The organism is Croceibacter atlanticus HTCC2559 (assembly GCF_000196315.1).
In the GTDB taxonomy this organism is placed as follows: domain Bacteria; phylum Bacteroidota; class Bacteroidia; order Flavobacteriales; family Flavobacteriaceae; genus Croceibacter; species Croceibacter atlanticus.
In genome coordinates this window covers 865,072-922,742 of sequence record NC_014230.1, presented here as the reverse complement: position 1 = coordinate 922,742, position 57,671 = coordinate 865,072, and the positions used below count along the sequence as shown (strand labels likewise).

At 33.8% G+C, this 57,671-nt stretch carries 52 protein-coding genes and 2 tRNA genes (1 of these 54 running past the window's edge); 34 read left to right on the top strand and 20 right to left on the bottom strand.

The annotated features are described in order from the left end of the window. The first annotated feature begins 138 nt into the window (after window positions 1-138). The 4 genes from pyrH (at window position 139) to CA2559_RS04060 (ending at window position 6,479) form a co-directional block, all read left to right on the top strand. Window positions 139-846 carry a UMP kinase gene (gene pyrH, locus CA2559_RS04075; protein WP_013186576.1) on the top strand — a complete coding sequence of 236 codons (708 nt, stop codon included), beginning with the start codon at window positions 139-141 and terminating at the stop codon, window positions 844-846. A gap of 48 nt (window positions 847-894) precedes the next feature. Continuing rightward, window positions 895-1,452 carry a ribosome recycling factor gene (gene frr, locus CA2559_RS04070; RefSeq protein WP_013186575.1) on the top strand — a complete coding sequence of 186 codons (558 nt, stop codon included), beginning with the start codon at window positions 895-897 and terminating at the stop codon, window positions 1,450-1,452. Between the two features lie 111 nt (window positions 1,453-1,563). Further along, window positions 1,564-4,008, top strand: coding sequence for a DUF5686 family protein (locus CA2559_RS04065; RefSeq protein WP_013186574.1), 2,445 nt, complete (start codon window positions 1,564-1,566; stop codon window positions 4,006-4,008). A gap of 59 nt (window positions 4,009-4,067) precedes the next feature. Continuing rightward, on the top strand, window positions 4,068-6,479 hold the full coding sequence (locus CA2559_RS04060; protein ID WP_013186573.1) for an efflux RND transporter permease subunit: 2,412 nt from the start codon (window positions 4,068-4,070) through the stop codon (window positions 6,477-6,479). Here CA2559_RS04060 and CA2559_RS04055 read toward each other — a convergent pair. The 5 genes from CA2559_RS04055 to CA2559_RS04035 form a co-directional block, all read right to left on the bottom strand. Continuing rightward, window positions 6,469-7,812, bottom strand: a complete 1,344-nt coding sequence (locus CA2559_RS04055) for an HTTM domain-containing protein (RefSeq protein WP_013186572.1) — start codon at window positions 7,810-7,812, stop codon at window positions 6,469-6,471. The two genes, CA2559_RS04060 and CA2559_RS04055, sit on opposite strands and share 11 nt — an antisense overlap. Then, window positions 7,809-8,732: a bifunctional riboflavin kinase/FAD synthetase gene (locus CA2559_RS04050; RefSeq protein WP_013186571.1), complete on the bottom strand. Its 924-nt coding sequence runs from the start codon at window positions 8,730-8,732 to the stop codon at window positions 7,809-7,811. Before CA2559_RS04050 ends, CA2559_RS04055 begins: the two co-directional genes overlap by 4 nt. Window positions 8,733-8,734: 2 nt before the next feature. Next, entirely contained in the window at window positions 8,735-9,364 is a 630-nt protein-coding gene (gene pth / locus CA2559_RS04045) for an aminoacyl-tRNA hydrolase (protein WP_041240902.1), read from the bottom strand. Window positions 9,365-9,433: 69 nt separating this feature from the next. Continuing rightward, window positions 9,434-10,087: a 50S ribosomal protein L25/general stress protein Ctc gene (locus CA2559_RS04040; protein WP_013186569.1), complete on the bottom strand. Its 654-nt coding sequence runs from the start codon at window positions 10,085-10,087 to the stop codon at window positions 9,434-9,436. A 27-nt stretch (window positions 10,088-10,114) separates the two neighbouring features. Then, window positions 10,115-11,056, bottom strand: a complete 942-nt coding sequence (locus CA2559_RS04035; protein WP_013186568.1) for a ribose-phosphate pyrophosphokinase — start codon at window positions 11,054-11,056, stop codon at window positions 10,115-10,117. A 137-nt stretch (window positions 11,057-11,193) separates the two neighbouring features. On the opposite strand from CA2559_RS04035, the gene CA2559_RS04030 reads away from it, so the two are divergent. From CA2559_RS04030 to CA2559_RS04015, 4 genes are all read left to right on the top strand, one after another. Then, window positions 11,194-11,275: transfer RNA gene (locus CA2559_RS04030), tRNA-Leu, on the top strand. A 143-nt stretch (window positions 11,276-11,418) separates the two neighbouring features. Beyond that, window positions 11,419-12,000 (top strand): HupE/UreJ family protein, encoded by a 582-nt coding sequence (locus tag CA2559_RS04025; protein WP_013186567.1) that lies wholly within the window; start codon window positions 11,419-11,421, stop codon window positions 11,998-12,000. Between the two features lie 60 nt (window positions 12,001-12,060). After that, window positions 12,061-12,492: a deoxycytidylate deaminase gene (locus CA2559_RS04020; RefSeq protein WP_013186566.1), complete on the top strand. Its 432-nt coding sequence runs from the start codon at window positions 12,061-12,063 to the stop codon at window positions 12,490-12,492. Window positions 12,493-12,502: 10 nt separating this feature from the next. Beyond that, window positions 12,503-14,110 carry a S41 family peptidase gene (locus CA2559_RS04015; protein ID WP_013186565.1) on the top strand — a complete coding sequence of 536 codons (1,608 nt, stop codon included), beginning with the start codon at window positions 12,503-12,505 and terminating at the stop codon, window positions 14,108-14,110. On the opposite strand, the gene CA2559_RS13860 is transcribed toward CA2559_RS04015, so the two are convergent. The 4 genes from CA2559_RS13860 to CA2559_RS04000 all read right to left on the bottom strand — a co-directional run bounded on the left by CA2559_RS13860 (window position 14,107) and on the right by CA2559_RS04000 (window position 17,351). Further along, window positions 14,107-14,253 carry a hypothetical protein gene (locus tag CA2559_RS13860; protein WP_013186564.1) on the bottom strand — a complete coding sequence of 49 codons (147 nt, stop codon included), beginning with the start codon at window positions 14,251-14,253 and terminating at the stop codon, window positions 14,107-14,109. The two genes, CA2559_RS04015 and CA2559_RS13860, sit on opposite strands and share 4 nt — an antisense overlap. A gap of 12 nt (window positions 14,254-14,265) precedes the next feature. After that, complete coding sequence (gene feoB / locus CA2559_RS04010) at window positions 14,266-16,365, bottom strand: ferrous iron transport protein B (protein ID WP_013186563.1); 2,100 nt, start codon at window positions 16,363-16,365, stop codon at window positions 14,266-14,268. Next, entirely contained in the window at window positions 16,365-16,595 is a 231-nt protein-coding gene (locus CA2559_RS04005) for a FeoA family protein (protein WP_013186562.1), read from the bottom strand. Before CA2559_RS04005 ends, feoB begins: the two co-directional genes overlap by 1 nt. A gap of 84 nt (window positions 16,596-16,679) precedes the next feature. Continuing rightward, on the bottom strand, window positions 16,680-17,351 hold the full coding sequence (locus CA2559_RS04000) for an SCO family protein (RefSeq protein WP_013186561.1): 672 nt from the start codon (window positions 17,349-17,351) through the stop codon (window positions 16,680-16,682). Between the two features lie 146 nt (window positions 17,352-17,497). Between CA2559_RS04000 and rseP the strand changes: the two genes are divergently transcribed. Continuing rightward, a complete protein-coding gene (gene rseP / locus CA2559_RS03995) occupies window positions 17,498-18,814 on the top strand; it encodes an RIP metalloprotease RseP (protein ID WP_041241108.1) in 1,317 nt (438 codons plus the stop codon). A gap of 115 nt (window positions 18,815-18,929) precedes the next feature. Then, window positions 18,930-19,003 (top strand) — tRNA-Asn (locus CA2559_RS03990). Between the two features lie 175 nt (window positions 19,004-19,178). Here the strand turns inward: CA2559_RS03990 and CA2559_RS03985 are convergent. The 8 genes from CA2559_RS03985 to CA2559_RS03950 all read right to left on the bottom strand — a co-directional run bounded on the left by CA2559_RS03985 (window position 19,179) and on the right by CA2559_RS03950 (window position 25,787). Further along, a complete protein-coding gene (locus tag CA2559_RS03985; RefSeq protein WP_013186559.1) occupies window positions 19,179-19,562 on the bottom strand; it encodes a hypothetical protein in 384 nt (127 codons plus the stop codon). Between the two features lie 24 nt (window positions 19,563-19,586). After that, on the bottom strand, window positions 19,587-20,648 hold the full coding sequence (locus CA2559_RS03980; RefSeq protein WP_148232775.1) for a DUF6371 domain-containing protein: 1,062 nt from the start codon (window positions 20,646-20,648) through the stop codon (window positions 19,587-19,589). A gap of 181 nt (window positions 20,649-20,829) precedes the next feature. Next, window positions 20,830-22,098 carry a DUF3987 domain-containing protein gene (locus tag CA2559_RS03975; protein ID WP_013186557.1) on the bottom strand — a complete coding sequence of 423 codons (1,269 nt, stop codon included), beginning with the start codon at window positions 22,096-22,098 and terminating at the stop codon, window positions 20,830-20,832. Beyond that, window positions 22,092-22,397, bottom strand: a complete 306-nt coding sequence (locus tag CA2559_RS03970) for a hypothetical protein (protein ID WP_013186556.1) — start codon at window positions 22,395-22,397, stop codon at window positions 22,092-22,094. Before CA2559_RS03970 ends, CA2559_RS03975 begins: the two co-directional genes overlap by 7 nt. Further along, window positions 22,397-22,753: a helix-turn-helix transcriptional regulator gene (locus CA2559_RS03965; protein ID WP_013186555.1), complete on the bottom strand. Its 357-nt coding sequence runs from the start codon at window positions 22,751-22,753 to the stop codon at window positions 22,397-22,399. Before CA2559_RS03965 ends, CA2559_RS03970 begins: the two co-directional genes overlap by 1 nt. A 114-nt stretch (window positions 22,754-22,867) precedes the next feature. Further along, window positions 22,868-24,268 carry a hypothetical protein gene (locus tag CA2559_RS03960; protein WP_013186554.1) on the bottom strand — a complete coding sequence of 467 codons (1,401 nt, stop codon included), beginning with the start codon at window positions 24,266-24,268 and terminating at the stop codon, window positions 22,868-22,870. 24 nt (window positions 24,269-24,292) lie between these two features. Beyond that, entirely contained in the window at window positions 24,293-24,526 is a 234-nt protein-coding gene (locus CA2559_RS03955; protein WP_013186553.1) for a hypothetical protein, read from the bottom strand. A 40-nt stretch (window positions 24,527-24,566) separates the two neighbouring features. Continuing rightward, window positions 24,567-25,787, bottom strand: coding sequence for a site-specific integrase (locus tag CA2559_RS03950; RefSeq protein WP_013186552.1), 1,221 nt, complete (start codon window positions 25,785-25,787; stop codon window positions 24,567-24,569). Window positions 25,788-26,146: 359 nt separating this feature from the next. Here CA2559_RS03950 and CA2559_RS03945 point away from each other — a divergent pair, with 359 nt between their 5' ends. Then, window positions 26,147-28,213: a M13 family metallopeptidase gene (locus CA2559_RS03945; RefSeq protein ID WP_013186551.1), complete on the top strand. Its 2,067-nt coding sequence runs from the start codon at window positions 26,147-26,149 to the stop codon at window positions 28,211-28,213. A gap of 88 nt (window positions 28,214-28,301) precedes the next feature. After that, the gene (gene galE / locus CA2559_RS03940; protein ID WP_013186550.1) at window positions 28,302-29,324 is read left to right on the top strand and encodes a UDP-glucose 4-epimerase GalE; all 1,023 of its coding nucleotides are present in this window, start codon (window positions 28,302-28,304) and stop codon (window positions 29,322-29,324) included. Between the two features lie 11 nt (window positions 29,325-29,335). On the opposite strand, the gene CA2559_RS03935 is transcribed toward galE, so the two are convergent. Further along, complete coding sequence (locus tag CA2559_RS03935) at window positions 29,336-30,583, bottom strand: NAD(P)/FAD-dependent oxidoreductase (RefSeq protein ID WP_013186549.1); 1,248 nt, start codon at window positions 30,581-30,583, stop codon at window positions 29,336-29,338. 98 nt (window positions 30,584-30,681) lie between these two features. On the opposite strand from CA2559_RS03935, the gene CA2559_RS03930 reads away from it, so the two are divergent. From CA2559_RS03930 to CA2559_RS03825, 22 genes are all read left to right on the top strand, one after another. Continuing rightward, window positions 30,682-32,217, top strand: a complete 1,536-nt coding sequence (locus tag CA2559_RS03930) for an HAL/PAL/TAL family ammonia-lyase (protein ID WP_013186548.1) — start codon at window positions 30,682-30,684, stop codon at window positions 32,215-32,217. 35 nt (window positions 32,218-32,252) lie between these two features. Further along, window positions 32,253-32,996, top strand: a complete 744-nt coding sequence (gene fabG, locus CA2559_RS03925; RefSeq protein ID WP_013186547.1) for a 3-oxoacyl-ACP reductase FabG — start codon at window positions 32,253-32,255, stop codon at window positions 32,994-32,996. A gap of 18 nt (window positions 32,997-33,014) precedes the next feature. Further along, complete coding sequence (locus tag CA2559_RS03920) at window positions 33,015-34,244, top strand: beta-ketoacyl-[acyl-carrier-protein] synthase family protein (RefSeq protein WP_148232774.1); 1,230 nt, start codon at window positions 33,015-33,017, stop codon at window positions 34,242-34,244. Beyond that, on the top strand, window positions 34,237-34,479 hold the full coding sequence (locus CA2559_RS03915) for a phosphopantetheine-binding protein (protein WP_013186545.1): 243 nt from the start codon (window positions 34,237-34,239) through the stop codon (window positions 34,477-34,479). Before CA2559_RS03920 ends, CA2559_RS03915 begins: the two co-directional genes overlap by 8 nt. Window positions 34,480-34,497: 18 nt before the next feature. Continuing rightward, window positions 34,498-35,370, top strand: coding sequence for an LpxL/LpxP family acyltransferase (locus tag CA2559_RS03910; RefSeq protein WP_013186544.1), 873 nt, complete (start codon window positions 34,498-34,500; stop codon window positions 35,368-35,370). 96 nt (window positions 35,371-35,466) lie between these two features. Then, window positions 35,467-35,907, top strand: coding sequence for a hypothetical protein (locus CA2559_RS03905; protein WP_013186543.1), 441 nt, complete (start codon window positions 35,467-35,469; stop codon window positions 35,905-35,907). Between the two features lie 13 nt (window positions 35,908-35,920). Further along, window positions 35,921-36,367, top strand: a complete 447-nt coding sequence (locus tag CA2559_RS03900; protein WP_041241105.1) for an acyl-CoA thioesterase — start codon at window positions 35,921-35,923, stop codon at window positions 36,365-36,367. Further along, complete coding sequence (locus CA2559_RS03895) at window positions 36,360-37,505, top strand: beta-ketoacyl-[acyl-carrier-protein] synthase family protein (RefSeq protein WP_013186541.1); 1,146 nt, start codon at window positions 36,360-36,362, stop codon at window positions 37,503-37,505. The genes CA2559_RS03900 and CA2559_RS03895 overlap by 8 nt, the downstream gene beginning before the upstream one ends. Before the next feature lie 5 nt (window positions 37,506-37,510). Then, window positions 37,511-38,122 (top strand): hypothetical protein, encoded by a 612-nt coding sequence (locus tag CA2559_RS03890; RefSeq protein WP_013186540.1) that lies wholly within the window; start codon window positions 37,511-37,513, stop codon window positions 38,120-38,122. Then, on the top strand, window positions 38,122-38,379 hold the full coding sequence (locus CA2559_RS03885; RefSeq protein ID WP_013186539.1) for a phosphopantetheine-binding protein: 258 nt from the start codon (window positions 38,122-38,124) through the stop codon (window positions 38,377-38,379). Before CA2559_RS03890 ends, CA2559_RS03885 begins: the two co-directional genes overlap by 1 nt. A gap of 6 nt (window positions 38,380-38,385) precedes the next feature. Further along, a complete protein-coding gene (locus CA2559_RS03880; RefSeq protein WP_013186538.1) occupies window positions 38,386-39,588 on the top strand; it encodes a beta-ketoacyl-[acyl-carrier-protein] synthase family protein in 1,203 nt (400 codons plus the stop codon). Beyond that, window positions 39,585-40,655, top strand: coding sequence for a beta-ketoacyl synthase N-terminal-like domain-containing protein (locus CA2559_RS03875; protein WP_013186537.1), 1,071 nt, complete (start codon window positions 39,585-39,587; stop codon window positions 40,653-40,655). Before CA2559_RS03880 ends, CA2559_RS03875 begins: the two co-directional genes overlap by 4 nt. After that, the gene (locus CA2559_RS03870; RefSeq protein WP_013186536.1) at window positions 40,646-41,422 is read left to right on the top strand and encodes a polysaccharide deacetylase family protein; all 777 of its coding nucleotides are present in this window, start codon (window positions 40,646-40,648) and stop codon (window positions 41,420-41,422) included. The genes CA2559_RS03875 and CA2559_RS03870 overlap by 10 nt, the downstream gene beginning before the upstream one ends. Next, the gene (locus tag CA2559_RS03865; RefSeq protein WP_013186535.1) at window positions 41,415-42,044 is read left to right on the top strand and encodes an outer membrane lipoprotein carrier protein LolA; all 630 of its coding nucleotides are present in this window, start codon (window positions 41,415-41,417) and stop codon (window positions 42,042-42,044) included. The genes CA2559_RS03870 and CA2559_RS03865 overlap by 8 nt, the downstream gene beginning before the upstream one ends. After that, complete coding sequence (locus tag CA2559_RS03860) at window positions 42,025-42,639, top strand: hypothetical protein (protein ID WP_013186534.1); 615 nt, start codon at window positions 42,025-42,027, stop codon at window positions 42,637-42,639. Before CA2559_RS03865 ends, CA2559_RS03860 begins: the two co-directional genes overlap by 20 nt. Before the next feature lie 13 nt (window positions 42,640-42,652). Beyond that, complete coding sequence (locus CA2559_RS03855; protein ID WP_013186533.1) at window positions 42,653-43,036, top strand: hotdog family protein; 384 nt, start codon at window positions 42,653-42,655, stop codon at window positions 43,034-43,036. Between the two features lie 176 nt (window positions 43,037-43,212). Continuing rightward, a complete protein-coding gene (locus CA2559_RS03850) occupies window positions 43,213-44,406 on the top strand; it encodes a DUF2062 domain-containing protein (RefSeq protein ID WP_013186532.1) in 1,194 nt (397 codons plus the stop codon). Next, complete coding sequence (locus CA2559_RS03845; protein ID WP_013186531.1) at window positions 44,399-48,076, top strand: 1-acyl-sn-glycerol-3-phosphate acyltransferase; 3,678 nt, start codon at window positions 44,399-44,401, stop codon at window positions 48,074-48,076. Before CA2559_RS03850 ends, CA2559_RS03845 begins: the two co-directional genes overlap by 8 nt. After that, entirely contained in the window at window positions 48,073-49,599 is a 1,527-nt protein-coding gene (locus CA2559_RS03840; protein WP_013186530.1) for a phytoene desaturase family protein, read from the top strand. The genes CA2559_RS03845 and CA2559_RS03840 overlap by 4 nt, the downstream gene beginning before the upstream one ends. A 35-nt stretch (window positions 49,600-49,634) precedes the next feature. Beyond that, window positions 49,635-50,513, top strand: a complete 879-nt coding sequence (locus CA2559_RS03835) for a cupin-like domain-containing protein (protein WP_013186529.1) — start codon at window positions 49,635-49,637, stop codon at window positions 50,511-50,513. Further along, window positions 50,514-52,187 (top strand): acyl-CoA--6-aminopenicillanic acid acyl-transferase, encoded by a 1,674-nt coding sequence (locus CA2559_RS03830; RefSeq protein ID WP_013186528.1) that lies wholly within the window; start codon window positions 50,514-50,516, stop codon window positions 52,185-52,187. Between the two features lies 1 nt (window position 52,188). Next, entirely contained in the window at window positions 52,189-53,478 is a 1,290-nt protein-coding gene (locus CA2559_RS03825; protein WP_013186527.1) for a phenylacetate--CoA ligase family protein, read from the top strand. Window positions 53,479-53,517: 39 nt separating this feature from the next. On the opposite strand, the gene tamL is transcribed toward CA2559_RS03825, so the two are convergent. Then, window positions 53,518-55,806, bottom strand: a complete 2,289-nt coding sequence (gene tamL / locus CA2559_RS03820; protein WP_013186526.1) for a translocation and assembly module lipoprotein TamL — start codon at window positions 55,804-55,806, stop codon at window positions 53,518-53,520. Window positions 55,807-55,944: 138 nt separating this feature from the next. After that, a protein-coding gene (locus CA2559_RS03815) for a translocation/assembly module TamB domain-containing protein (RefSeq protein WP_013186525.1) crosses the window boundary here: on the bottom strand, window positions 55,945-57,671 show its 3' portion. The gene runs 3,334 nt beyond the window's last position; 1,727 of the gene's 5,061 nt are visible here — the last part of the coding sequence; the start codon falls outside the window, past its right edge — the gene reads right to left on this strand; it ends in the stop codon at window positions 55,945-55,947.

Below are 57,671 nucleotides of genomic sequence, written 5' to 3'. Positions count from 1 at the left end.
ATTAAACTATTAGGTCGAAAATAAATAAAGTATCTTACATACTAACGTAAAAACTAATACACTAGTTTTAATATCCTAAGCACACTGAGTTTTTTTGATTATTTTTGTGCAAAATTTCACATTACTTAATATCTACCTATGCAATACAAACGCATCTTACTCAAACTTTCTGGTGAAGCTTTAATGGGAAACCGCCAATACGGGATAGACCCAGATCGCCTAGCAGAGTATGCACAGGATATAAAAACTATTATAGATAAAGGTGTAGAGGTTGCAATAGTTATTGGTGGTGGCAATATCTTTAGAGGTGTTGCTGGAGCTAGTAGAGGTATGGATCGCGTACAGGGCGATCATATGGGTATGTTAGCCACTGTAATTAATGGCTTGGCGCTACAAAGTGCTTGTGAAGATGCCGGTATACAGACACGCTTACAAACCGCTATAAAAATAAATGAAGTTGCAGAGCCTTTTATTAGACGTAAAGCTATGCGCCATTTAGAAAAAGGACGCGTGGTTATTTTTGGTGGAGGCACAGGTAATCCTTACTTTACTACAGACTCTGCTGCAGTTCTTAGAGCTATAGAGATTGAAGCAGATGTAATCTTAAAAGGAACTCGTGTAGATGGTATTTACACAGCAGATCCAGAAAAAGATAAAGAAGCTACTAAGTTTGATTACATAACGTTTGATGATGTTCTTAAAAAAGGTTTGAAAGTTATGGATACAACGGCATTTACATTAAGCCAAGAAAACAAATTGCCGATAATTGTATTTGATATGAATACACCAGGTAATTTACTAAAAGTGGTTTCTGGAGAAACTATTGGAACCAAAGTTAATATGTAACTTTGGCGCAACATTTGATTTGAGTTTTTTTAAAATACTATAAATATCATGAACGACGATTTAAAATTTATAATAGACAGCACTAAGGAAGATATGGAAAAAGCCATAAAGCACTTAGAAAAGAAACTTATAAATATACGCGCAGGAAAAGCTAGTCCTGCAATGTTATCTGGAGTAATGGTAGACTATTATGGGTCTCCAACACCTCTTAATCAAGTTGGTAATGTAAATACACCAGACGCAAGAACAATATCTATTCAGCCTTTTGAAAAATCTATGATCCAGGAGATTGAAAAAGCTATCATGAATGCCAATTTAGGTTTTAATCCTATGAACAATGGAGAGAGCGTAATTATAAACGTGCCACCATTAACAGAAGAGCGTCGTAAAGAATTAGCTAAACAAGCTAAAAACGAAGCTGAAGAATCTAAAATTGGGGTTAGAAATGACCGTAAAAATGCAAACCAAGAAATTAAGAAGTTAGAAGACGCTTCTGAGGATCTTAAGAAAAACGCAGAGATAGACGTACAAAACCTTACAGATAAATACATTGCAAAAATAGATGAAGTGTATGCTGCAAAAGAGGTTGAAATTATGAAAGTCTAACTATTTTTCATTTAGACATTATATACTGCCTAAAACATTAATGCGTTGTCTTAATGGTTATCATTAAGAGTGTCTTTATGTTTTAGGCAGTCTTTTTTTAAATAAATTGTTATGCTAAGACTGCTTGTTTTTGTTTGTTGCTTGTTCTCTATAACGGGAACTGCTCAACAATATATTACAGGAACAGTTACAACACAAAAAGAGCCTTTAGCATTTGCGCAAATAAGCATAAACAATAATCCTGTTACCCTAACAGATATTAATGGGGTTTTTGAATTCACAAACTCTACTTCTGCTAAAGAGTTTACAGTTAGCTATATTGGTTTTGCTCCAAAAACTATTAAGCTAAAAGACTCAAAATTTAAGTATAGCATTGTCCTTAAAGCATCTCAAGAACAGCTTAATGAGGTTGTTCTTACAGAGCAAAATAATCCTGCAAATGAGATTATAGCATTAGCTATTAAAAATAAAACTCAGAACGATCCAGATCAAAAACTGTCTTCTTATAAATACACCTCTTATAATAAGTTTATTATAGATAATGAAGATTTTAAAGTTGACGTAGATTCTGCTAATTTTGAAATTGAAACACTTATAAATTCAAGTAGAGCCTATCTTTCAGAAAAGGTAAGTACTTACGAGTACTCTAAGGAAAAAGGATTAAAAGAAACTGTTAAGGGTACTAATACTGCCGGCTTTGAGAAACCAGTTTATGAACTTTTAGCATTACAACTACAGTCACTTTCGTGGTATAAAGAAGACTATACTGTTTTTGAAACCGACTATGCAAGCCCACTTTCAAAAAAGCCCTTTAATAATTACAGGTATAAAATACTAGACACAACAACTGGTAGTAGGCCAGCTTATGTAATTTACTTTAAGCCAAAAAGACAGCGAGCAGTTGCAGGTTTAGAAGGAGTTCTTTATTTAGACACAGAGTCTTTAGCGCTTCAAAAAGCAATAGGACAATTAAATGGTGTTGTAAATATTGAAACCACACAAGAGTTTAGTTATCTAAACTCACAAGATGTGTGGTTTCCAGAGTCGTCATCTGTGACAATAAAACCTGGAAAAGGAGGTAAATCTATCTCTGTTTTTGGTGGAAATATTTCTGTAGGACAATTACAAAGAAAAAACATTAAAAAAAATGACACCATAAGCGGTATAGATGCAGACAAGCTATACTTAAGCTCAACATCTACAGTTTCAGATGTTGTTTTAAATCCAGATTTAGCGCTTAGCCGTGGTAATTACGCTATTGAAATCTTACCAGAAGCAATTGATAAACCTGAATCGTTTTGGGAAACTTACAGGTCAGAACCATTTACAGATAGAGACAAAGCAACCTCTAAACGCGTAGACAGTATAGTTAAAGCAGAAAATATTGAACGCCGTATAGATGTTATTCAAAACTTTAATGAAGGTTATTACCCTATCGGTTTTTGGGATGTAGATTTAAGAACCCTTGTAAAATATAATAATTACGAAGGTATGCGTTTGGGAACTGGCGGTATTACCAATCAAAAATTTTCAAAAGACTTTAGGCTAGAAGGTTACGGTGTGTATGGATTTAAGGATCACACCTTTAAATATAGCTTTGGTGCTGGTGTGCTGCTTCGAGAAGAGTCTTCTTCTTGGTTTAATGTAAATTATACAAGCGATGTTGCAGAGGTTGGTAGTTTTGTTTACCTCACAGATAAGTTGGTGTATTCTCTTTTTGAACCAAGATTGGTTAATATAGATTTTTACTACCAGCATAAAACGTGGCGTACAAGCTTACAACATAAATTTACTCCCAAACTTCTTACTGAAACTATGTTCAGGAGAAGTCATATTTTCCAAACAGCAGGATACCGCTTTTTAGATGACGGCGTGCTATACAATGATTATCGCATAACCGAAGCTGTTTTTGCAGTAAGATGGAGCCCTTTTAGTAAGTTTTTGAGAGGGCCGAGAAAGACGATAGAGTTTGAGGAAAATTTCCCTAAGTTTTCTGCTCAAATAGTTCAAAGTTTTGATGGTGTTTTAGAAGGTGACTTCAATTACACAAAAATTGGTGCTAAAATAGACTATCAGATTAAACGCTTAAATAAAAGCCACACAGCTATTTTGCTAGAAGGAGATTATTCTTTTGGTAACATACCCCTAACGCATTTATTTCACGCCTACCCTAACGCACCAACTAAAGAAACTGTGTTTCAACGCTTTTCAGTAGCCGGAAGACGAAGTTTTGAAACTATGTATTTTAGTGAGTTTTTTAGTGATAAACTTGCAACCTTACAAATAAGACACACATTAAGGCCGCTTAATTTTACAACTAAGTTTCAGCCAGAAGTTGTGCTTATTTCACGTCACGCTATAGGTGATAGTGGCAATCAAGAAAACCACAGTAGGCCATACAACACACTAAATCACGGTTATAATGAAGCCGGTTTAGAGATAAACAAACTGTTTTTAGGGTTCGGAACCAGCTTTGCTTATAGGTATGGCGCCTACCATTTATCAGACTGGACAGACAACCTTTCTATTAAATTTACATTTTACCTTAAATTGTAAGTTTACAATCCTTTAGTATTCCTAACAATGCCTAACTTTGCAGCTCTTAATTTGAGTTGATGGCTAAACTATTCAGTTTTGGGTTCTGGAATACAATTGCACGATTTATACTTCGAAATCGTCTATTAATATTAATTGCAGTAATTGGTGCTACCGTTTTTCTTGGTTCACAATGGAAACACATGCAGTTTTCTTTTACTGAAGCCAATTTACTACCAGATGATCACCCTATAAATATTGAGTACAATAAATTCTTAGACAAGTTTGGAGAAGAAGGTAATCTTATTGTTATTGCCACAAATGACTCAACATTATTTATACCCAAGAAATTTGAAGCTTGGAATGCCCTTACCAAAAAACTAAGAACTTACAGCGAAGTAGAATCTACAATTGGAGTTGACAACCTTAAGAGGTTAGAAAAATTTTCAGACCCAAACAGGTTCGAGCTTGTTGATGCTGCACCAAAAGTTTTAAATGCAGATTCATTAAAAAACTACGAAACTACCATATTTAACAAGCTTCCATTTTATGAAGGCTTGGTATATAGCAAGAAGACCAATACCGTACAAACCGCACTGTATTTAGACAAGGCTATTATAAATAAAAAAGCCCGTAAAGACTTTATACTAAAAGAACTCATTCCAATTATTGAGGAGTTTGAAGAAAGCCAAGACATTAATGTTTATGTCTCTGGTATGCCTTATATAAGGACCTTAAACTCACAAAACATTATTGATGAAATTGGATTGTTTGTAGGTGGTGCATTATTTGTAACCTCCTTGATTTTCTTCCTCTTTTTTAGAAGCTTTAGAGCCACTTTAATTTCTATGATTACTGTACTTATAGGTGTTATGTGGGCTTTTGGGTTCTTAGGCCTACTGCGATATGAAATTACTGTTCTTACGGCCATAATACCACCTTTAATCATTGTAATAGGAATACCTAACTGTATCTTCCTTATAAATAAATACCAACAAGAAATTAAAAATCACGGTAATAAAGCAAAGTCTTTACAACGTGTAATTACTAAAATTGGTAATGCAACTTTAATGACAAACGTAACTACAGCTTCTGGTTTTGCTACGTTTATACTTACAGACAGCACACTTCTTAAAGAGTTTGGTGTTGTGGCTTCAATAAACATATTAGCCATCTTCCTGTTAAGTCTTTTAATTATACCTATACTGTATAGTTACTTACCAATGCCTAAAGAAAAGCACCTTGAGCATTTGAATAAACGTTGGGTTGAAGGTTGGGTAAATTGGATAGAAAACATTGTGCGCCATAAACGTATAATGATTTATATAGTCTCTATAATTCTCTTAGTAACAAGTATTATAGGAATTTATACCATAAAATTATCAGGAAGCCTACTTGAGGATATGCCTAAGGAAGCTAGCTTTTTTAAAGACATTGAGTTTTTTCAAGATGAATTTGGTGGCGTTATGCCATTAGAAATTCTTATTGATACTAAGCGCAAAAATGGAGTATTAAAAGCTGCCACACTTAAACGTATGGATCAACTTCAAGAGCTTTTAGTTGATGTTCCTGAACTTTCTAAACCACTCTCTGTAGTGAGTTTGGTAAAGTATACAAAACAGGCTTATTACAATGGTAATCCTAAGTATTACCAATTGCCAACTTCTCAAGAGCGCAACTTCATCTTACCCTATACCAAAAACTCATCTGCTAACGGTAATATATTAAGCACTTATGTAGACTCCACAGGACAGTATGCCCGCATGACTACGTTTATGAAAGACATTGGTACAGAAAAAATGGAGCGCATAGAGGAAGCGTTATGGCCTCAAATTAATAAGATATTTCCAGAAGACAGGTATGATGTAACATTTACAGGTCGTGCATTAATCTTTCAAAAAGGAACTACGTATTTAGTAAACAACCTTGTGCTTTCACTATCATTAGCCATCTTACTAATAGCTGTTTTTATGGCTTGGATGTTTAGGTCTGCTAGAATGATTTTTGTATCACTAGTACCAAACCTATTACCATTATTAGTAACAGCTGGTATGATGGGCTTTTTAGGCATTCCTATAAAACCTTCAACAATTTTAGTATTTAGTATCGCATTTGGTATTTCTGTAGATGATACTATTCATTTCTTGGCAAAATATAGGCAAGAGCTCAAAGCAAACAACTGGCGTATTAAGAAGTCTGTTTATGCAGCTTTAAAAGAAACCGGTGTAAGTATGTTTTATACATCAATTGTATTATTCTTTGGATTTTCAATATTCATGATTAGTAATTTTGGAGGCACAAAAGCGCTTGGAGGCTTGGTTTCTGCTACGCTACTTTTTGCTATGCTTTCTAACCTTATTTTATTGCCTGCGCTATTACTATCTTTAGAAAAAGTGATTGCAAATAAAGAGGTTATGAGAGAACCATCTTTAAGGATAATTGCAGAAGAAGAAGATATGGAAGATGTAGAGAATGAAAAATCTACTTCTTAAGCATAGGTTTAACCTCTTCTAATTTACTTGGCATAATCCAAGTGGCGTGTCCAAAATAATCCCATTTGGTATTTGCAAGATCTACATTAGGGTCTGTAAATTGCTGATAAGGCCTACCATTTACTTTTACTCGAGAATTTACATACACCGCTATATCCTTGCCTTTGGCAGCATATTCACTCTTAAGACGTTGTGCAAATTGCCACATACAATCTGGTTTGGAAGACACTGTCCTAAGTTGTTTTCTAGTCAAGTAGTCTTCTAAATTTACTCGGGTTCTTTTTCCTGTATCCTTTTCTTCAACCACAAAAGAAGTGCTTCCTGATTTACTTCTCAACATCATTCTCCAGCTAAGTCTATGGCCTTCTTCGGTCCACAAAACATTGTCTGGTATTACCCAATGCCTTAATGGCAACCCTATCTGAATAATAAACCAAACTCCAGTAATACAAATAAGGATTGGTTTATAGTTAGGTATAATAATTTCACCTTCAGAATAATGAGGTTTTCCTTTTAAAAATCTTTTGTTTATCGTTTCTGTCGTGAAGAAAAATAAAATAAATGCTAATGAGAGATAAGGAAAAATACCTATTTGAAAAACAAAGCTATTAAACAAATGAAAAAATACACTCGCAATAACTATAAACCAACGTGTACGTTTAATTAGCAATAGTGGTATAACAAGTAAGTCGAATAATATACCGGTATATGCAATACAATAATGTACCCAATCCTGTTGAAGAAAGTCTCCAACCAACCAATAGTCTTTCTTACCTCTCATAAGGTTTTCTGCTACGGTTGCATTTAGCCAATCTGGGTAAAGTTTAGCCACTGATGCGTAGGTGTATACAATCCAAAGCTGAACTATTATAAATAGCACAACCCATCTTGGCATTTTAATCTTCTTAATGCTAGGTTTTTTCCAAGCATCTACACTAGCCCATCTGTGCGCAGGTAAAAAGATCATTATAAAGCACAACAACATTAATAAATAATAATGATTATTATATGAAGACTTTTGCATTAAATATACACACGCCCACATAACTGTATAGCAAGACATGCTAAACCTATACTTATAACCTATCATTACCAATACCCCAAAAAGTCCCATTAATGCGTAGTAATAATACATACCATCTCCAGGTAAAGGCTGTAAGAAATCTAAGCCGATAAAATTAAAGGTTTGTTGTGGTTCAATTAAGGTGCGCTTTATCCAACCTGTAAAAATAGCTCCCCAAGCTTCTAACGTAATGAGTAGCCCAAATATCCATCTAAAAACGATAAGTGCACTGTTGTCTATTTGCTTAAAGAGGAGTTTATTGAGGTTCATGATAACGTTTCAATATAATTGATTGATATTTTCTCATCGTTCTGCATCGCTTCAATAAGTTGGTCTACGCTCGCAAATTTCTTTTCATCTCTAATACGCTTAAGCATTTGTATGGTCATTTTACTTCCATACAAATCAGTATCCATATTAAAGAAATAGGTCTCTATTGTTTGAGATTTACCGCCAACTGTAGGGTTAGTCCCAATATTCATCATTCCAAAGTATGTGATTCCTTTAAAGTTTGTTTTAACAATGTAAACTCCATTTTTAGGAATTAGCTTATAGGCTTCTTCAATTTGAATGTTTGCTGTGGGATAGCCTAAGGTCTTACCAATTCCTTTACCCTTTACAATAGTACCGGTTAACATATATGGTTGTCCTAAAAAAGCATTTGCTTTCTCTATTTGTCCTTTTTGCAACGCAGTTCTTATCTTGGTAGAACTCACAGCAACATCATCAACATCTTGCTTTGTAATCTCCTCAACCACAAATCCATACTGTTCTCCAAAGTCTTTAAAAGTGCTTATATCTGCGGTACGATTTCTACCAAACCTATGATCATAACCTATTATAATTTTTTTTGCTTTTAATTGATTCACTAAAATGTTTTCTACAAATTGTTGAGCCGTTAACCTACTAAACTCTTTTGTAAAAGGATGTATAACTAAATGATCTAAGCCTAATTGCTCTAATACGGTTGTTTTTTCCTCTATAGTATGCAACAACTTTATTGTGTTGTCTTGCTGTAACACCATTCTTGGGTGCGGAAAAAATGTAAGGATAACAGAATCTAGTTCAGCCTGATTAACCAAGCGATTTACTATTTTTTGATGCCCTATGTGTACACCATCAAAAGTACCAATTGTTACAACGGTATTTTTAGAACCTGAAAATGTATTAGCGTTTGTGTGTTGCTCCAAAATTATTTGCCGTTAAATGTATTCATTGTGATAGATACGCCTGCAGTGCCAAAAGATTTTATAAGTTCTACAGAGGTATCTAAGCGTTCTTTCATCTGTGATTCTTCTTCCTCACTCCATTCACCTAAAACGTAGTCTACCTGCCTTCCTTTAGAAAACTCATTAGATATCCCAAACCTAAACCTAGGATAACCAACTGTTTTTAGCTGTGCCTGTATATCTTTTAATCCATTATGACCACCATCACTTCCTTTAGTTTTTAAACGTATAGTACCAAATGGTAAGTTTAAGTCGTCTGTTATAATTAGTAAATTACTGGTTCTAATTTTTTCTTTCTGCATCCAATAATTTACAGCTTTTCCACTTAAGTTCATAAATGTAGATGGCTTAAGCAGTATAAAGGTGCGTCCTTTAAATTTATAGGTTGCAGTGTCTCCTAATTTATTAGGTTCAAAAACAAGATCTTCTTGTTCTGCTAAATGGTCTAATATCTTAAAACCAATATTGTGTCTTGTATTGTGATATTTTGGCCCAATATTACCTAGGCCTACAATCAAAAATTTTCGCATAGGGTCAATTTCTGGTGAAGCGTCTTTTGGTTTACTAAAAAGTCTTCCGAAGAATGCTAACATACTTCTGTAAAAATAAAAAACATCCGCCATATGGACGGATGTTTTATGATTTGCTTATGAGATTTAAGACTATTCGTCTGTTCCTTCTTTAACTGCAGCAACATCGTCTGTTTCTGTAGCTGGAACATCTCCTGGTGCCACTTCATCCTCATCATCCTCATCATCAAGAGCTGTAATGTTACGAGATGTTTTAACTTGGCAAATTACCGTGTTATCTGGGTGAAGAATTTTGTAATCGTCATTTGCAACTTCAGTTACATATAACTTGTTACCAATTTTAAGTTTAGTAACATCTGCAACGATATAATCTGGTAAGTTTTTAGCTAAACCTTTAACTTTTAAACGTCTTAGGTTAAAACGTAAAACACCACCATTCTTAACACCTTTTGCTACACCTTCACTGTGGATAGGAATTTCCATAGTAATAGGACGACCATCTACAATTTCGTAGAAATCTACGTGTAAGATAGCTTCTGATACTGGGTGAAACTGAAGATCTTGTACAATTGCATTGTACTTTTCTCCATTATCTAATTCAATTACGACAGTGTGTACATCTGGCGTATAGATAAGGTTTCTGAACTCTTTTTCTTCTGCTGAAAAATGTACAGGTTTTTCTCCTCCGTATAATACGCAAGGAACCGCTTCAGCATTACGTAGGGCTTTAGTTGCCTTCTTCCCTAGGCTTTCTCTTTTCGATCCGTAAATCGTAATTGACTTCATATTAGTCTATTTTGATTAATTAATAAATTACATTACAAATGTCGAACTAATCGACTTGTTGTGGTGTACTCTTGTCATAACCTCTGCAAAGAGTTTAGCACAAGACACCACTTTTATCTTATTGCTTTTTTGTGTTAGAGGGATTGAATCTGTAACAATTAATTGTTCCAGTTTAGAATTCTCTATACGTTCATAAGCATTCCCAGATAAAATTGGGTGTGTACATATTGCTCGTACACTTTTTGCGCCACGCTCCATCATTAAATCTGCAGCTTTTGTTAATGTTCCAGCAGTGTCTACCATATCATCTACAAGGATGACATTCTTGCCTGTAACATCACCAATTAGCTCCATATGCGAAATAACATTGGCCTTGGCACGTTGTTTATAACAAATAACAACCTCACTTTCAAGAGCTTTGCTGTATGCATATGCTCTTTTAGAACCTCCCATATCTGGAGAAGCTATCATAAGATTGTCTAAGTTTAAATCTCTAATTTGCTCCAAGAAAATTGTTGAAGCAAATAAATGATCTACTGGCCTTTCAAAAAAGCCTTGTATTTGGTCTGCGTGAAGGTCCATTGTAATTATACGTGTTGCTCCAGCAGTCTCTAGCATTTTTGCTACCAATTTTGCCGCAATTGGCACTCTTGGTTTGTCTTTTCTGTCTTGTCTTGCCCATCCAAAATATGGCAATACTGCAGTTATATGTCTTGCAGATGCACGTTTAGCAGCATCAAGCATAAGTAACATTTCCATTAAGTTATTAGGTCCAGGATTTGTAGACCCAATAATAAAAACTCTTGTACCTCTTACAGACTCCTCAAATGAAGGCTGAAACTCACCATCACTATAAGTTGATGTTATAACGTTACCAATTGGCACACCGTAATGGCTTGCTATGTTTTCAGCTAGTGTTTTACTTTGTGTACAAGCAAAGATTTTTGCTTCTGTAGTAACCTCTGGCATATTGATTTTGAGTTGGTTAAGCTTAAGTTTTCAAAATGAGGTGCAAAAATAGGTAATTCTTTGAGTTTAAGGTAAAAGAATGTGGTGAAATTTAAGGTTACCTATAAAATAATTTGTTAATTTTGCCGTCCATTAATGCTCAAGTGGCGGAACTGGTAGACGCGCTGGATTCAAAATCCAGTAACTTCGGTTGTGCGGGTTCGATTCCCGCCTTGAGTACGAAAACCCATAACAGCAAATTCTATTTGTTATTATGGGTTTTTTATTGAAAAGTACTTTTTAATCATTCTTCAGAAATAGCTGTTAACGTATCTACTATAGATTAAGTACCTTTATAAGCTCCAATTAAACTATTAAAAACAATGAATCAATTACAGCTTTTTTTTGAGCTTGGTTTAACTCACGTCTTAGATATTAACGCCTACGATCATGTATTGTTCTTTATTGTATTAGTAGCTGTGTATTCATTTAAGGAATGGCAAAAAGTTCTTGCTCTGGTTACGCTGTTTACAATTGGACACACACTCTCATTAATAGTATCATCATTCGGTATTTTTACGGTTGACAGCTCAATTATAGAGTTTTTAATACCCGTAACCATTATACTAGCAGCTGTTTACAATTTAAAGATTGCGGATAAAAACACAACTGCCAGAAAACATTATGGTCAATACATTGCGACGCTTTTCTTTGGGTTAATACACGGTTTTGGGTTTTCAACGTATTTTAAAATGATAGCTACTGGAGATCAAAAAGTTTTGCCATTAGTAGGGTTTGCAGCTGGAATAGAAGTATCTCAAATTCTTGTAGTATTAGCCGTTCTAGGAATTAGTTTTGTTTGCCAGTCTTTATTAAGCATAAGTCGCAGAGATTGGATTATTGTTTCCTCTTCTATAGTAATAGGTATAGTTTTACCTATACTTTTTGAAAACTGGCTTTGGTAAGCTCTTAAATTCTTTTTTATAATAAATCTATTACTTTTAAAAAGTTTTAAACCCACTTAAATGTCTCAAAAAAAACAACTTAAATACGACAAAGCCTATTTACGCATAGCTAGAGAATGGGGACAGCTGTCGCATTGTAAACGAAAACAAGTTGGCGCGCTTATTGTAAAGGATAGGATGATTATAAGTGATGGGTACAATGGTACCCCAACTGGTTTTGAAAATTATTGTGAAGATGATGAAGGCTATACAAAATGGTATGTATTGCATGCAGAAGCTAATGCCATTTTAAAAGTTGCCGGAAGCACACAATCCTGTAGGGACGCAACATTATACATAACAATGTCTCCTTGTAAAGATTGTAGCAAACTCATACACCAATCTGGCATAAAACGCGTTGTATATCAACACGACTATAAAGATAACTCTGGATTGAAATTTTTAGAAAAAGCTGGCGTCCTTATAGAACATATTTCTAATCCAGACGACTAACACAAACAACTTGAAATTTTACAAAAAATCTTATCTCCCACTTTTTTTAGGCATAGCCTGTGCTTTTGGAATATTTCTAGGCGCAAAGCTTAACTTCTCTAACGGAAGCGAAAGCCTTTTTGCCTCTAACCCTAAAAAAGAAAAACTAAACAGACTTATAGATTATATAGACTATGAGTATGTAGACCAAGTTAATACAGATAGCATTGTAGATGTTACTGTAGATGGCATCTTAGAAAATTTAGACCCACACTCAACATATATACCTCAAAGCGAATACAAAGCAGTTGCCGAAAATATGAAAGGAGACTTTGTAGGGATTGGTGTTAGTTTTTACACCATAAGAGATACAATTTCTGTTATAAATACTATTGAAGGTGGCCCAAGTGAAAAAAGTGGTATTGTTGGCGGAGACAGAATACTTTATGCAGACAATATAAAGCTATTTGGAAATAATGTAACTAACGATTCTCTTTCAAATTTTCTAAAAGGGAAAAGAAATACAAATGTAACGCTTACGGTTTACAGGCCTAGTGAAGACAAAACCTTCAAAACCACAATTAAGCGAGGTGATGTTCCCCTAAAAAGTGTTGATGCCTTTTATATGCTAACAGATGAGTTGGGATATATAAAAATGAACCGCTTTGCAGAAAGCACCTATACAGAATTTAAGCAGGCACTTACAACCCTACAACAACAAGGCGCCACAGAACTGGCTATAGATTTACGCGGAAATCCTGGAGGCTATATTGGTCAAACCACTAAAATTATAGATGAATTTTTAGAAGACGACAAGCTTATCCTTTTCACAAAAAACAAAAAGGGCAAGGTAGAAAACACCTACGCTACAAGAAGCGGAAACTTTGAAGATGGTGGTATTTATGTGCTTATTGATGAAACATCTGCGTCTGCATCAGAAATTATAGCTGGAGCCATACAAGACAACGATAGAGGATTAATTATAGGACGCAGGTCTTATGGTAAAGGATTAGTGCAACGCGAAATGGCACTAGGAGATGGTAGCGCTGTACGCCTTACCATTGCACGTTATTACACGCCTACTGGAAGAAGCATCCAAAAACCTTATGAAAATGGGAACGACGCTTACTTTAGTGATTACTTAAACAGATATAAAAATGGCGAGCTTATTAGCCAAGACAGTATAACAGTTGCAGATTCTTTAAAGTTTAGAACACCAAAAGGTAAAATTGTTTATGGTGGCGGCGGTATTATACCAGATATATTTATACCTAAAGACACCTCATATGAAAGTGAAAGTATTCGTTTTTTATTACGAAGCGGCTTTATGAACAGGTTTGTGTTTAATCTTTTAGAAAAAAACAGAGACTTTTATACGAGTTTAAGTTTTAATGAATTTGTAGAGAAAGAACTTATTACAAATGCTACAGCTCAAGAATTTATAAACTATACGGCAAACCAAGGATATAGGCTACAAGTTAAAAATCATTTACCTGATCTAAAACGTTACCTAAAAGCAACAATGGCACAACAATTATATGGCAGTAATGCTTTTGAGAAATTAGTAAATGAAGATGATGCGTTTATAAAGAAGGTAATTAAGATATCTACCGAAGATGCTAGTCGATTTTTAGACTAGTGGCAACCACAGTCATTTTCACCACAACCAACTTTAGATGCTTTTGGCTTTAAAAAAGCTGGTTTCCAAATAAACTTGCCCACTAAATACATTACAGCTAAACTAGCTGTGATTATTACGAGTATATTCTGCAATTGTTCCATCTCTTTAATTTACTATTTTAATAATTGAAAAGCAACCAATGCTGCAACGTAAGCAATAGCTGTCATTATACCAAGTTGTAATACCGGCCATTTCCAGGTATTGGTTTCTCTTTTAACTATTGCCAAGGTACTCATACACTGCATGGCAAAAGCATAGAATAACAACAAGCTTATTCCGCTTGCAAGATTAAATAAAGGTCCTCCTAAAATTGGGTTCACTTCTGCAGCCATACGGCGTTTAATCGTTTCTTCTTCATCACTACCAACACTATAAATTGTGGCCAATGTTCCTACAAATACTTCTCTTGCTGCAAAAGAACTTACAATAGCTATTCCTATTTTCCAGTCATAACCCAAAGGACTTACTGCAGGTTCAATAAACTTACCCATAATTCCTATATAAGAATTTTCAAGTTTATAAGAGGCAACGTGTTTATCTATCTCATCTTGTGTAGCATTTGCTGCAGCTATATTTTCAGTAACGTAAGTTTCTGCATTTTCAAATTTTTCACCAGGACCATAACTAGCTAATACCCAAAGTACAATACTAATTGCTAGTATAATTTTACCAGCACCTACAACAAAAGATTTGGTTTTTTCTATTACATTAATAGCCACATTTTTAAGCATTGGCAGCTTATAGTTGGGCATTTCTATAACAAAGTAAGTTTTACTTTTAATTTTAAGAATTTTATTAAGGATAAATGCAGAAAATATAGCCATTCCAAATCCCAAGAGATAAAGCAACATTAAGGTTAACCCTTGTAAATTGAAGAATAAGAACTTCTCTTCAGGAATCACCAAAGCAATTATTATAAGATAAACAGGCAACCGTGCAGAACACGTGGTAAATGGCACTACAAGAATTGTAATTAACCGTTCCTTCCAACTTTCTATATTTCGCGATGCCATAACAGCAGGAATGGCACAAGCAGTACCTGAAACTAATGGAACAACACTTTTACCACTAAGGCCAAATCGTCTCATTATTCGATCCATTAAAAAGACCACTCGACTCATATACCCACTTTCTTCCAAAACAGAAATAAAGAGAAATAAAAAGGCAATTTGAGGTATAAATATGATAATACCTCCTAAGCCAGGTATAATTCCTTCACTTATAAGGTTTGTAAATGCACCAGCTGGCAATACTTGTTTAACCCATTCGCCCAAAGAGGCAAATGTGCCATCAATAAAATCCATTGGGTAGCTAGACCAGTCGTAAATAGCTTGGAAGATTAACAACAAGATTCCAAAGAAAATAAGGTACCCCCAAACCTTATGGGTTAATATCCTATCTAGTCTTGCTCGAAGGTCTTTAGCATTCTCTTTATCCACAGTTAAACCTTCTCTTAAAACGCCATTTATAAATTGATATCTTAAAATGGTTTCTTTTTGCTGAAGCCGTTTAAGAGTGCTCGTGTTTTCAGTTTTAAAAGAGGCAATACCATCTGGCCTTTTTCTATCTATTTTTCCGAAGTTTACATCCTGTGTAATCACCAACCATAACTTATAAAGGGATTGGTTAGGAAATGCTTTTTTTAACCTGTCAAAATAATCTGGAGCTATTACAGATGCATTTACACAGGGCTCGTCGGAAATATGTTTAAAATTTGTGATTAACTCTTTAAGTTCTTCTATTCCTTCTTTTTTACGGGCACTAACTAAAGCAATCTTAGTTTTAAGCTGTTTCTCTAAAAGAGGAATATCAAGACTAATGGCTTTTCGTTTCATACGATCTGCCATATTAATCACTAAAATTGTTGGTAAACCTAAATCTTTTATCTGTGTAAAAAGTAATAGATTTCGCTTTAGGTTTTCAACATCACTAACTACTACCGCAACATCTGGGTAATCTTTATCGTTCTTATTTAATAACAACTCAATTACCACATTTTCATCTAAGGATGAAGCGTTTAAGCTATAAGTACCTGGAAGATCTAAAATATGGGCTTTAAGGCCTCGTGGCAATTTGCAAATACCTTCTTTCTTTTCTACAGTAATACCTGGATAGTTTCCTACTTGTTGATTTAAACCCGTTAAATGGTTAAAGACAGATGTCTTTCCTGTGTTTGGGTTTCCAATAAGAGCGACGTTGATGTTTTTGGGCATTACGAGATAATATCTATTTCAATATTTAAAGCTGTTTCTTTTCTTATAGCCAAATGGCTCCCATTTATATTAAGATACATAGGATCCTTAAATGGCGCAGTTTGTACCAATGTTACTTCATTGCCAGGCAAACATCCCATTTCTAGAAGCTTTAAAGGAATAACCTCTGCAGAAATATCTTTTATGATACCGCGTTGGCCGCGTTTTAAATGAGCAACAGTTACTTTCAACTTTTTTATTTAGATTGAATTTAGATAAGCAAAAGTAGTCGATTTATAGTGGTTTGGAAAATATAATGAGATAAACTTCTATAACTACTCTACTTCTCGTTCTAAAATCTTAATATCTTCTAAAATCTCAGTTATACTTTCTGGCTTAGTCCCATCATAAAAGCCACGTATACGCCTTTGCTGGTCTACCAAAACAAAGTTTTCGGTATGTATCATATCATAAGGACCACCGTTGCCATCTGTTTTACTTGCCAAATAACTTTTTCTGGCTAAATCGTAAATGTCTTTCTTCTTACCAGTTACTAAATGCCATTTAGAATTTATAACACCTTTCTTTTTTGCGTATTTTTTTAATTGAGGCACACTATCAACTTCAGGTTGTACGGTATGTGACAAGAGCAAAACATTATCGTTGTTAAGTAGCTCTTCTTGAAGGTTAGCCATGTGATCTGTCATTATAGGGCAAATAGTTTGACAGGTAGTGAAGAAAAAATCTGCTACGTAAATTTTATTTGCAAAGACCTGCTGGGTAACTATTTCTCCGTTTTGATTTATGAGCTCAAAATCTTTTATTTTATGATACTTCCTTACATATTGTACAGTAGTATCTACCAACTCAACATTAACATCTGCAGGCTGATAAATTGGCAGCTTTTTTGTTGGTTTTAAAACGGTATAAAATGTGTAGATAATAATTGCTGAAAGCACAAACATCACCACAAAAAACCACTTGTATTTTGAAAAAAACTGAAGCATCTGAAAATTATTTGTGCAAAATTACAATCCAGCAACATATTTTGTAACACAGATTGCTAAATCTTTACTAATTAAATGTCTTTAAAAGAGACATAAATTCTGAAAAGTTTACTTTTGCACACTAAAATTTAGACAACACTATGGAAATGAGTCCATTCTTTATAAAAGCTATACAGTTATTACTTAGTTTATCACTATTAATTGTCCTACATGAATTTGGACATTACATTCCTGCTAAAATCTTTAAAACTCGAGTAGAAAAGTTTTTCCTATTCTTTGATGTGAAGTTTGCTCTTTTCAAAAAGAAAATTGGCGAGACAGTTTATGGTATCGGCTGGTTACCACTTGGAGGCTATGTTAAAATCTCTGGTATGATAGATGAAAGCATGGACAAAGAACAAATGGCCCAAGAACCAAAAGAATGGGAGTTTCGTTCAAAACCAGCTTGGCAACGCCTAATTATTATGGTTGGTGGTGTTGTTGTAAATATTGTATTAGGGTTTTTTATATATATGATGGTTTTATTTGTTTGGGGAAGCGGTTACACTGGCCCAGAACAAATGCCAGACGGCTTATATGTTGCTGAAGAGTTTGAGCAATACGGATTTCAAAATGGAGATCAAATTTTACAAGTAAATGGCAAAGACTACGAAAACTCTTTAGCTATTAACAGAGACTTAATGCTAAGAGATGTAAATACTATAACAGTGTTACACAGTGACGGTACAAGGGAAACATTAAATATCCCTGAAGATATTGGTGACACACTTTGGCAGTCTGGTCTTACAACACCTATACAACCTCTAGTAACTGTAACTTTAGATAGTATAGGAAAAAACACAAAAGCAGATAAAGCAGGTTTTCTGGTTGGAGATAATTTAACTTCTATAAATGGAGAAAAAGTTACTTCTTTTAATGAGTTTAAAAGAAAAAGAGCAAACCTAGAAACTAATGAGTTTACTGTAGGTGTAATAAGAAACGGAGCAACACAAACTTTAAATTTAATTGCCGAAAAAGATGAGAACCTAGGCTTGTCTGCAAAGCAAAACGTAAGTATTGAAACTAAGCAATATACATTGGGACAAAGTATAACAGAAGGGTTTAGCTATGGTTATGACACACTTAGGGACTACGTAGCACAATTTAAATATGTGTTTACAGCCAAAGGTGCAACACAAGTTGGTGGTTTTGGAGCAATAGGGAACTTATTCCCAGATGCTTGGAACTGGCAGGCATTTTGGATGACAACAGCCTTAATTTCTATCATATTAGCATTTATGAACATTTTGCCAATTCCTGCATTAGATGGTGGTCATGTTATGTTTCTCCTTTATGAAATAATAAGCGGAAGAAAGCCAGGAGATAAGTTTATGGAATACGCACAACTTGTTGGTTTCTTTATTATTATTGCGTTAGTTTTATTTGCAAACGGTAATGATATTTACAGAGCTATTTTCGAATAGCAAAAAAATAAAAGAAAACATTTTGCGAGTTTAAAAATTGTTTTATATTTGCATCCGTTTTGAAAGAAACATTAGTTCTTTTTTGCAACAAGATTGTAAAAATTTTAAAATACATTCCTCTTTAGCTCAGTTGGTTAGAGCATCTGACTGTTAATCAGAGGGTCCTTGGTTCGAGTCCAAGAAGGGGAGCGTTGAAAATGAAAGAGTTACAGAAATGTAGCTCTTTTTTTATTTTCCATTGTTACACAATTGTTACGCAATTTGGTTTTTAGCAACAATTTTTGAGTATCTAAATTAAACACGCGCGCGCGTATTGTTTTGATTTTGTATGATTAATTAAATACTACAAATACAAGTTAAGTAATTACTCAACCCAGCGTGTTATAGGAATATCTATAAGAGGTATCTCTAACCTCTCATTAACATCAATTGTTTTATTTGGTTTTCCGTCTATCTGCTCCAGCATTATCTGTATAGCTTTAATGCTTTCGTTTCCGTTTCCATTAATAGCCCAGTCCATAAGCTTATACGTTATTGCATCAGTCTTAGGGAGCTTTATAGATACACTGCCGTCTTTATTAACGCTTATAACGTTCTCAGGGTCTACTCTAAGCTCTCCCTCATTCTCCAGCATATCTTTTAAGTTTTGCCTTATAGAGACTGGTCTCCCTTTCCTATTAATATTTTCAGGATTTTTACTAAACCCGTTAGAGTTAATCTTAGTACCAAAGTTTTTTTCTTTTCCCATTGTTTTAGAGTTGTTAGTGAGTTGCTATTGTACTTTTAATGCAATTCCATTAATGTCGGTCAATTCAAATTGCTTTACGAGTTCCAATACATTAGGGTTAATGCAAGCAAGTTTTTTCAATATCTTTTCACTTGTTGAATAAATGCGGTTTTCACTTTTTTTAACCGTCTCATCTTGTTCCAGTTTTGAAAATTGTTGAGGTGTTTCAGGACTTGACTTTTTACGCTCCATTAAATACACGTCTGCCAAATCAGTTCCATCAGGATAAGCTGTTGTTTCCATCCATTGACTAACAGAAACATCTAAGCCATAACGTTTAACCTTATTAGCCTTTGCCAGCCAGTCGCTGTATTCGCTCTTATCAGGAAACGCTACAATTTCAAATCCTTTTAACGGCTTTAGGTATTCGTATTTGAAACCGTGCTTGCTTCCAGTAGCCAACCAAAGGTATTCAGGCTTAAAAATGCTCATCATTATTGCGGTCTTTTCACCTTCTACCAAAGCAATTTTTTTGCAGTTAGTTTCATTGATTAAGTGCAACCCAAACAGGCATTGTTTCAAATTGAAATCCTTTAGCTTCATTATACTGCGTACACTATTAATATGTGCTTTGCCGTTTGCATCCTTTGAACGCTTTCCAGTTGTAGCATCGTAAGCCATTACTTTTCCGTGCCTTACATTTTGCTTGTCGTCTATCTGCCAAAAGACTGTACCGCCCTCGAAATACTTAGTAGAGCCAATTAAATAACGTCTAATGGTGTCTTTAACCTCATCAGCATTAAAGATGCTTTTCAAAAATTTAATGAAATTGTTAGCCTTAAAATTACGTCCGCTTTCAATTACTAAATTATAATCGTGATAAGATGGCTTGGCTGGTGGTATGTACTCATAGTTGAAATCAGTTTTTATTTCACTTTTAGGAACATTAAAGTATCTGCATTTGCTTTCCCTGTCGCATCTGCCAAACTCATCAGGCATCACTTCGCCAGTATCAGTATCTATGAAACAAACAAAGGTTTTCTTTTGGCATTTAGGGCATCTATACTTTTTGCTCGAGGTGTCTAATATGTATCTGTATGGAGTCATTTTATTATTATGTTGGCAAAGTTGACAATTCCGACAAATTGCAGTAATAGCAATGGCTTACACTTGGCAATATTATTTTTGTATTTGGCAAAGTTGGCAATTTGCCATTTTAAAATAATTACACAATAGAATGAAATACAACGAGTTAAGTGCAAAATTGTCGAAATTGTCGAAATTGTCATTAGTGTTTCTTTTTATAGTGTCCGTGTCTGTAATTCTGAAAGAGTTTTTTCTTACTAAGGAAGCGGTCAATACTTCTACCTTTTATGGCTTTGGCTTCAAATAAAGCCAGCACTTGACTTCTTTTGAAATCATAGGGTAATTCCGTGTAAAGCTCCAACTGGTCGCCTGTAATGTCCTCCAAAGGATTGTTTACGGTTATTTTGTCATTGATGGTCAAGGCGTTTTCCCTGAAATATTCTGCAAGCCTTATGGCATTACTTAGACTTGCATTACTCAAAGATGGAGTAAAGTCTCCAAGGGTTGCCTGTTGCATCATTTCAAGCACCAAAGCTAAACGCCAAACATAGGTTTCCATCTTTGCTTGAATAGCACGCTCAATCGTATCATCAAAACATTCTGTTATCTTTTGATGTTGCCATTGCTTATAGGTTTCAACGTTGTCCGCTTTTGCCTTAATAGTCATTTCAGGAACATCTAAGAGGTTATTTATAAAACGCCAATAGTTTTCCCTGTTTCTGCCTGAAATATCTTTGCCTGTATACAGTGAGGGTTTCAAGTTTTTAGGATACACAAATAAAAAGCGGTCTAAGAAACCGTCCTCGCTTCTGTTATTTTGCGCCAGCTGTTTGATAATCTCGGGTTGCATTCCACCAATAATATTTACGTTAGTTTGCTCAATTCTAATTGGTTCTTTAGACACTCTCTCGACTGTTAATGTAGAGCCGTTGAAAAGACTCAAATACATCTGCTGGTCGCCACCCTTTTTGTATTGGTCAAAACTGTTAATCCACCTCATCAGCTCATCTTGAAATATCAGGATACCCTTTTCGCTATGCTGTAATACGTCTGCCAGCTTTTCAGGTGTGAAATCATTTAGGATAAGTTTTGAGTATCTCGGCTTTTTTCCTTTGACTTCCTGTTTTTCATATTCAGTCAATTCAGTTTTATAAAAAGTATAAGCATCACTATCTTTTTGCTCCAAAGGAGCCTTTGCAAACTCCAATGGATGAGACTTACCAACGCCACGGCTTCCAATTATTGAAATCCAAAGGATAGGCTTTGCGCTATAACTCCCATTGTATAATGAAACGCTGTTACCAATTGCTGTTGAGCAAGCCGAAAGGATGCCAGCACTAAAATAATCAGGATTGAATAGCTTTGTGTTTTCAGCATCTTTAATTAGTTCCTGTATCGCATCAGGAAATACATCTAAGGGAAACCCTTTAGTATTTTCTTTCATCTCTAAGTCTATAACATCTGCTAACATAATGGTAGTTTTAATTGGTTAGAAACAGGGAATAAATCAGGATTTGCTGTGTATTCTCCAACATTATTATATCCTGTAATTGTGCATTTACGTTTTCGTACCAATGCAATTCTACCTTCTTCACGTAAAGTACCTATGTATCTACAAATGTTTTCACGCATTACGCCTGTGTAAACATCTGTTTCTTTCATTGTCATAGGCTTTGCCATCAAAGCTGTGTAAACTTGCTTTAATTGTGCCTTAAATCGCTTATCTTTGTCTTGTCTTTTATGCAAAGGGTTGTTATTAGTGTTTCTCATTATTTCAACCCTTTTCTATTGTTAGATAAATACGCTTCGGCTTCCTGTTCAATTTCAGCGTTTGACTTGCATTTGCCTTGCTTTAGCCACGCATCAATTTCGGATTTTAGAAAATAGACCTTTTTACCTCGTTTGTGGTAAGGCACTTCGCCCCTCGAAATCTTGCTGTACCAAGTCGCTTTGGCACGTTTTTCAGGGTCGTATTTACATAGGTCATTGAGGTCAAGCCATTGTTCGGCTTGTTCGGTGAGTTTCGTTTCCTGTTTTTCAATTATCAGGCGTTTGAGTTCGCTAAATTCTTTAATTAGCTGTGTTACTCCTTGTGGTAAGGTGTCGTGAGTTAAATAGTTTTCCATTACAACAGTTTTAAATTAATACTGCTGTAAAACTATGATGGTTTTTATACTTAACTTGTTGATATTCAGTTGTAAAAACTTGCATACAAGTAAATACAACTTTGTGCAAGTGATTTACTTTGTTTCAATTATTGTTTTTAAATGTTCAATTATCTCATCACGTTGTCTTTCGTCTTCTGAAAGTAAATATTTATCTGTTGTTTTTAGAATTTGCCCTTTTTTAAAATGCTTATCTTCGAGCATTTGAACGTTATTGATATTATAACCCTCGTTTTGCAAACATCTAAAAAACACGCTTCTTTTTCCTTTTTTAGGAAATAAATCTAACTGTAATAAAGCTTCATAAAGTATTTTAAAATCTTTTCCTTTATAGCTTCTGTATTTACTTTTAATTGCATTAGCTATTTCAGTTCTTTTAGGGTGTGTTATTTGAAAACTTAAAACTTCGTCTTGCTCAGGCTTTGGCATTTCGGTTTGTAGAGGTGGTAAGACTTTATTTTCTAAATCAGGAAAGTATTTTATAATTTCTGCTTTGGTGCTTTCGATTACATTGAGCATTAAAGAATACGGGCAATACGGTTGAAATTTATTTAATTCTTTTCTATTCTCATTGTACCAATTAATGTACTTTTTTAGTCCTATAAGAAAACGATTGTTTAAGTCTATTTCTATTGCTTTCCAATTCTCATTTTCGGTAAGTTTCGTATTTAATTGTTGAGCAAACAAATCAAAGTTTATACGGGCGTTTTTCACGAAATGGTCGTATACAGAATAAGGGTTGTTTTCTGTTCTACTGTTATAAACTGCATCAATGCCCCAACGTAAAGCCATATCAATAAACCGTCTTAGCTCATACTCGGAATACCAAATTTCAATTTTCTTTTCAGTTTCATTTTCTTTGACTGGTTGTAGCTTTTCTTTTTCCTTTTGTTCAAGGAATTTTTTACGTTTATCAATGCTGTTTGTAAGGTTTTTCTTGAAATCGCAAGGCTTGTCTATTATCTTATTTAAAGGGCTAATTAAGCTATAAACAGGCTTATCAAGTTCAGTTATAAGTTTATTACAAAAGCTCAGTTCAACTTTAATAAAATCTTGTTCATCTGTATCAATATTTGAATTCAAAAAACTTTGGAGCAATAAATTATATTGCGTTTTATACTGGGAAAAAGTAAGTATGTTTTTGTGTTTATTTTCGTAGTATTCTTTAAGCAAGGATAATTGTAAATAGTTTAAAACTTGACTAATCTTAATCGTTATTTGTTCTAAGGGGTTAATGCTTTCAAGTCCTAAAAAATCTGCAAAGACTTTTTCAATAGTGAGGTTTTCAGTTCCCCATATTTCTTGAGATATATCAACTTCAAACCTTAAATATTTCTCAATGGAATTAATGTCTTTTAATTCTATTTGGTTTAGTATTTCATATTGAATAACAGATATTGACAGTTCGATATCCTGTTGTAATTCAAAAATATTATGATTGTTAATTAGCCAATCATCTTTAACAAGTCCTATCATTTGTCTTTTATACTTACGGTCGCCTTAGTCGAACCAAATAAATGTTTTGTTATTGCTGTCTATCATTGGTATTAAACGGTCCTTAGAAAAGCCCTGTTCAATTATCATTTTATTTAAATTCCTTTGAAGCTGTCTAACCTGTTCCTTTTCAGCTCCAGTAAACTTATCACTGTTCAGAATTTTAAGCATTTCAGTATCTGTAAGAACACGCTGTTGTATAAACGGCACGCCTTTTCCGTTGGTGTTAATGTTTATCATTTTATAATTGAATTAGTGATTAATGTGAAGCGTAAAAAAATTACATAGCTTTTTCAAATGCTGTTGTTAAAACGTCTGTTTGCTCTTGTATTTTATCGTCCTCAAATTGCCCTAAATAACTTTCGGTTACAGATACGTCACTATGCCCCAATAAATCGCTTATCATTGAGATATTAGCACCTGAACGCTTTAAAATAGTCGCAAAACTATGCCTTGCAAAATAGGTTGTTACTTTTTTATTTATACCTACATCTTTTGCCACTTGATTAACGTATTTATTTATGATTTTAGTTAGTTGTTGATGCGTAGCTCTTTTTTGTACTTCATTCATTTTATCGTTGAGGTGCGGAAAGATAAAAGCATCTTTGTTTATTGAGGGTTGCCCCCATTTTCTTATAATTTCAAGGCTTTGCGGTTTGAGTGCCACGGTTATTTCTTTTTGTTTCTTTTGACTTCGTTTTGTTTTAGCTCTTGAATATCTAATAATATTATCAGAAATATTACTCCATTTAAGCAAACAAAAATCCTTTACGTTCATACCATTACATAGGTATAGGAATATCCAGTAATCTCTTGCCATTTCTTTAGTACTGTTCGGCTCAATCTCAAAATGAAAAATTTTTCCAACCTCATCAATGGTTAAAGCCTTTTTAGTGTTCTCACTGGTTGGTATCGTGTATTTTTCTTTACCGAAAGGATAAGCTGTTTTGTCAATCTTTTGCTTATTGTAAACAGCCCTTAGACTTCTTAAATAAATACCTACTGTTGAAATACTGTTGCGGTTTTCAAGCATCCAATTTTCATACTTCTTTAGGAAATTTGGTGTTATGTCTGCAAAGGTTAAGTTCTTATTGAAGCTCGAAATACTATTCTTAGCACATTCATAACTTACAGCCGTACCAATTCGCTTTTCAACTTTAAGACTCTCAATGTACTTATCAAATGCGAATGAAACGCTGTCGGTCGTGTTTCTTTCATCTAAGTAGTGTTCTTTGAATGCATCAAAAGAAAAAACTTTGAGAGCTTTAATAACATCGTCTGCTTTAGACTCAAAGTATTCTATGCGATTTTTAATTTCCTTTTGCTTTGGATTTTTACGCTTACCATAGAAAATTTGCTCAAACTCATCAGGCGTTAAATCAACTCCAGTAGCAAAATATTTTCGTTTTCTGTTGAATGTAACTTTAATTTTTACAGAACATTTTCCGTTTTCTTTAGGTCTATTTCTATCTAAGTAAATTTTTGTGCTTGCTATATTCAAACCTTATTATTTATGTTGTTACACAATTGTAACACAAATGTAACACAATAAAGCAAAGAATAAACATAACAAATCAAATATTATTCACATTAAATCATTGTATTGCAAGTAATTTAAAGCATTTTTCATCGTTTGTTATTTTGGTGTTTTGTGATAAAAATATGACTGTTAATCAGAGGGTCCTTGGTTCGAGTCCAAGAAGGGGAGCTCAAAAGCCTTAACTTTTATTAGTTAAGGCTTTTTTGTTTTTACTTCAATAAACAATGTTATAATAATTATACTTAAATCGCTTCAATTCTGTAACTTTAGCGTCGCAATTAATTATTTTTCTTAAATAACTTAAACCAAACTACAGAATAATGAAAACCTACTTCAAAACTTTCTTACTCTCTACTTGTGCTGTTGCATTAGTGACTGTGTCTTGCAAAGACAACAAAGATGTTGCCAAGGCAGATGAAGGAGAACACGGTATCATCCTCTCAAACATGGATACCACAGTAAACCCTAAAGACGACTTTTACAATTACGTTAATGGTAATTGGATGAAGAATACTGAAATTCCAGACGACCAATCACGTTGGGGTGGTTTTGGTGTTTTACGTAAATCAACAGATAAAAATGTACTTAACATCTTAGCAGAAGCTAAAGAAAGTGGCAAATATGATGCAAGCACAGACCAAGCAAAAGCTTTAGCTATTTTTGAATCTGAACTGGATACTGTAGCAAGAGATGAAGCAGGTATTAAACCGTTACAGCCAGCTTTAAAATTAATTGAAAACATAAACTCTACCGAAGACTTTCAAAAAGTAATTACAGAAGAAGCGGTATTAGTTGCACAACCTTTCTTTGGACTTGCAGCATTCTCTAATCCAAATAACTCATCAATTAACTCGGCATATCTTACGCCAGGTTCATTAGGCTTACCAGACAGAGATTATTACACAAATACAGATTCTAAGTCAAAGGAAATTAGATTAGAATATGTTAACCATATTACAAGAATGCTTCAATTTTTAGGAGACTCAGAAGAAGAAGCTCGCAAACAAGCAGAAACTATTCTTAAATTAGAAACAGAGCTAGCTACACCAAGATTAGATAAGGTTGCAAGTCGTGATTTCAGAAACTTTAATAATCCTCGTTCTATTTCTGAAGTTCAAAAAATGGTGCCTGCAATTTCTTGGGAAGAAGCGTTAAAGGATATGGGAGTAGAAAAAGATGTAGATACTTTAATTGTTATGCAACCAAAGTATATGGAAGTTGTACAGCAAAAACTTAATACTGGAAATATTGATGAGTGGAAAACGTTACTTAGATGGGCTACACTTAATACATCTGCTGGTTATTTAACTACAGAAATTGAAAAAGCAAATTGGGATTTTTACAGCAAATATCTTAATGAAACTAAAAAACAACGTCCTGCAGATGAGCGCGCTCTAGCAACAGTAAACAACACAGTTGGTGAAGCTGTAGGAAAATTATATGTAGAAAAGCAGTTTCCGCCAGAAGCTAAAGCTAAAGCAGAAAAAATGATTGCTAATATTATTGAAGCATATCAAGAAAGAATTGAAAAATTAGAATGGATGAGTGATAGCACAAAAACAAAAGCTATCGAAAAATTAGACAAATTTACTGTTAAGATTGGATATCCAGACGAGTGGGAAGACTATTCAACAATGGAGGTTTCTTCAGACAAATCATATTATGACAACATGGTTGCTGTTGCTGCTTGGCAAATTAAAGACAACTTAGATAGAATAAATGAGCCGGTTGATAGAAAAGAATGGGGAATGTCTCCACAAACTGTAAATGCATACTTTAATCCATTTAACAATGAGATTGTATTTCCAGCAGCAATACTACAACCACCATTTTACGATTACAAAGCAGATGAAGCTGTAAATTATGGTGGAATTGGCGCTGTAATCGGTCACGAAATTTCTCACGCTTTTGATGATAGCGGTTCTCGTTTTGATGCAGAAGGAAATTTAGTTAACTGGTGGTCTAAAGAAGATTTAGATAAATTTACTGAACGCGGTAATGCTTTAGCAGAACAATACAGCCAAGTTGAGGTGTTAGACAGTGTTTACATAAATGGAAAATTTACACTTGGTGAAAATATTGGTGACCTTGGTGGTTTATTAGGTGCTTATGACGGACTTCAGAAATATTATGAAGAAAATGGTCGCCCTGAAAATATTGATGGTTTTACTCCAGAACAACGATTCTTTATGAGTTGGGCAACTGTTTGGAGAACAAAACAACGTGATGAAGCGTTACGTTCTCAAATTAAGACAGACCCGCATTCTCCAGGTCGTTACAGAGCTACACAACCTCTTTTAAATGTAGATGCATTTTATAAAGCATTTGATATTAAAGAAGGAGATGCAATGTATTTAGAGCCAGAAAAACGAGTGAGAATCTGGTAATAATTTTTCGGAACTTATATAAAAAACCCTAGCTATAAACGCTAGGGTTTTTTGTTTTCTTCAATAAAGAAAATCGTATAATTGTTTTATGAAAATATTAGTTACAGGTGGTTTAGGATATATTGGCTCACATACTGTAGTAGCCTTACAAAATAAAGGGTTTGACGTTGTAATTATTGACAACCTCAGCAACTCTTCATTAGATGTATTAGCAGGAATTACCGAAATAACCGGTAAGTCTCCAGATTTTGAAAAAATAGATATGCGACAAAAAGAAGACGTCATATCTTTTTTTGAAAAGCATAAAGATATAAATGGTGTTATTCATTTTGCGGCTTCTAAAGCTGTTGGAGAAAGTGTAAATAAACCACTAGCCTATTATGAAAACAACTTAGGCACATTAACCACATTATTACAAGAATTACAAAAGATAGCGTCTGCACCACTAATTTTTAGCTCTTCCTGTACTGTATATGGACAAGCAGACAAACTTCCTATTACTGAAAGTGCACCTATAAAACCAGCAGAATCTCCTTACGGAAACACAAAAAAAGTTGGAGAACAAATAATTGAGGATACTTGCAATGCATATCCAAATTTCTCTGCTATTGCATTACGCTATTTTAATCCAATTGGTGCTCATTCCAGTGCTTTAATTGGTGAGCTTCCTATAGGTGTACCTCAAAACCTAGTTCCATTTATCACTCAAACAGCTATTGGTAAGCGTGCTGAACTTTCTGTGTTTGGAGATGATTACCCTACTCAAGACGGTACATGTATAAGAGATTATATTCATGTTATGGATTTAGCAGAAGCTCACGTTGTAGCTTTGGAACGTCTTCTTAATAAAAAAAGCGAAGACAATTATGAAGTTTTTAATATTGGTACTGGAACCGGAAATTCTGTATTAGAGGTTATAAATGCTTTTGAATCTGCAAATCAAAAATCTTTGAATTACAAAATAGCAGAAAGAAGAAAAGGAGATGTGATTGCAGCATACGCAGATACTACTAAAAGTAAAACTGTATTAGGCTGGACACCAAAATACAGCTTACAAAATGCTTTAAAGAGTGCTTGGAAATGGGAACTAGCCCTTAGCAAGAAAGAGTAAGACTAGATTGTTTAATCTGTATTGCCTTCAGTTTCTAAGTCTATGACCTTAGACAATGTTTTTACAAGTCTATGATGGTTTTTCACAAAAGGGTTTGTAGTATCCCAAACATAACCAGCCAAGACAGAGCAAATTTGCGCTTTTACACTAGGGCTTATTTTATCATAAAAGAATATTTTTTGCAAATTACCTGTATACCATTCACTTACATAAGTTGAAAATACAGTGACGCCAGAAAGAATGTAATCCTTATAGTCTGTTTCCCAATTAACTTTCTCTCCAGTAATCTCTTTAGCTGCAAGTTTAGCCGCTAAAAGCCCAGACTCTGTAGCAAAAGTAACTCCAGATGAAAATACTGGGTCTAAAAACTCTGCACTATTACCAGTTAATGCAAACCCATTACCATATAATTTTGTTACAGATTTTGAGATATTTTTAATCATTTTTGGCTCAAACTCGTATTCTATATCTTTAAATCTAGGGTTATAAAAATCTGAAAGTGCCATTAATTGTTGTAGTTTTTCAGTGGTAGTTCCCTTAAAATCTTCAAAGTAGTCTGTAGGACCTACTAAACCTAAACTAGTTATTCCATTAGAAAAAGGAATAACCCAAAGCCAAACATCCTTATTAATAACATCAAACGTTATTCTTGTTCCTTCTAAAGAAGAAGGTCTTCTTAAATCTTTTACATGGGTAAATAAAGACGAGTGCTTAGGTATTTTTGATGGTTTGTCTAGACCCAATAATCTTGGTAAAACTCTTCCATGACCGCTTGAATCTATTACAAACTTAGCTTCAACCACAGTAATAACACCATTTCTGTCTTTAAGTGAAGTCTTAGAGCTTCCATCCTTATAAAATTCAACGTCTACAACTTCATGTTCAAAATATATTGAAACTCCTTTTCGTTGCAATTCGTTTGTTAGGGCGTGGTCAAAATCTGCTCTAGGCACTTGCCATGTCCAATCCCAACCAGGACTAAATTTCTTATCAAACTCAAAATCACACACTTTATTTCCTTTAATAAATCGTGCGCCAGATTTAACCTCAAAACCTTCAGCCTTAAGACAGTCTAAAAGTCCTACCTCTTCAAAGTGATCCATACATCTAGGCAGTAGACTTTCTCCAATAACAAATCTTGGAAATTTACTTTTTTCAACAACTAACACATCTATGTTGTTAGCCTGTAGATATGCAGATGCAACACATCCAGAAGGTCCTGCTCCAATAACAAGAACATCTGTTTTTATATTTTTCATGCCCTAAAATTACAGATACTTAGTTTTAGTATACATTTGTAGCTCAAATTATTTTTAAAATTTATTCTTCCCGAATAGAACACTAAGAATTATAATACATGTTTACACTAAAGGGTAAATTAGAAATCTCAGATTTTTACCAAGTTGTTTTTAATAAAGAACAGATTACCATAGATAAATCTGTTACAGAGCTTGTTGAAGAAAGCTTCAATTTTTTAAAATCGTTTTCTGAAAATAAAGTTATTTATGGTGTAAATACTGGGTTTGGCCCAATGGCACAATATAAGATTGAAGACTCCCAACGCATACAATTACAATACAACTTAATAAGAAGTCATGCTTCTGGAACTGGCAACCCATTAACAGGACGTTATGTAAAAGCAGCAATGTTAGCAAGACTAAACACATTGTGCTTAGGAAATTCTGGCGTTCACAAATCTGTTGTAGCTTTAATGGCAGAACTAATAAATAAAGATATTACACCTTTAATTTATGAGCATGGTGGTGTTGGCGCGAGTGGAGACTTAGTACAACTTGCACATATGGCTCTTGTTTTAATAGGTGAAGGCGAAGTTTTTGTTAAAGGCCAACGCTTATTAACCAAAGATGTGTTTACCAAAGACAATTTAAATCCTATTAAAGTAGAGTTGAGAGAAGGTTTAGCTATTATGAATGGCACCTCTGTTATGACAGGTATTGGCATTGTAAACACACTCTACACAAGACGTCTTTTACATTGGATGGTTGCCTGTTCTTCTGCTATAAATGAAATTGTACAAGCTTATGATGATCATTTATCTTTTGAGCTTAATAATACAAAAAAGCATGTTGGGCAACGTGATATTGCAGAAATGATGCGCAACCATTTATCTGATAGCAAATTAACTCGAAAAAGAGAGCATCACCTTTATAAAGACAACAAGAACGTTACTGTCTTCGAAGAAAAAGTACAAGAATATTATTCTTTACGTTGTGTTCCACAAATATTAGGACCTGTGTTAGACACTTTAAATATGGTCGAAAAAATACTGATTGAAGAAGTAAACTCTGCAAATGACAACCCTATTGTAAACGTTAAAGATAAACAAGTATATCATGGTGGTAATTTTCACGGTGACTATGTGTCTTTAGAGATGGACAAGTTAAAAATTGTAGTTGCTAAGTTGAGTATGCTTGCAGAAAGACAGCTTAATTACCTGCTAAATTCTAAACTAAATAATATTCTCACTCCTTTTGTGAATTTAGGACAACTTGGTTTAAATTTTGGGATGCAAGGTGTTCAATTTACTGCAACTTCTACTACTGCAGAAAATCAAATGCTTTCTAACCCAATGTATGTACATAGCATACCTAACAACAATGACAACCAAGACGTTGTGAGTATGGGCACAAATGCTGCTTTAATCACTAAGAAAGTAATTGAAAATGCTTTTGAAGTTGTAGCTATTGAATTAATAACTATTGTTCAAGCCATTGAGTTCTTAGATGTAAAAGACAAAGTATCTTCTAAAACAAAGGTTTTCTTTGATCAAATAAGAGAAATAGTTCCCGCTTTTAAAGAAGATGTGGTTATGTATCCTTATGTTAATAAGGTAAAATCATTTATTATTGAAACTGAAATAGAGCAAGACTAACACTCTATTTTTGTTGTATAACAGAAACTACATATATGTCAGAAAAAACAAAATATGCATTGGTTACAGGTGGCTCAAGAGGTATTGGCAGAGCAGTTTGCATTCAACTAGCAAAAGACAGTGATTATAAAATCCTTATAAACTACAATAGCAATGAAACTGCAGCAAATGAGACAAAAGTTGCTGTAGAAGCTGAAGGCAATAAAGCTGAACTTTTAAAATTTGATGTTGCCAATGCAGAAAGTGTATCAAAATCTTTAGACGCTTGGCAGGAAAGCAACCCAGAAGCTGTTATAGAAGTTTTAGTTAATAATGCAGGTATAAATAAAGATGGCTTATTTATGTGGATGACAACTCAAGATTGGAACAGTGTTATAAATACCAGTTTAAATGGGTTTTTTAATGTCACCAATCATCTTATTAAGCAATTATTGGTAAATAAATACGGTCGTATTATAAATATGGTATCTGTATCTGGCGTAAAAGGTACACCTGGCCAAACCAATTATTCTGCCGCTAAAGGTGCTGTAGTTGCTGCAACTAAAGCTTTAGCACAAGAAGTGGCAAAAAGAAATGTTACCGTAAATGCTGTAGCTCCTGGTTTTATAAATACAGATATGACAAGTGAGCTTAATGAAAAGGAACTTAAAAAGTTAATTCCTGCCAATAGGTTTGGAGAAGCAGAAGAAGTTGCGCATTTAGTCTCCTTTTTAGCTTCAAGAAATGCTTCGTATATTACCGGAGAAGTCATTAATATTAATGGCGGTATCTATTCATAATGCAAGAAATTTAAAATTATGAAACGTGTGGTCATCACTGGTATGGGAATTTATTCTTGTATCGGTAAAAATCTTTCTGAAGTAAAAGAATCTCTTTATAATGGTGTGTCTGGTATTAAATATGACCCAGATAGAAAAGAGTTTGGGTATAGGTCTTGTCTTTCTGGCATGGTCGAGCTTCCAGACCTTAAAAAACAACTGTCAAGAAGAGAGCGTATAAGTATGGGACAAGAAGGTTTTTACGCTTATGCTTCTACAATTGAAGCTTTAGAAAATGCTAAAATATCTCAAGACTATTTAAATGAAAATGAAGTAGGCATCTTATTTGGTAATGATAGCACTGCAAAATCTGTGATAGATTCAATAGACAAAGTTAGAGATAAGAAAGACACCACATTAGTTGGGTCTGGAGCTATTTTTCAAGCTATGAACTCCACAGTTACCATGAATCTTTCTACCATCTTTAAATTAAGAGGTGTAAACATGACTATTAGTGCTGCCTGCGCAAGTGGTTCTCATGCCATTGGTTTAGGCTACCACCTAATTAAAAGCGGCCTTCAGGATATTATAATTTGCGGTGGTGCTCAAGAAATTAATAAGGAAGCCTTTGGTAGTTTTGATGGTCTAGGCGTTTTTTCTACCAATGAAAATCCGGAGAAAGCTTCACGCCCTTTCGATAAAGACAGAGACGGTTTAATACCAAGTGGTGGCGCGGCTACTGTGGTCATAGAAAGTTATGAATCTGCAATTAAAAGAGGTGCGCCAATTCTTGGAGAAATTATAGGTTATGGCTTTTCATCTAATGGAGAGCACATTTCCACACCAAATGTCGAAGGGCCATCTATAGCAATGAACAAAGCTATACAGATGGCAAACATAGACCCTAAGACAATTACCTATGTTAACGCACACGCCACTTCGACACCAGTAGGAGATGCTAATGAAGCGTTAGCTATTGCAAAGGTATTTGGAGACTACAAGCCTTATGTTAGCAGTACAAAATCTATGACCGGTCACGAATGCTGGATGGCAGGAGCTAGTGAAATTGTTTACTCTATGCTAATGATGCAACACTCGTTTATTGCTCCTAATATTAACTTGGAACATCCTGATGAAGCTGCCCAAAATTTAAACTTGGTATCTAAAACTATGGATAAAAATTTTAATGTATTTTTGTCCAATTCTTTTGGATTTGGCGGGACCAATTCAGCATTAATTATCAAAAAAATTGTAACGGAAGATGACTAAAGATCAAATCATTGAGAAGGTAAATTATTTTCTCATAGATGAATTTGAGGCGGATGAAGATGATATTACGCCTCAAGCAAATTTAAAAACTACCTTGGAGTTAGACAGCTTAGACTTTGTAGACCTAGTTGTAGCGGTTGAGTCTAACTTTGGAGTGAAGCTTGTAGGAGATGATTTTACCAACGTGGTTGTCCTTCAAGATTTTTACGACCTTATTGAGCGTAAGGTAAACTAAGCAAACCCCTACATTTTAATGGCTACCAAATGGGAAGGAAAATCTAAAGGCACAGTTTTAGGCTATAAAATCTTTGTATTCTTTATTAAGAATCTTGGTCTTACTGCAGCTTATATTCTCCTCGTACCTGTAGCATTGTATTACCTCTTATTTAGCGTTAAAAGCACCAAAGCTTTATTTTATTATTTTAATAAAAGGCTAGTATACTCTAACATTAAAAGCCTTTGGTCTGTTTATAAGAACTATATAGTTTTTGGACAGACTATTATAGACAAAACAGCTATTGGTAGTGGTTTAAAACATAAATTCACTTATGAGTTTGATGGTATAGAGAAGCTAAACGCACTATTAAAACAAGGAAAAGGCGGTATTTTAATAAGTGCCCACATAGGTAATTTTGAAATTGGAGAATTCTTTTTTGATGATATCGATTTACAATCTCAAATAAACCTAGTTATTACAGATGCAGAACACCAACACATTAAAGCGTACCTAAATAAGGTTACACACAAATCAAACCTTAAGATAATAGTTATTCAAAATGACTTTTCTCATATCTATAAGATTAGTGCAGCATTAAATAATGGAGAATTGGTGTGCATAACAGGAGATCGCTATATAGATAATACCAAAACATTTACAGATACTTTTTTAGGTGCAGAAGCAGAGTTTCCTTCAGGACCATTTCAAATAGCATCTAAACTAAAAACACCTGTTGCTTTTGTATATGTTATGAAAGCGTCTAAAACACATTACCATTTATACACGCGTACCACACAAACCGAACAAAAATCGGCACAAGAAATTTTAAAAGTTTACATACAAGATTTAGAACTTGTACTTCAAAAATATCCTTTACAGTGGTTTAATTATTTTAAGTTTTGGAACTAAATATAAACTTAAGAGTAATCTGTGTACAAGTCCCGTTAATATCTCACTACACAAGTACCATTTATTGTATTTTTGAACCGTTTTAAAAAGACTACTATGGCTATTAATACACTTCCAGTTTCAGACAAAGAACAGATTAAGGCATTAATACCTCAACGAGAGCCTATTATCATGGTAGATAAACTTTTAGCGTATTCTGATACAGAAGTTAAAGCTTCACTAACAATAACAGAAGAAAATATCTTTACAGCCCACAACACATTTACAGAAGCTGGTATAATTGAACATATGGCACAAACCATTGCATTACATAGCGGTTATAAAAATAAAGATGAACAAGGAGATGTGCCAATTGGGTTTATTGGCGCCATAAAAAAAGTAGAGGTTTTTACATTGCCAAAGGTGACAGATGTACTAACAACAACCGCAACTATTGTAACCGAATTTATGGGTATTACATTGGTGAAATTACGTTGTATGAAAGATGACACATTAATATCTGAATGTGAAATGAAAACAGCTATTGCTAACGCTTAAAACACTATCTAAAATGCCAAAAAAAGATGAGTCACAAGCAAAAGAGATTTCATTTACAAGTGAAATTAGAGTTCGGTTTGTTGAAACAGATCCTTTGGGAATAGTATGGCATGGTAACTACATACAGTATTTTGAAGACGGCAGAGAAGCTTTTGGAAGACATCATGGCATTTCATACTTAGACCAAAAAAAACATAACTTTAGCACACCGATAGTTAAATCTACTTCAGAGCATAAATTACCGCTTCGCTACGGAGATGTTGCTACTATTAAAACAATATACAAGGATTCTCCTGCAGCTAAGATGATTTTTAATTACGAAATATATAATCCGCAAGGACAAATAGTTTGTACAGGAGAAACCATACAGGTTTTTGTAGAGTTAGACGGAGACTTATCCTTAACCATTCCACCATTTTTTAAAGCTTGGAAACAAAAAGTAGGATTGTTAGATGAGTAACGTCTATGTATCTCATAATACTATTATATCATCACTTGGTTTTTCAAGCAAGGCTGTGGTCTCAAACATTAAAAATGAAGTTTCTGGGCTAAAGAAACTGCACGACAAGGAGCTGTTTCAGGAACCATTTTACACTTCGGTTATAAATAAGGAGATTTTAGAAACCTCTTTCTCTAAACTAAATGCTAAACATGATTACACCGTTTTAGAAAAGATGATGATTGTCTCGTTACAGGACACCATAAATACAGCCAATTTAAATTTAGATGAAAAAGTTGGTATCATAATTTCTACCACAAAAGGCAATATCGATGTTTTAGATAATGCCAATCCATTCCCAGAAGAAAGAGCATATTTAAGCAGTTTAGGTAAGACTATAACCTCTCATTTTAATTTTAAGAATGATGCTGTCGTATTATCTAATGCTTGTGTTTCTGGCGTTCTGGCTATTACAGCTGCAAAAAAATACATCACTTTAGGACTTTATGATCATGTCTTTGTTGTTGGTGGAGATCTGGTTTCAAAGTTTGTTCTTTCAGGATTTAATAGTTTTCAAGCAATGAGCTTATCACCTTGCAGACCATATGATACTAATCGAAATGGAATTAATTTAGGAGAAGTTGTTGCAAGTGCACTTGTTACAAAAAGCAAAGATCATTTATGTAAGGAAGCTGTTGAAGTTTTGGGAGATAGCACGAAAAATGATGCCAATCATATTTCTGGACCATCGCGAACTGGCGAAGGCTTATTTAGAAGTGTCCAAGCAGCTTTAAATGATGCAGATATTTCTAAAGCTGATATCGATTTTATTTCTGCACACGGTACTGCCACACCATTTAATGATGAAATGGAAGCTATTGCTTTTAATAGGCTAGAGCTTCAGCAAACACCTTTACATAGTTTAAAAGGGTATTTTGGACACAGTTTAGGAGCTTCTGCATTAGTAGAAACTATTGTAGGTATGCATTCATTACATCAAAATACATTATTTACGTCTTTAGGGTTTAAGATTCAGGGCACTTCTAAACCACTTAATATTATTACCAAAACCAAAGAAAAAAACTTACGTATATTTTTAAAAACGGCTTCTGGTTTTGGCGGTTGTAATACTGCTGCTGTGTTTAAAAAAGTAAATTAAAAGTATTGAACGATAATTACACCATAGAGCAATTTTGTAGTATTAACGAGCATAGCATTTCGCTTAATGGAGAAACTATCTATAAAGATAACCTTGCCAAAACGCTTCAGGAGTTTCTTAAAAGTGCCTATAAAACACTCGATATTAACTATCCTAAGTTTTTTAAAATGGATACGTTAAGTAAGTTGGCGTTTCTAACTGCAGATGTTATTTTAAACTCTCAAGTCAATTCAGAAACTGATATTGCCTTAGTATTTTCTAACAATGCATCCAGTTTAGATACAGATAGAAAACATCAGAAATCAATTTCAGATGAAGATAGTTTTTATCCAAGTCCCTCAACATTTGTATATACATTGCCCAACATTTGTTTGGGTGAGATTAGTATTAAGCACCAACTATACTCTGAGAATAGTTTTTTTATCTTTGACGCGTTCAATGCAGATCATTTATTAGCTTATACTACTGCATTGCTACACACAAATAAAGCAGAAAAAGTATTGTGTGGTTGGGTTAATGTTGATGACACTAATAATGAAGCCATTCTCTTTTTAGTAGGCAAAAACGGTAACATCCCATTTACTACAGACCAATTAAACCATTTATATAATTCCTAATGGAAGCATTGAAACAAGAATTAAAAGAGAAAATTATAGAGCAGCTAAATTTAGAAGATGTAGCAGTTGAGGATATTGAAGATAATGATGCTCTTTTTGGAGATGGCTTAGGTCTAGACTCTATTGATGCGTTAGAGCTAATTGTTATGCTAGATAAGGACTATGGTATAAAATTAACTGATCCTCAAGATGGTAAAAGAATATTTGAGTCTGTTGAGGTTATGGCAACTTATATTAAAGAACACCGCACTAAATAAACTGTATTGAATAAAGGTGTTGCTATTACAGGAATGGGAATAATTTCAGCTATTGGTAACAATGTGGCTGAGAATTACGAAGCCTTACTATCTTCAACTTCGGGTTTAGGCAGAGTTAAACATTTAGAGACACACCACCAAAACAAAATACTAGTTGGAGAAGCTTCATTATCCAACGCGCAATTAACAGCAACTTTAAGTTTACCTAACAACCATAACTACTCCAGAACAGCAATGCTAGGTGTTTATGCAGCAAAGCAAGCTGTAACTAATGCAGGTATTACTAACACCTCAAGCTATAAAACAGGTTTAATCTCTGCCACAACTGTTGGTGGTATGGATAAAACGGAGCAACACTTTTACAAGTTTTTAGACACTAAAGAAAGTGAGAAGTATATAGATGGATACCATGCAGCAGACACCACAAAGAAAATAGCAGAACAGCTTAATATTACAAATGCTTTTGTAACAACAATTAGCACTGCTTGCTCATCTGCTGCAAATGCTATTATGTTAGGTGCAAGACTTATAAAAGCAGGAAAGTTAGATCGTGTAATAGTTGGAGGAACAGACAGCCTTTCTAAATTTACTATTAATGGATTTAATTCTTTAATGATATTATCTGATACGTTTTGCACACCATTTGACAATGATAGAAATGGCTTGAATCTAGGCGAAGCTGCAGCATATTTAGTGCTAGAGTCTGATACTGTTATAACTACTGAAAGCAAACCGGTTTTAGGTTATGTGAAAGGCTACGGCAATGCCAATGATGCATTTCATCAAACAGCATCTTCTGAAGATGGTGAAGGTGCAACCTTAGCTATGCTAAAGGCGTTAAATGTAGCCAGCTTAACTCCTGAAGAAATATCATACATAAACGCACATGGTACTGCAACAGTAAATAATGATTTATCTGAAAGTCGTGCAATTACACGTGTCTTTAAAGACGTTGTTCCCGATTTTAGTTCTACAAAACAGTTTACAGGACACACGCTGGCTGCAGCTGGTGCTGTAGAAGCTGTTTTTTCAATTTTAGCATTACAGCATCAGGTTGTGTTTCCAAATCTAAATTTTAAGACACAGATGAAGGATTCAACACTAACACCTCAACTTAATTTAAAATATAAGCAACTACAAACCGTAATGTCAAATTCCTTAGGGTTTGGTGGCAATTGCTCTACATTAATATTTTCTAAAGACGCGTGAAAAAATCTATTTACATAAATGGACTAGGATCAATTTCGTCTCAGAAAACCTATGACAACACTCATTTTTTAAACGAGGTTATACATTACAACAACACGGTACTTCCAGCAGTTTCTCCAAATTATAAAGATTACATAGTGCCTTCTAAAGCTAGACGTATGGCCAACGGTGTTAAAATGGGTATTACCGCTGCTAAAATTGCTTTAAAAAACGCCAACCATCCTACAATAAATGCAATAATAACAGGAACAGGAATGGGCTGTATTATAGATACAGAAAAGTTTGTAGGTAGCATTATAGATAATGATGAACAATATCTTACACCAACACCTTTTATACAGTCTACCCACAATACAGTTGGAGGTCAAATTGCAATAGACATAAATTGTAAAGGGTATAATTTCACCTATGTTCAAGCAAGTAATTCTTTTGAGTCTGCTTTATTAGATGCCTCTTTACAACTCGAGCTTAATGAAGCGGAAACCATTTTAGTTGGTGGTATTGATGAGCTTTCCGACCATTCTATAAAAATTCACAAAAAAATTAATCACATTAAAAATGCCGCTACAGCTTCTAACCAATTATTAAATAGTACTACAAAGGGTGCAATATTTGGTGAAGGCGCAAACTTCTTTGTGCTTTCTAACAAGCGTCAAGATTCTACTTATGCTAAACTCTTAGGCACCTCAATGCATAATACCTTAAAAAAGGAACATCTAAATGAAGTTTTAATTGCTTTTTTATCTGCACACAACTTAACCTTAGAAAATTTAGACAGTGTGGTTTTAGGCTATAACGGTGATGTTGAATTTGACTCTTTTTACAACACCTTCACATCATTGCTCAAAGCTCATACGGGCATACTTTATTACAAACATTTAATTGGCGAGTATCATACCGCATCGGCATTTGCATTATATACAGCAAGCCAATTAATAAGGCATCAACAAACCCCAGAAGATATTATTAAGCGTAAGTCTTTAAAGACAAAGCAATCTATAATTTTACTATACAACCAGTATCGTGGAGAACACCACAGCTTTACACTATTAAAGTCATGCGAATAGGACAATTGGTAAATATTGGTTTTGGCTGTATTGTTATTACAACAGCTATAATTCACATATTTAACCAAATAAATTGGTGGGTATATGTAGTCCTTTTTTCTATTTGGTTAGTGTGTGTTTTATTGGGATCCTGGTTTATTAGATTAAATTATTTTTTTAAATCGCTACACTCTAAACCTAATCATACAGAACAACAAGTAGCTATTACTTTTGATGATGGTCCTCATTCAAAATTTACACAAGATGTCCTTAAACTTTTAAAGACACACAGTGCAAAAGCCACATTTTTTTTAATAGGCAAACACATTGAAGAAAATCCAAACGTTGTAGCCTCTATATTAAAAGAAGGCCACACCATTGGAAATCATACGTATTCTCACAGTACAACTTTTGGTTTTTTTTCAAAAACAAGAGTTAGAAAAGAGCTGGAAAAAACAAATGCCCTATTAAGAGAACAAACAGGTAAAAACATACAATTATTTAGACCAGCTTTTGGCGTTACTAATCCTAATATTGCACACGCAGTTAAAGCCTTAAATTTAATCGCAATCGGTTGGAACCAAAGAAGCCTAGATACCACAAGTCTTTCAGAAGATGCTATTTTTAAAAGAATTACAAAAAATCTTAAACCTGGAGATGTTATTTTGCTTCACGATACAAGTGAAAAAAGCGTAGCTGTGTTGGAACGGTTATTGTTATTTTTAAAAACTAAAGACCTTAAGTCGGTTACTGTTAACCAGCTTTTTCAGATTAAAGCCTATGCGTAAGTTAATCACACTCATTTTTATATTTGGACTATTATTAAGCAGTGTTGCTCAAGAAAAGTCTATGAGTAAATCTGAAATACAAACCTTTAAGGAAAATGTAAAAGCTTCAGCTAAATCTATTACTACAATTAAAAGTGATTTTACGCAGTACAAACATTTGGACATACTATCCAATGATATTGAGACAAATGGTCATATGGTTTTTAAATCCCCAAACTTGGTAAAGTGGCAGTATACCAAACCATTTTCCTACAGTGTAATTTTTAAAGAAGACCAACTTTTAATTAATGATGATGGCACCAAAAGTAATGTAGATATTGGTAGCAGTAAGCTGTTTAAAAATCTAAATGAGTTAATAATTAGCAGCATTAAAGGAGATATGTTTATTGAAAATGATTTTAATATCTCTTACCTTAAAAGCAACACTTACTACAAAGCTACCTTTATCCCAAAAGAGAAAGCGATATCAAATTACATTGCGCAGTTTGAATTATTATTTGATAAAACCAATGCTCAAGTATTTGAAGTAAAGATGATTGAACCTTCTCAAGATTACACTCGTATTGTATTTAAGAATAGAGTTTTAAACACACCTGTAAGCAATGCGGTTTTTACTCACTAGCCTAATTTTATGTTTACTGTGCAGCTGTTCCTTAAAAACAACTCGTAATTTAGTTGAAGCCAACACTAGTTCAACGAATATTATAACCAACCCTTATTTTTCTAATCCTAATACAGATTATGTATACAAGTCTAAAATAGATGTTTATGGCAACCATTTTGGTGGTATACTAATTATAAAAAAAATAAGTGAAGACACACATCGTGTGGTTTTTACTACAGAATTTGGAAGCACACTATTTGATTTTGAATTTCAAGAAGATGCTTTTAAAAGCCACTTTATAGTTGATGCTCTAAACAAACCGATACTAATAAATACCTTAAAAAGGGATTTTAAAATCTTGTTGAAAGAAACTCTTGTGGTACAACAGGAATATTCTTCTAATACAGAGACTGTATATAAAACTAGAGATGGAAAAAGGTTTAACTTTTATGCGTTTTCTAAAGAGAATAAGTCTCTCAAAAAAATTGTGAACACCTCATCAACTAAAGAGAAAATTACATTTATTTTTGAAGATATTAAGAATGCAAGCGCACACTATATTACAATTAAACACCATACTATAAAGCTAAGTTTAGCATTACAAAAGCTTTAAAAACAGAATTTCTATGCTTATTGAAGGACTATATACTACAGATCATTTTTCTTTTGAAGACAATACAGTAAACGCCTCTATAACCCTAAATAATGATCACGACATATTTAAAGGTCATTTTCCCGGAAATCCAATTTTACCTGGTGTTTGTTCTATTCAGATTATAAAAGAGTTGACAGAAAAAGCTCTAGACAGATCGTTATTTCTTTCTGTTTCATCTAACGTAAAGTTTTTAGAAACAGTTAATCCAGAGGCTAATCCTAAGTTAGTTTTAAGCATTGCTATTTCTGAAGTTGAAGAGGTTATTAAGGTAAAAGCCATTATCTCCTATAATGATACCATTGCTTTAAACTTAAGAGCTCAGTTTAAAAATTTAGAAGACACATTTTCTAAATAGGTAATTAAAAGCCGCCTTCTGTTTAGGTCATTTTACGTTACAATTAAAAAGAGTAATTTCGTCGCCAAGACATAGGTGGCAAAAGCAGTGTGGTAATAGCAATACAGTAACGTTAACACTTTAGCTTGGCGCCTTAGTTTTGTAATCTTGTAGTTGCAAGAAATCTAGATTCGTTAATGGCAATATCTTTAACAGACCATACCTTTCCCTCTAAATGTTGTGTTATTATGCCTACGTATAATAATGCAAATACCTTAAAGCGCGTTATTGATGGCGTTTTAAAGCACACCCAAGATCTTATAATCATAAATGACGGATCTACAGATCATACCACCAGTATTTTAGAAGGTTACCCAAATCTTATCGTATTACATTCCACTAAAAATATTGGTAAAGGACACGCGTTAAAACAAGGTTTTAAAACTGCAATTGCATTAGGATTTACCTATGCAATTACAATAGATTCTGATGGTCAACATTTTCCAAAAGATATCCCAGTATTTATCAAAGAGCTTAAAATAGCACAAGACGACTCTTTGTTATTAATTGGCGCAAGAAACATGACGCAAGTTGGTGTCCCAAAGAAGAGTAGTTTTGGCAATAAGTTTTCTAACTTTTGGTATGGAGTTGAAACAGGCATCTGGCTAGAGGATACCCAATCTGGGTTTAGACTATATCCTTTAAATATCATAAAACATACAAAGTTATATACAGATAAATTTGAACTAGAAATAGAAGTTATCGTAAAGTCTGCTTGGCGTGGTGCTACAGTTAAAAATATACCTATAAATGTTTTGTATGATGAGAATGAGCGCGTATCCCATTTTAGGCCTTTTCAAGATTTTACACGCATAAGCATCTTGAACACTTGGCTACTACTCGTCGCATTTTTTTATATAAAGCCTAGAGATTTTTACAGGAAATTTAAGTCAAAGCGCTTCAAGGAATTTATATATGAAGATATTTTGGGGCATCAAGACTCGCCTAAAAAGAAAGCACTATCAATAGCTTTAGGAGTGTTTATTGGGTTATCTCCATTTTGGGGGTTTCACACAATTGGGGTTATATTCTTATCTATATTCTTCAAGCTAAACAAAGCCATTTCATTTGCCTGCTCTAATATTAGTTTGCCGCCATTTATTCCCTTTGTATTTTTAGCTAGTATGAACATTGGTAGTTTTGTTTTAGGACAAGAAGACACCTACCAATTAGAGCATATCACAAAAGGTTACGGCGTACTCAACCATTTACAAACCTATGTTATTGGTAGTTTAATTTTAGCAACTGTAAGCGCAGTTGCACTTGGTGGTTTAGGATATTTTATTTTGTATATGCTAAAGCCTAAAAAAAATAGTCTTAAAAATGAATAACTTCTTTTTAAAGACATATAATTTAATTGCATCAAGAAAGCTATTAAGCCTTTTCTTATTTCTTGCTTTATTTTCTGCGCTAGCCTATACGGCACTGCAACTTAAGTTTGAAGAAGATATAACCAAACTAATTCCTGCAGATGAAGAAGGTAAAGAGCTTCAAAAGGTATTAAACAACGTTAATTTTACTGATAAGATAATTGTAAACATTAGGCAATCTGATAACGGAAGTGCAGAAGATCTAACAAACATGGCTTCAGCTTTTGTAGATAGTATCTCTGGTCTTAGGCCTAATTATATCAAAGATGTTCAAGGCCAAATAGAAGACGCCGATGTTTTACATACCTTAGATTTTGTTTACAACAACCTGCCTTTATTTTTAGATAGTACAGATTACAAACAACTGGCTCATAAGATTAAAGCAGACAGTATTAGTGCTACTCTAGCATCTAATTATAGAACATTAATTTCTCCTAGTGGCATAATTGCGAAAGAAACAATTTTAAAAGATCCTTTAGGGTTATCCTTTATTGGATTAAAAAAACTTGAAACACTAGGTATTGGTGATCAATTTAAAATTAAGAATGGATTTTTGCTAAGTAAGGATGAGCAAAATGTATTGCTTTTTCTCACCCCAACTTATGGCACCGGAAAAACAGACGAGAATGCTGTGTTTGTAGAAACTTTAAATTTAATTAAAGACTCACTAAATACAACGTTTAAAAATAAGGCTTCATTAGAAGTTTATGGTGGTGTTCTTGTTGCAGTAGCAAATGCAAAGCAAATAAAATTAGATGTACAGTATACTGTTGGTATAGCAATGGCTATTTTGCTACTTATTTTTGCTTTCTTTTACAGAAAGGTGCAAATACCTTTAGTACTGTTTGTTCCAACCCTTTTTGGAGGATTACTTTCAATTGCTTCTCTTTTTCTAATAAGAACTCAAATTTCTGCAATATCCTTAGGTATTGGCTCAGTATTATTAGGTGTAACTTTAGACTATTCTCTACATATTCTTACGCATTTAAGAAACAACGCAGATGTAAAAGCGTTATACAAAGATGTGACCAAGCCGATTTTAATGAGCAGTTTAACCACTGCAATGGCTTTTTTATGTTTAATTTTCATTAAGTCACAAGCACTACAAGATTTAGGGATTTTTGCTGCAATAAGTGTTCTTGGCGCTTCAGTTTTTGCCTTAATTTTTATACCGCAAGTGTATCGTGTAAACTCAAAGATTCAAGAAAAATCTAACATAATAGATTCCTTTTCTAAATTTTCATTTCACAGAAACAAATGGGTAATTGGCACTTTAATAGTTTTATTTATAGTTAGTGCCTTTACTTATCAAAGCGCTTCATTTAATAATGACATCTCTAAACTTAATTATGAGCCAAAGTCTTTAATTGAAGCTAAACAACGCTTAGACAGGCTCACAAATTTTTCAGCTAAATCTATTTACATTACCGGTTATAGTGACACTCTACAAACTGCTCTTCAGCAAAATGACAACATATATAAAACACTAAACGCGCTTGAGGAAAATAAGACAGTTTTAAACTTTAGCAATGTTGGTGCACTTGTACAATCTAAAGCGTTACAACAAGAAAAAATCTCAGCTTGGAACACCTTTTGGGATTCTACAAAAACAGCTCGACTACAACAAGAGATGGTAACAGAAGGTTCAAAGTTTGGGTTTAAACCTACTACATTCAACACCTTTTATGGAGTCTTAGAAAAACCCTTTTCTCCTATTAATGTTGCAGACTATAATTCTTTGGCGTCTATAAATCTTGCAGACTATATTTCTACTAAAAATGGCTTTACTACAGTAACTTCTTTAGTCAAGGTTAAAGAGGCAAAGGTTACAGAAGTAAAAGATGCATTTAAAACTTTAGAAAATACGATTGTTATAGATAGGCAGCAAATAAATGAAACACTACTTGGTAACCTTAAAACAGATTTTAATAAGCTTATTAGATATTCATTAATTGTAGTGGTTGTTCTTTTATTGCTTTTTTATAAAAGCATAACTCTTACACTAATTACCAGTATACCTATACTATTAAGTTGGCTATTAACTATTGGCCTTATGGGGTTAATAGGTTTAGAGTTTAATATTTTTAACATCATAATCTCTACATTTATTTTTGGTCTAGGTGTAGATTATTGCATTTTTATGACCAACGGCTTGTTAAAAGAGTACCGTTTTGGGACACCAACTCTATATACTCACAAAACCTCAATCACACTTTCTGTAATAACAACCATATTGGGCATTGGTGTATTAATCTTTACCAAGCATCCTGCATTATACAGTATAGCTTTGGTTTGCATAATTGGGATATTCTCTGCAATGTTTTGTGCTTTTACAATACAACCTTTATTATTTCGAGTATTGGTTGGCTCTAAGCACCAATTGCCAGCCACACTAAGACAACTAATACATTCTGGTTTCTCATTTTTATATTATGGCTTAGGAGGATTACTTCTATCTCTGTTAAGTGTTACGGTAATGAAGGTTTTACCAATTAAAAAGAGCAGTAAAATGATTGTTCTTCATAAAACAATATCTGGTTTTATGAAATCTGTGTTAAACACCAATCCGTTTGTAAAAAAAGAAGTTATTAATACAACAAAAGAAACGTTTGATAAACCAGCAATACTTATAGCCAATCATACCTCTTTTTTAGATATCCTCGTGATAGGAATGATGCATCCAAAACTTATTTTTTTGGTTAACGACTGGGTTTATAATTCCCCAATATTTGGTAAGGCTGTTCAATTAGCAGGATTTTATCCAGTTTCTGGAGGTATTGAGAAAGGCGTGTCGCATTTAAAGAAAAAAGTAGATGAAGGTTACAGTTTAATGGCATTTCCAGAAGGCACAAGATCTAAAACTAACTACATAAGGCGTTTTCATAAAGGTGCATTTTATTTAGCTGAAGAATTAAAATTAGACATAATTCCTATTCTTATTCACGGTAATAGTGAAGTGCTTCCTAAAGGTAGTTTTGCTATTAAAGATGGTAAAATTACTGTTGAAGTTTTAAAGCGTATTCCCTACAACAGTGAAGCTTACGGCACTTCATACAAAGAAAAATCTAAACTTATAAGCCAATACTTTAAATCTGAATTTAATAACCTAAGAAACAGGATTGAAACAGAAACCTATTTTAAAGATAGAATTTTAAACGAGTACAAATACAAAGGACACAAACTGTTTGAAAACGTAAAATTAGATCTAGAAAAAAATAAGACAATCTATTTCCATATTATTAATTTTCTAGACAAAAAGGAAACTATTGCACACCTTGGCAACCATAAAGGACAGTTAGATATCTTATTGGCGTTACACGCACCAAATCGTAAAATTTATAGTGCTATTAAGAATACAAAAGATTTGGATAGACTTAACAATAGCTACACTTCTCATTCAGATTATAAATTAAACTTTTACAACAAGATAGAAGACGTTTTAAATACGCCTGCATCTGTTTTAATTTTAGATAACTTTTCTGAAGATGAAATAACAATTAATTTCAGCAACTATAAGAGTATCATTATTATAAATTCAAATGGTATATTAAACAGAGTTGGTAATACAAACGCATTTAAATTAATAACTAAAGAAGACAATCTTAGTATCTTTAAAAAAATTGAAGATTGAAGTTAAAGCAAGAATACGATATTGTAATTATAGGAAGTGGCTTAGGTGGTCTTGTAGCTGGAAATATCTTTGCAAAAGAAGGATATAGTGTCTGCATTTTGGAAAAAAACAACCAATATGGCGGAAACCTACAAACCTTTGTAAGAGAAAAAACAATTTTTGATACAGGTGTGCATTATATAGGCGGACTAGAAGAAGGTCAAAATATGTATCAATATTTTAAATATTTAGATATTATAGACGACCTAAAACTAAAAAAGTTAGATAAAGATGGTTTTGATGTTATAACATTTGGAGAAAATGACAAAGAATACCGCCACGCTCAAGGTATAGATAACTTTAAAGCCACATTATTAGAAGAATTTCCTCAAGAAGAGACAGCAATTTCTGAATATTGCAAAAAGCTTCAAGATACTACATCTAAGTTTCCCTTATACTGTATGAAAGTTGGGAAACCAGAATATGATGATTTTAACTTGTTTGAAGAAAGTGCAAAATCTTATATAGATTCTATAACAGACAACAACACATTAAAAGCCGTATTGGCAGGAACAAATTTGCTTTATGCTGGTCAAGGAGATAAAACGCCATTTTATGTACACGCCTTATCTGTTGACTCTTATATTAAAAGTGCCTATAGGTGCTTAAACGGAGGAAGCCAAATATCTAAGTTTTTAATAAAACGGTTGTTTGAAAATGGCGGTCATGCATTTAAACATCAAGAAGTTACAGAAATTACTTGTGAGGGCAAAACTGCTGTATCTGTTAAAACAAACCAAGGTCACATAATAAAAGGAAAAACATTTATTTCGAATATAGAACCAAAGTTAACCTTAGATATTCTGAAGACAGATGCTTTACGAAAATCCTATATTAAACGAATAAAAAATATAAAAAGTACAATAGCTGCATTTAGCCTTCACGTAGTTTTAAAGCCAAATACCTTTCGCTACAAGAATTACAATGTATACCACTACAAATCGGAAGATTCTGTTTGGTCTTCCCAAAACTACACCAATGAATCTTGGCCAGAATCTTATATGATTTCTATGGGTCCAAAAACTAATAATGACATTTGGGCAGACAATTTTACAGCCTTAGCCTATATGAATTATGACGAAGTAAAACCTTGGGAAGACACCTTTAATACAGTTACTCACAAGAACAACAGAGGCCAAACCTATAAAGAGTTTAAGGAAGAAAAAACAGAACAATTTATAAAAGAATTAGAGAAAAAATTTCCAGATATTAGAGCTTGTATTGAAACTGTGTACACCTCAACACCACTTTCATACAGAGATTATATTGGTAGTAATAGAGGCTCAATGTATGGGTACGAAAAAGATGTGAATTTTCCATTACACTCTAATGTTTCTGCAAGAACCAAGATAGAAAATCTATTCTTTACAGGACAGAGTACAAATATGCACGGTATTCTAGGCGTTACAATAAGCGGTGTATTAACTTGTGGAGAAATTTTAGGAACAGAGTATTTAATGAAAAAAGTATGGGAAAGCAATTAAGCATTTACATTCTCATTTTAAACTATTAATGCGTTATGGATAGTATTAAAACAACTGCTGCAGATCGTGTTGAGACTATATCTAAAGACCAATTTACAAACAACTATTTCAAAACTCAAAAACCTGTTGTTATAGGTAACCTAACAAAAAATTGGCCTGCTTATAAAACGTGGAGTTTAGATTATATAAAATCTTTAGCTGGTAATTTAACAGTGCCTCTTTATGATAGTGTTCCTACTAAAGGAAGGCAAAGCTCTGCAGAACCTGTAAAAAAAATGAAGCTTAAAGATTATATAGAGCTTCTTAAAAAAGAGCCCACAGATCTTAGAATGTTCTTTTTTAACATCCTTAACCACATTCCAGAATTAACTAAAGATTTTAAATATCCCGACATCGGACTCAAGTTTTTTAAAAAGTTACCTGTGTTATTTTTTGGAGGAGAAGGCTCTAAAGTCCTTATGCATTACGATATAGATTTGGCTAATAACATGCTGTTTCATTTTCATGGCAAAAAAACAGTATGGTTATTTCCGCCAGAACAAACAAAATATCTTTACCGTGTGCCTTATACCATTCATAACATAGAAAAAATTAATATAGAACAACCAGACTTTAAAAGCTATCCTGCCTTAAAAAAAGCACACGGTATAAAAGCAGTGTTACACCATGGCGATGCTCTTTTTATTCCTAGCGGTTATTGGCATTATGTAAGTTATGATACCGCAGGATTTTCTATGTCTTTACGAGCGTTTCCTAGATCTCCCAAAAAACTGGGCACATTACTTTATAATGTGTTTATAATGCGTCATTTTGAAAATGCTATGCGTAAGATTAGAGGACAAAAATGGCTAGACTACAAAGAGAACCTAGTTAAGAAAAAGACTCAAGAGAAATTAGACAACGGGACGCTTTAAATGTTCAACAAAAAATTTACATATAAACCTATATACATACTTTTCCTTGGACTAATGTGGTCTTGTGGTGTTAATAAATCTATTAACCATAAGCCAATAACAGCTCCATACAATTCAACTATTGTAGAGCGAGAAACGGTAAATGACTCCACATTTAGAATTGAACAAAATTTCTTGACAAAAAATAAGCAAGGTCTTTGGGAACTTTATGTAGAAGGAGACCCTTTAGAGCGTGGACTAATTACTGGCAGCCTCACAAAAGAGCTTATTATTAAGCAAGAGTCTGTTTTCTTTACTAAAGTAAATGATCTTGTACCTAATAAAACTTGGCAAGGCGTTTTACGAAAATTCTTAGCGTGGTATAATCGTAAAATGTACACTTATATTCCCGAAGAGTTTAAGACAGAAATTTATGGTGTTTCAAGATACTCTGGGCACGAGTATGATTATATAGCATCTCCGTATTTAAGATCATTATATCTTCACGGTGCGCATGACATAGGTCATGCATTACAAGACTTAGCTTTAGTTGGTTGTTCTTCATTTGCTGTTTGGGATGAGAAGTCTGAAAATGGTGACTTACTAATTGGAAGAAATTTCGACTTTTATGCAGGAGATGAGTTTGCTGAAGAAAAGATAATAGCATTTGTAAATCCAGATAATGGCTATAAGTATATGTCTTATACTTGGGGCGGCATGATGGGTGTTGTTTCTGGCATGAACAATCAAGGATTAACGGTAACAATAAATGCAGGAAAATCTAAAATTCCATTAATTGCAAAGACTCCAATATCAATTGTAGCTAGAGAAATACTACAATATGCAGCTACTATAGATGAAGCTGTAGCTATTGCAAAAAAAAGAGAGGTGTTTGTATCTGAAGCAATTTTTATAGGAAGCGCAAAAGATGGGAAAGCGGCTTTAATTGAAGTTTCTCCTTCAAACTTTGGAGTGTATGAGGTGCCAAATAGTGCACAACAGCTAATTTGTTCTAACCACTTTCAAAGTGAAGCTTACCAACAAGACCAACGAAATTTAGATTGGATTAAAAACAGTCATTCTCAATATAGATATGACCGTATGCAAGAACTCTTATCTCAAGAACATAAATTGAGTGTTACTGAAGCTGTCTCTATCTTAAGAAATAAAAAGGGCTTGAATAACCAGCCGTTAGGTTATGGTAATGAAAAAGCATTAAATCAGCTCTTAGCACATCATGGCATTGTGTTTCAGCCAGAGCAATTAAAGGTTTGGGTGTCTTCTAACCCCTATCAATTAGGCGAATTTGTAGCTTATGATTTAAATGAGATTTTTTCAAAAGACAATTCGAAATTGAACAATACAAGTTTATCTACGTCAACATTAAATATTTCAAAAGATAAGTTTTTAACTACAGAAGCTTATAAAAACTATGAGGCTTACAGAGTTTTAGAGCGTGAAGTTGAAATGCTCCTAAAGCAAGAAGATGACATTCCTAGAGTAAAATTTAATACACTTATCTCATTAAATCCTGACTATTGGAAACCGTATTATCTACAAGGATTGTACTACTTAAACAAAGGCTATAAAGCTGCAGCATTAATAGCATTTCAAGATGCTAAGACAAAAGTTATTACAACACTTCCAGATGAAGAGCGTATAAATTTGTACATTAAAAAATTGAAGGTAAATTAATATGATTCCAGAAATTGAAACGCAATCTGCGGTTAAAATAAAAATGTTTCAGGAATTGAAACTTAAAGAAATGTTGTCCTACATTTCTGAGCATTCTACATATTATAAGAACCTTTTTAAAAGTGAAAACATTAAGCCATCGTTAATACAAACACTTGAAGATTTAACACATTTACCAGTAACAACTAAAGAAGACCTACAGCAACACAACAACCAATTTATCTGTGTTCCAAATCATAAGATTGTAGATTATGTAACAACTTCTGGCACATTAGGCGAGCCCGTAATATTTGCACTAACAGATAAAGATTTAGATAGATTAGCATATAACGAGGCTATTTCTTTTGCATGTAGCGGTGTGCAAAAAGATGATGTCTTACAATTAATGACCACTATAGATCGAAGATTTATGGCAGGCTTGGCCTATTTTTTAGGGAGCCGCAAGCTTGGTTCTGGAATCATACGAGTAGGTTCTGGTATTCCAGAATTACAATGGGATACCATTAAGAAGTTTAAGCCTACATATCTTATCTGTGTGCCTTCTTTTTTATTAAAGCTTATTGAGTTTGCAAATCAACATGATATTAGTTTAAAAGATACTGGAGTAAAAGGCGCTATTTGTATTGGTGAACCTATAAGAAATGATGATTTTTCGTTAAATGTATTGTCTGAAAAGATAACGTCTGCTTGGGATATAGAGCTATACTCTACATATGCCTCCACAGAAATGAGTACTGCCTTTAATGAGTGCTCAGAACACCAAGGAGGACATCATCATCCTGAACTTATTATTGCAGAAATATTAGACGCAAAGAATAATCCCGTTAAGAATGGTGAGGTTGGAGAACTTACTATAACTACTTTAGGTGTAGAGGCAATGCCATTATTACGTTTTAAAACCGGAGATATGGTTAAAGCACATACAGAACCTTGTTCTTGTGGAAGAAACACTATGCGTTTAGGACCAGTTGTAGGAAGAAAAAAACAAATGATTAAATATAAAGGCACCACATTGTATCCGCCAGCAATGTATAATGTACTTAATCACTTTAATGAAATATCTTGTTTTGTGATTGAAATTTCTCACAATGATTTAGGAACAGATGAAATATTAATTAAAATAGCTACAGAACATCCTTCTGAAGCATTTCTGCAAGAGATTAAAGATCATTTTAGAGCAAAACTTCGTGTGTTGCCACGCGTTGAGTTTCATGATAAAGCATCTTTAAACGCTATTCGGTTTCCTAAAATGAGCAGAAAACCAATTGATTTAATTGATTTAAGGCCTTAGTAATATTTTTCAACAAATTTAACGCTTACAGCTCTGGTTTTAGAAAGGGTATCCAATAGCAAAGTTTAGTACAGAGTTATCTATTTCAAATCCATAACGTTCACCTTCAGGCTTAAAAGGTGTATGTATTGGCACTGCATAATCTAAGCGAATTACAAAGCCTTGTATATCCACGCGAACGCCTGTGCCTACTCCAATTCCTAACTCATTAATAAAGCTTGAAGAAAACTCGCCGCCAGGTAATGACGTTTCATCATTATTTGTATTCCAAACATTTCCAGCATCTGCAAAGACAGCTCCTTTAACTACACCAAATATAGGATAGCGGTATTCTATATTTGCTTCTAATCTTACATTACCACTTTGATCAAAAAATGTGTCTTCCCTATCGTCTTCGCTATTTAAGGGAAAAGTTCCTGGACCTAAACTACGTGTTCTAAAAGCACGAACACTGTAAGGACCTCCAGAAAAAAATTGTTTTGTAAAAGGTAGTACCTCACTATTTCCATAAGGCAAGCCATAACCAGCAAAAAAGCGAGTTGCTATTTTCTGTTCTTTTCCAAAGTTAAAATGGTAACGCACATCTATGTCTAACTTTGCATATTGGGCATACTCCAATCCTAAAAATTCGTCTTTACCATTGTCACCTTCTTGGCCAAACAGACTAACGGTATTTCCTGCAACATCTAAATTTGTATTTAAATAAAATTGATGCGTCCTACGAGAGGCCATTTCGCTATAATAAAAAGAGTAGGTTAAACCTGCTATAAACTGTTGCTCAAAACTGTTTTGTAAAAATGGGTTGTCTTCTAAAATCTGGTTAAATTCATCTGTAGTGCTTCCAAGCTTTGTGTATTGTATAGATATGGGGTTAAGCTCGTGTGTTACATACTTATTAGCATTCCATAAATATCCAAAAGTTGCAGAACCAGATGTTATACTGTATAACTGACTTCTATTTAGATAATCTCCTTCTAAACTAATCTTGGTTTTAGGAATATCGTATTTAAAGTAATTCTTACTAATTGTTACAGGAAACAATAGTCGAGGAAAAATTAAGTCGGCTCCCAAACCTAAAGTTATGCTACTTAAACCAGCATTTTCTCCACTTGCAAATTGTGTTTCATATCCTACTTTTCCCGTAATATTTAAGGTTTCACCTCCTTGAAAAAGATTACGGTTGGTAAAGGTTAATGCTAGGTTAGGACCAGCAAAGTTGTTAGACTTAGTTACCGCTTGTAACTCGGCTCTTAAAGCACGTTTATTTAATGGAGACAGATAAATATTGGCATCTAAAATGCCTAAACTATCTGTTGCTAATGTGTCTATCTCCTTATAATCTATATTCACAAATTTATAGGCACCAATACCAGCCAGTCGTCTACTTGTATTTCTAGATGCTACGGGATCATACAAATTACCTTCTTCTAAAAGTATATATGGGTCTAAGCGTTTAGGTTTAAAGAAATTTTCAGACTGTATAAAGTTTTTATCGGCATATCTTACGGAGTCTTGAGAAGTGGTATCATTGCCTTGTACATAGTTAGGATATATGTTTACATTTCTAATTTTATATGGAATTATAGATTTTTTAGGCACGTCTTTTTTAAGCCTAACAAACAGGTCGAATTTTTTAGCATCATATCTATTTGTATCTGCTTCAAAAATTAAGAATCCAGAATTGAAATTATAATAACCTCGTTGTTTTAGTTCTCTATCTATGCGTTCTCGCTCCAACTTCATTAACCCAAGATCAAACCGATTCCCTTTTTTAAGTGGCGAATCTCCTAATGTAGATTTTATAGGTTGGTATATTAATAATGAGTCTGAATCTAGTTGATAGCTTTGTAGCTTGTAGGGTTGTTTCAGCTTTACAGAATAGCTAAGCGTTGCGCTTTTATTTGCTGAATCTCTATAGGTCTCATAGTTGGCCTCTGTATAAAAGAAACCCATATTCTCTAATCTGTTTTTAATAATATCTTCAACCTCCAATGGTTGTACATTATCTAAGTATACTGGTTCTTCTCCAAATTTTTTATTTAACCATTTATTTAAAAAACCTGATTTTTCACGCTGTGCTTTATAATAGTAGGTTAAACCAGGCCTGTTACCTAAAAATTTGGTGTTAGGTTCTGGTCTTAAAATTGCTTCTAATTGAGTTTGTACCGTTGCATCATCTTGTACAATTGTATCATTTACAATAAAAACTTCTGCACCGTCATAAAGAAATTTTCCTTCAGGCACGAAACGTTCTGCACTACAGCTAGTAAGAAGTCCAATAGCAATTAATAGTGTAAGAAGTTTGTATGTATGTATGTGTGATTTCAAGTCTTTGTTTCTTATTTAAATATGATAGCCGAATAAATTTAATGAGCTAATTAATTGACACGTTATAGGCTGTATCCCACTTATATAGGGTTTTAAAAACCCTATAATATTTGCTATAATTCTTCTAGCCTATAGTGATTACTCATTGTCTTTATTCACTTTTTCTTTCTCTTCTTCAACTTTGGTTTCTTCTTCTTTTTTTGCATCAGCACCTGTTCTACTGCTCAAGAAGTTTTTAAATAACTCATCGAACTTATTAAACTCTTGAGTGAAAATAATGGCAAGACCGCTAACAATGAGTTGGCCGTCTATAACATTCTCAAACTGATTTCTTCGAAATCCTTTAAGTCTATATTTACCATTTTCGGTTATTAAATACTCTATACTTACATTACCAACTAATGGTGTTGTGCTGCCGTCACCTTGTGTATTACTGCTTCCTTGTACATCTACTTCACTACCTACGCGAACTACTAAGCGGTCGTCTAAAAATTTCTTTTGTGCAGCCACATCAAGCGTGGTGCGTTCTGTTGGACTGTTTCCTTGATAATCTGTATAACTGTCTAATCCAAAGTCCAGCTCTACACCTGTATTTCCTAAAAGCTTATCGGCATAAACGTTTAACTGGTCACTTAAAGCTTGATTTATGTTATCTCTCGCAATACTTGCTGTACCACCACCACTACCATCACTGCCTGTATCTGGAAAAAAACGGTTAAGAACTAACAGTGAAAACACTTGCTTATTTAACTCATTTTCTTGCTGATTTAATTGTTGCAAACGTCCATATACTTGACCTCCTATAGCACCTTGCTCATCTTCTGGTAAATTAATATCGAAGGTTAACTTTGGTTCATCTAATTGGCCATCAACATTTAAATACACTAAAAAGGGCAATTCTTGACGGAAACGTTGTTTTGTAGAAATGTCTGCTCCAGATGTTGTGCTTGCCATTAATGCAGAAGCAGATGTTTTAACTCTATATATTGCACTTGCATCTAGAGTTGCATCTAAAGGATCTCCTGCCCAAGTTATAGTACTGCCTTTTCTCAGTTCAAAACGGCGTTTCACTAAGTTGTATAAACTTAGTTCATAGTGCCCATCATTAACTGTATAGCGACCTGTTAGTGTAGTACGACCATTTGGATAAATATTGAATTTTAAATCGGCATCACCTTGTATACGCAAGTTGTCTCCTGTTTGCTCATCTATAATTACATTTACCACAGCTTCTTTTCCAACTTTTATGTTGGTCTTTATATCGAAACCAGATATTATGGCAGATTCTTCTTCTTGGGTTTGTGTAAGAATTGAGTCTGGATTGTCTTTGTTTACAAAAATAACTACGCCATCTCGACTCTCCACCGCAACTTGACTTGGTGGCAATACGTATGTTACATTGGTTTCTGATCCTACATTTAGCGTAGCATTTAGTTTTGGTAGCTCTAAATCACCATTTAATGTAGCATCTAAATCGAATATTGCAGTACCATAATAAAGATCATTATCTTCTTTTGTTGAATTGAGTACTTTAAAATCTTTTGCCTTAAAACTCAGGTTGAACGCAGGGTTTATTAACGACTCTGTAAATACATCGCCATCTACAGTAAAAGTATTCTTTTTTTCATCTGCTATCTTGAAATTATCAAAATACAGACCCGCATTATCTAAACGCAATGTTTCATTACCTAATTGAAAGCCTGCATTAAGTTGAGCGACGTTAAATTTAGCATCATTAAAATTAAGGTCTCCTTCATATTGAGGATCTGTCGTTGTTCCAGAAACGGCTATATTACCTTTAAAACTACCGCTGGCATTTTTAATTTGCTCTTGACTAAAACCTTCTAAAGCTTTCATTTTAAACT

What these genes read in the sequence shown, in the direction of transcription:
- CA2559_RS04035 (WP_013186568.1), bottom strand. Translation starts at nt 11,056, where the DNA reads ATGCCAGAGGTTACTACAGAAGCAAAAATCTTTGCTTGTACACAAAGT.
- CA2559_RS03930 (WP_013186548.1), top strand. Translation starts at nt 30,682, where the DNA reads ATGTTTACACTAAAGGGTAAATTAGAAATCTCAGATTTTTACCAAGTT.
- CA2559_RS04000 (WP_013186561.1), bottom strand. Translation starts at nt 17,351, where the DNA reads ATGCTTCAGTTTTTTTCAAAATACAAGTGGTTTTTTGTGGTGATGTTT.
- CA2559_RS03870 (WP_013186536.1), top strand. Translation starts at nt 40,646, where the DNA reads ATGCGAATAGGACAATTGGTAAATATTGGTTTTGGCTGTATTGTTATT.
- pyrH (WP_013186576.1), top strand. Translation starts at nt 139, where the DNA reads ATGCAATACAAACGCATCTTACTCAAACTTTCTGGTGAAGCTTTAATG.
- CA2559_RS03955 (WP_013186553.1), bottom strand. Translation starts at nt 24,526, where the DNA reads ATGATAAACATTAACACCAACGGAAAAGGCGTGCCGTTTATACAACAG.
- rseP (WP_041241108.1), top strand. Translation starts at nt 17,498, where the DNA reads ATGAGTCCATTCTTTATAAAAGCTATACAGTTATTACTTAGTTTATCA.
- CA2559_RS03885 (WP_013186539.1), top strand. Translation starts at nt 38,122, where the DNA reads ATGGAAGCATTGAAACAAGAATTAAAAGAGAAAATTATAGAGCAGCTA.
- pth (WP_041240902.1), bottom strand. Translation starts at nt 9,364, where the DNA reads ATGTTAGCATTCTTCGGAAGACTTTTTAGTAAACCAAAAGACGCTTCA.
- CA2559_RS03915 (WP_013186545.1), top strand. Translation starts at nt 34,237, where the DNA reads ATGACTAAAGATCAAATCATTGAGAAGGTAAATTATTTTCTCATAGAT.
- feoB (WP_013186563.1), bottom strand. Translation starts at nt 16,365, where the DNA reads ATGCCCAAAAACATCAACGTCGCTCTTATTGGAAACCCAAACACAGGA.
- CA2559_RS13860 (WP_013186564.1), bottom strand. Translation starts at nt 14,253, where the DNA reads ATGGAACAATTGCAGAATATACTCGTAATAATCACAGCTAGTTTAGCT.
- CA2559_RS03905 (WP_013186543.1), top strand. Translation starts at nt 35,467, where the DNA reads ATGGCTATTAATACACTTCCAGTTTCAGACAAAGAACAGATTAAGGCA.
- CA2559_RS03900 (WP_041241105.1), top strand. Translation starts at nt 35,921, where the DNA reads ATGCCAAAAAAAGATGAGTCACAAGCAAAAGAGATTTCATTTACAAGT.
- CA2559_RS03845 (WP_013186531.1), top strand. Translation starts at nt 44,399, where the DNA reads ATGAATAACTTCTTTTTAAAGACATATAATTTAATTGCATCAAGAAAG.
- CA2559_RS03980 (WP_148232775.1), bottom strand. Translation starts at nt 20,648, where the DNA reads ATGACTCCATACAGATACATATTAGACACCTCGAGCAAAAAGTATAGA.
- frr (WP_013186575.1), top strand. Translation starts at nt 895, where the DNA reads ATGAACGACGATTTAAAATTTATAATAGACAGCACTAAGGAAGATATG.
- CA2559_RS03910 (WP_013186544.1), top strand. Translation starts at nt 34,498, where the DNA reads ATGGCTACCAAATGGGAAGGAAAATCTAAAGGCACAGTTTTAGGCTAT.
- CA2559_RS03865 (WP_013186535.1), top strand. Translation starts at nt 41,415, where the DNA reads ATGCGTAAGTTAATCACACTCATTTTTATATTTGGACTATTATTAAGC.
- CA2559_RS03825 (WP_013186527.1), top strand. Translation starts at nt 52,189, where the DNA reads ATGATTCCAGAAATTGAAACGCAATCTGCGGTTAAAATAAAAATGTTT.
- CA2559_RS03975 (WP_013186557.1), bottom strand. Translation starts at nt 22,098, where the DNA reads ATGTTAGCAGATGTTATAGACTTAGAGATGAAAGAAAATACTAAAGGG.
- CA2559_RS04065 (WP_013186574.1), top strand. Translation starts at nt 1,564, where the DNA reads ATGCTAAGACTGCTTGTTTTTGTTTGTTGCTTGTTCTCTATAACGGGA.
- CA2559_RS04025 (WP_013186567.1), top strand. Translation starts at nt 11,419, where the DNA reads ATGAATCAATTACAGCTTTTTTTTGAGCTTGGTTTAACTCACGTCTTA.
- CA2559_RS03920 (WP_148232774.1), top strand. Translation starts at nt 33,015, where the DNA reads ATGAAACGTGTGGTCATCACTGGTATGGGAATTTATTCTTGTATCGGT.
- CA2559_RS03970 (WP_013186556.1), bottom strand. Translation starts at nt 22,397, where the DNA reads ATGAGAAACACTAATAACAACCCTTTGCATAAAAGACAAGACAAAGAT.
- CA2559_RS04055 (WP_013186572.1), bottom strand. Translation starts at nt 7,812, where the DNA reads ATGAACCTCAATAAACTCCTCTTTAAGCAAATAGACAACAGTGCACTT.
- CA2559_RS03850 (WP_013186532.1), top strand. Translation starts at nt 43,213, where the DNA reads ATGGCAATATCTTTAACAGACCATACCTTTCCCTCTAAATGTTGTGTT.
- CA2559_RS03945 (WP_013186551.1), top strand. Translation starts at nt 26,147, where the DNA reads ATGAAAACCTACTTCAAAACTTTCTTACTCTCTACTTGTGCTGTTGCA.
- fabG (WP_013186547.1), top strand. Translation starts at nt 32,253, where the DNA reads ATGTCAGAAAAAACAAAATATGCATTGGTTACAGGTGGCTCAAGAGGT.
- CA2559_RS03860 (WP_013186534.1), top strand. Translation starts at nt 42,025, where the DNA reads ATGCGGTTTTTACTCACTAGCCTAATTTTATGTTTACTGTGCAGCTGT.
- galE (WP_013186550.1), top strand. Translation starts at nt 28,302, where the DNA reads ATGAAAATATTAGTTACAGGTGGTTTAGGATATATTGGCTCACATACT.
- CA2559_RS03855 (WP_013186533.1), top strand. Translation starts at nt 42,653, where the DNA reads ATGCTTATTGAAGGACTATATACTACAGATCATTTTTCTTTTGAAGAC.
- CA2559_RS04040 (WP_013186569.1), bottom strand. Translation starts at nt 10,087, where the DNA reads ATGAAGTCAATTACGATTTACGGATCGAAAAGAGAAAGCCTAGGGAAG.
- CA2559_RS03985 (WP_013186559.1), bottom strand. Translation starts at nt 19,562, where the DNA reads ATGGGAAAAGAAAAAAACTTTGGTACTAAGATTAACTCTAACGGGTTT.
- CA2559_RS04020 (WP_013186566.1), top strand. Translation starts at nt 12,061, where the DNA reads ATGTCTCAAAAAAAACAACTTAAATACGACAAAGCCTATTTACGCATA.
- CA2559_RS03960 (WP_013186554.1), bottom strand. Translation starts at nt 24,268, where the DNA reads ATGATAGGACTTGTTAAAGATGATTGGCTAATTAACAATCATAATATT.
- CA2559_RS04060 (WP_013186573.1), top strand. Translation starts at nt 4,068, where the DNA reads ATGGCTAAACTATTCAGTTTTGGGTTCTGGAATACAATTGCACGATTT.
- CA2559_RS03895 (WP_013186541.1), top strand. Translation starts at nt 36,360, where the DNA reads ATGAGTAACGTCTATGTATCTCATAATACTATTATATCATCACTTGGT.
- CA2559_RS03935 (WP_013186549.1), bottom strand. Translation starts at nt 30,583, where the DNA reads ATGAAAAATATAAAAACAGATGTTCTTGTTATTGGAGCAGGACCTTCT.
- CA2559_RS03965 (WP_013186555.1), bottom strand. Translation starts at nt 22,753, where the DNA reads ATGGAAAACTATTTAACTCACGACACCTTACCACAAGGAGTAACACAG.
- CA2559_RS03835 (WP_013186529.1), top strand. Translation starts at nt 49,635, where the DNA reads ATGGATAGTATTAAAACAACTGCTGCAGATCGTGTTGAGACTATATCT.
- CA2559_RS03830 (WP_013186528.1), top strand. Translation starts at nt 50,514, where the DNA reads ATGTTCAACAAAAAATTTACATATAAACCTATATACATACTTTTCCTT.